We start from the raw sequence: 57,671 nt of genomic DNA on the forward strand, positions 1-57,671 counted from the left end.
CACCTGCCATACCTGGCGCTCCTGGGCCGGCTTGTCGTTCGGGTCCAGGGGGAAATGGTAGTAGGGAATCTGGTGCCAGTCGGCCAGCGGCTTGAGGTCCGGATGATTGGACACCACGGCCACCACATCCATGGATAACTGGCCGATGCGCTGGCGATAGAGCAAGTCGTTGAGGCAGTGATCGGCCTTGGAGACCATGATCACCACTTTGGGTCGGTAATTGGGTGGCGTCAGCTCGAAGACCATGCCGAAGGCTTGCGCCCGCTCGGCCAGTCCGGCACGGAAGCTCTGTTCGTCGAACCCGTCAGGCTGGCGGAACTCCACGCGAATGAAGAAACGCGCCGAGAGCCGGTCGTCGAAGGAGTGGTGCTCGGTGACGTAGCAGCCCTGCTCGAACAGAAAGCGGGTCACCGCGTCCACCGTGCCGAGCACGCTGGGGCAGTCGGCGGTGAGAATCCATGTATCCGGGGCACGGCTCATTGCGGTGACTCCTGTTGTTGTGGGTAGGCCCCCGCCCAGTGCAGAACCCTGCGGCGAGGGGCTTTAGCCTGTGATGTCTCAGGCCTGCACACTCAACCCATATTCGGCCGATGCATCCTGCAGCCACAGCCACCAGTAATCGGAGAAGCTGCGACGAATCACCAGTTCCCAGGTGTCTTCGGCGGTGTGGCGGATCACCAGTTGCGACTTGGCGAACACGGTGCCTACGGCCTTGCCCACCGGGAAGTTGCTCGGATGCACGTCATAGCTGGTGGATTTCATCAGCACGTCGCGCACGTTCGGGCCGGACAGCTCGAGGATCTGCTGGCCGCCGCTGACATTGACGATCTGGATGTGCAGCTCACCCAGGGCTTCACGCAGTTTCTGCTCGGCGGCGAACTCTTCGCCAGTGGGCACGACCAGTAGCCATTCGTCAGGGCCGAGCCATTGCAGGCTGGTTTCACCCTTGACGATGACGGTCAGCGCCCCGGGCAGTTCCAGGCCCAGGGCCTTGTGCACGCCAGCGGCGAATGCCGGATCGTGGCCATCGCCACGGATGGTCAGGTGACCCAGGAGTTTTTTCTCGCGCACGGTCACACCGGCGTTCTTGCGACCCTTGCCCACCAGGCTGGCGAGGTCGGCATGGTGCAGCGACGACTCGGCCTTGGCCCCGGTGGTGGGGCGTTGTTGGTACACGTTGACTGCGGTCATATGGAGCACCTGTCTGAATGCTGTTGGGTCAGACCCTTATGGTTATGGTGGCTGTCAGGCCGTCATCGCGAGCAAGCTCGCTCCCACAAGGGCTACGCGATCAACTGTGGGAGCGAGCTTGCTCACGATGATGCCGATGCGGCATCGCCGGTCTCCCACAGGACCTCAAGCCACTAGATATTCTGCCGATCCCCCTTCGGATCGAAGAACACCGAAGAAACGATCTCTGCCTCGATCACGCGGCCATCGGCCAGCGGTGCGAACACCCGCTCGCCCATGCGCTTGAGACCGCCCTTGACCACACCCATGGCAAACGAATAACCCAGGGAGTTATGCGCATAGCTGGAGGTCACGTGGCCGACCATCGACATCGGGATCGCCTGCTTGGGGTTGAACACCAGCTGCGCGCCTTCCGGCAGCCAGACATTCGGATCGATCGGCTTGAGGCCCACCAGTTGCTTGCGGTCCTCGCGCACGCAGTCCTCCCGGTTCATGCCCCGCCAGCCGATCCACGAGAACGGTTTGGTGCGGCCCACGCACCAGCCCATGTTCAGGTCGTCCGGAGTCATCGAGCCATCGGTGTCCTGGCCAACGATAATGAAGCCCTTCTCGGCCCGCAGCACGTGCATCGTTTCGGTGCCGTACGGGGTCAGGTTGTACTTCTTGCCCGCTTCGACGATCTGCTCGAGCACGCCCATGGCGTAGTCGGCCTGCACGTTGATCTCATAGGACAGTTCACCGGTGAACGAGATACGGAACACCCGCGCCGGCACGCCACCCACCAGGCCTTCTTTCCAGGTCATGAACGGGAAGCCGTCCTTGTCCAGGTCGATGTCGGTGACTTCGCTCAGCAGCTTGCGGCTGTTGGGTCCCGACAGGGTCATGGTCGCCCAGTGGTCGGTGACGGAAGTGAAATACACCTTGAGGTCCGGCCATTCGGTCTGCTGATAGATCTCCAGCCATTGCAGCACGCGCGCAGCGCCGCCAGTGGTGGTGGTCATCAGGAAGTGGTTGTCCGCCAGACAGGCTGTCACGCCGTCGTCGAACACCATGCCGTCTTCCTTGCACATCAGGCCATAACGAGCCTTGCCCACGTCCAGCTTGGTCCAGGCGTTGGTATAGATGCGGTTGAGAAACTCGCGTGCATCCGGGCCCTGGATGTCGATCTTGCCCAGGGTCGAGGCGTCCAGCAGGCCCACGCTGTCGCGCACGGCCTTGCATTCGCGCTTGACCGCGGCATGCATGTCCTCGCCGTTCTTCGGGAAATACCAAGGGCGTTTCCACTGGCCGACGTCTTCGAACTCGGCGCCGTTCTTCACGTGCCAGGCATGCAGCGCAGTGAAACGCACCGGCTCGAAGATGTGCCCGCAATGCCGGCCAGCCACTGCGCCGAATGTCACCGGCGTGTAGTTCGGACGGAACATCGTAGTGCCCATCTGCGGGATGCTCACGTTCAGCGAACGGGCCGCGATGGCCAGGCCGTTGACGTTGCCCAGCTTGCCCTGGTCGGTGCCGAAGCCCAGTGCGGTGTAGCGCTTGACGTGTTCCACCGACTCGAAGCCTTCGCGGGTGGCGAGCTCGATGGCGGCGGCGGTGACGTCGTTCTGCAGGTCGACGAACTGCTTCGGCGCCCGTGCGGTGGATTTTTCATGAGGCACCTGGAACAACGCCAGGGTCGGCTCTTCATGGCGGCTCAGGGCTTTGGGCAGAACGCCCTCCACCGCTTGGAAGCCGGCCTCGCTGGCCGCGCGCACGCCACCTTCGAAGCCATCGGCCAGGGCATCGCCAAGGCTGTAGACACCATTCACGCCGCCCACGCAGACGCGCTTCTGTGGTGCTTCGCCCGGTACGAAACCGAGGATGTCTTCACGCCAGATCGGCTTGCCGCCCAGGTGCGATGCCAGGTGGACCACCGGGCTGTAGCCGCCGGAGCTGGCCACCAGGTCGCAGTCCAGCCATTCGCCGGGGCTGGTGACCTTGTGGGCGCGGACATCGATCGCGGCGATACGCGCCGCGGTCACGCGCTTGCTGCCGCGGACCTCGATCACGGCACTGCCGGTGAGAATGCGAATGCCTTTGGCGCGCGCCTCTTCCACCAGCGCACCACGAGGATTGCTGCGGGCATCGGCGATGGCCACCACTTGCAGGCTGGCGTCGAACCAGTCCAGGGCCACTCGATAGGCATGGTCGTTGTTGGTGGTCAGCACCAGCTTCTTGCCTGGCGCCACGCCATAGCGACGTACATAGGTGGAGACCGCACCGGCCAGCATGTTGCCCGGTACGTCGTTGTTGCCGTAGACCAACGGACGCTCGCAGGTACCGGTCGCCAGCACGACGCGCTTGGCGCGGACCCGGTTGATGCGTTGGCGCACCTGGCCGATCGGTGCGCGGTCACCGAGGTGATCGGTGAGGCGCTCATGGATGGTCAGGAAGTTGTGGTCGTGATAGCCGTTGACGGTGGCACGAGGCAGCAGCACCACCTCCGGCATCGAGCGCAGTTCAGCCACGGCTGCTGCGACCCACTCGGCCGCCGGCTTGCCGTCCAGGCTTTCACGGGAGTCGAGCAGGCTGCCGCCGAACTCTTCCTGCTCATCGGCCAGGATCACCCGCGCGCCGCTGCGGCCGGCGGCCAATGCGGCAGCCAGGCCAGCGGGGCCGGCACCGACCACCAGCACGTCACAATGACGGTTCATGTAGTCGTATGTGTCCGGGTCGTTCTCGGTCGGCGAGCGACCCAGGCCTGCGGCCTTGCGGATGTACTTCTCGTAGGTCATCCAGAACGACTGTGGATACATGAAGGTCTTGTAGTAGAAGCCCGGCGGCATCAGCTTGCCGCCGACCTTGCCGAGAATTCCCATCATGTCGTTGTTCACGCTCGGCCAGCCATTGGTGCTGGTGGCGACCAGGCCCTGGTACAGCGCCTGTTGCGTGGCGCGCACGTTGGGGATCTGCGTGGCTTCGGTGGCACCGATCTGCAGCACCGCGTTCGGCTCTTCGGCACCGGCGGCGAAGATGCCGCGCGGGCGGGAGTACTTGAAGCTGCGGCCGATGATGTCGACACCATTGGCCAGCAGCGCGGCCGCCAGGGTGTCGCCTTCGAAGCCCTTGTAGGTCTGGCCGTTGAAGGTGAAGCTCAGCACTTTGTTGCGGTCGATCCGTCCGCCGTTGGACAGGCGATTGATCTGGCTCATACCTTCTCTCCCAGAGCCTGTGCGGCCGCTTTCGGACTGTCAGCCTTATCGGTGAATTGCGGCTTTTGGCCGATCTTGTAGGTTTCGAGAATCTCGTAGGTCACGGTGTCGCGGGTCGCGTTGAAGTACTGGCGGCAACCGGCGGCATGGATCCACAACTCGTGATGCAGGCCGCGAGGGTTGTCGCGGAAGAACATGTAGTCGCCCCACTCCTCGTCGGTGCAGCTGTTCGGGTCCAGGGGACGCGGGATGTGTGCCTGGCCGGACGAGTGGAATTCCTCTTCGGAGCGCAGTTCGCCGCAGTGAGGACAGAAGATGTGCAACATGTGGGATTTCTCCTGTTAGTGGGCGACGGCAGCAGCGCCGTGTTCGTCGATCAATGCACCGTTGTGGAAACGGTCGATGGAAAACGGCGCGGCCAGCGGGTGCATCTCACCCTTGGCCAGGCTGGCAGCGAATACGTTGCCCGAGCCCGGGGTGGCCTTGAAGCCGCCGGTGCCCCAACCGCAGTTGAAGAACATGTTCGGCACTGGCGTCTTGGAGATGATCGGGCACGCGTCCGGCGTGGTATCGACGATGCCGCCCCACTGACGGTTCATGCGCACCCGCGAGAGCACCGGGAACATCTCGACGATGGCCTGGATGGTGTGCTCGATCACCGGGTACGAGCCGCGCTGGCCGTAGCCGACCCAGCCGTCGATACCGGCACCGATCACCAGGTCGCCCTTGTCGGACTGGCTGATGTAGCCGTGTACGGCGTTGGACATGATCACGCTGTCGATGATCGGCTTGATCGGTTCTGACACCAGTGCTTGCAGCGGATGGGACTCGACCGGCAGGCGGAAGCCGGCCAGCTTGGCCATGTGCCCCGAGTTACCTGCGGTCACCACGCCGACGCGCTTGGCGCCGATGAAGCCCTTGTTGGTTTCCACACCGATGCACACACCGTTTTCCTTGCGGAAGCCGATCACTTCGGTCTGCTGGATCAGGTCCACGCCCAAGGCATCGGCGGCCCGGGCAAAGCCCCAGGCCACGGCATCGTGACGGGCCACGCCGCCGCGACGCTGGACAGTCGCGCCCATGACCGGGTAGCGGGTGTTCTTCGAGCAGTCCAGGTACGGGATCTCCTCGGCCACCTGCTTGGCATTGAGCAATTCGCCGTCCACGCCGTTGAGGCGGTTGGCGCTGACACGGCGCTCGGAATCGCGGATGTCCTGCAGGGTGTGGCACAGGTTGTACACGCCACGCTGGGAGAACATCACGTTGTAGTTCAGGTCCTGGGACAGGCCTTCCCAGAGCTTCATGGCATGCTCGTACAGGTGGGCCGACTCGTCCCACAGGTAATTGGAACGCACGATGGTGGTGTTGCGCGCGGTGTTACCGCCGCCCAGCCAGCCCTTCTCGACCACGGCCACGTTGGTGATGCCGTGCTCCTTGGCCAGGTAGTAAGCCGTCGCCAGACCATGCCCGCCACCGCCGACGATGACCACGTCGTAGACCTTTTTCGGCGTCGGCGTGCGCCACATCCGCTGCCAGTTCTCGTGATGGCTGAGAGAGTGTTTGAAGAGGCCGAAGCCCGAATAGCGTTGCATAGTCATTACTCCAAAACCGACTCAGCGATAAACCGGGAAGTCCGCGCACAGCGCCGCCACTTGCTGGGCCACGTTGGCCTCGACATCGGCATCGCCGAGGTTATCGAGGATGTCGCAGATCCAGCCGGCCAGCGTCACGCATTGGGAGACCTTGAAGCCGCGCGTGGTCACCGCCGGGGTGCCGATGCGCAGGCCCGAGGTCACGAAGGGCGACTGCGGGTCGTTCGGCACGGCATTCTTGTTGACGGTGATATGGGCACGGCCCAGGGCGGCATCGGCATCCTTGCCGGTCAGGCCCTGGCGGATCAGGCTGACCAGGAACAGGTGGTTATCGGTACCACCGGACACTACATCGTAGCCGCGCTTGATGAACACGCCAGCCATGGCCTGGGCGTTCTCGATCACTTGCTGCTGGTAAGCCTTGAAGCCTGGCTCCAGCGCTTCCTTGAAGCACACCGCCTTGCCGGCGATCACATGCATCAGCGGGCCGCCCTGGGCGCCCGGGAACACCGCGGCGTTGAGCTTCTTCTCGATCTCTTCGTTGGCCTTGGCCAGGATCAGGCCGCCACGCGGACCACGCAGGGTCTTGTGGGTGGTGGTCGTGACCACGTCGGCATAAGGCAGCGGATTGGGGTACAGACCGGCGGCCACCAGGCCGGCGACGTGGGCCATGTCGACGAACAACAGGGCACCGACCTTGTCGGCGATCTGACGGAAACGCGGGAAGTCCAGGGTCTTGGAGTAGGCCGAGAAACCGGCGACGATCATTTTCGGCTTGTGCTCGACCGCCAGGCGCTCGACTTCGTCGTAGTCGATCAGGCCGGTGGTGGTGTCGATGCCGTACTGCACTGCGTTGTAGAGCTTGCCCGAGGACGACACCTTGGCGCCGTGGGTCAGGTGACCGCCATGGGCCAGGCTCATACCCAGGATGGTGTCGCCAGCCTGCAGCAGGGCCAGGTAGACGGCGCTGTTGGCCGACGAGCCGGAGTGCGGCTGGACGTTGGCGTAATCGGCGCCGAACAGTTGCTTGGCGCGTTCGATGGCCAGGGCCTCGACCTTGTCGACATGCTCGCAGCCACCGTAGTAGCGCTTGCCCGGATAGCCTTCGGCGTACTTGTTGGTCAGGCCACTGCCCTGGGCCTGCATCACACGCTTGCTGGTGTAGTTCTCCGACGCGATCAGTTCGATGTGATCTTCCTGGCGTTGCTCCTCGGCATTCATCGCCGCCAGCAGTGCATCGTCGTAACCCTGGATCTGGTCTTGCTTGCTGAACATCGCGTCTCTCCCAGCGGCGGTGGTGCGCCTTGTTGTCTTGGTGAGGCACCGTCCGTTCGACAGTGCCCTTTGGATGCGATGGTATGGCTGGCGCAGGCAGGTCAAATGCCTATGGACGCCACGCAAAGGTGCGTTTACGACATAGGAACAGACACGGTCCTGTTTGGACTGGAGACAGGATCCTTGTGGCGAGGGGATATATCCCCTCGCCACAGATAAATCCCTGGCCGCAGGGTTCTGTTCAGGCCGACAGGTGGCGAACCGCGAGCAAAACCAGGAAATGCGCGGGATACAGACCATAGGCCCAACGCCGCATCGCCGGCGGATGAAAACGACCGGCATGTCGCAAAAGTACCTGTCCAAGCCATGGCGCGATCAGGCAAGCCACCAGCCCCCAGATGGCCACCGCATCCCCCAGCCACGCCGCGCCATACAGCACCCGCCATTGGTTGGCCGCCAGACATACCAGCCCCGGCAACAACGCCATGTACAAGGGACGCTTGAATACCAGCAACATTGCCAGCGGCAGCAGCACACCAAAGAAACCGAACATCAACTGCGACGAAAACAGCGCCGCCAACAGCAGCGCCATCACTGCCAGGCCTCGCGCCTCCAGGCTCGGCGTTTGCCAACAGCGCGCCACCAACAATCCCAGCACCAGGGTTGGCATCACATTCAGGGTGGCGGGATCAGGAATGAACAAGCGGTAGGGGATTTCGCTGACGGCACTGAATAGCAGCAGCCAGCCCAGGTACCGCCATGGAGCAGCGCTGGCACCCCTGCGCGCCAGGTTCGCCGCCATCGCCAGGCAGAACCAGGGAAAAGCCAGGCGCCCGGGCACGTAGAGCCAATCGGCGGAGTAACCGACATATCGCAGATGATCGAGCACCATCGCCAACAGTGCCAGCCACTTGAGCAGATCCAGCGCCGTATCACGCCGACTCATCCGCGCCACGCCACGGCCGCATTGTGATTTCCAGACCGAAACATCCGGTGTGTTCCCCCATCATTCTTGGGTAAAGTGCGCACCATGATCGACCACGGCGCTGCGCACCAAAGCACGCCGAACCACCGGACCCCCTCACCCGGGAGTCCTGCCAGGGATCTCTTTATCCAGGACTCTCTATTTCAGGAGCAAGGCCATGACCGACAAGAGTCAACAGTTCGCCAGCGACAACTATTCCGGCATTTGCCCCGAAGCCTGGGCCGCCATGGAAGAAGCCAACCAGGGTCACCAGCGCGCCTACGGCGACGATGAGTGGACCCATCGCGCGGCGGATGATTTCCGCTCTCTGTTCGAAACCGACTGCGAAGTGTTCTTCGCATTCAACGGTACCGCGGCCAATTCCCTGGCACTGTCCTCGCTGTGCCAGAGTTACCACAGCGTGATCTGTTCGGAAACCGCCCACGTCGAAACCGACGAATGCGGTGCGCCGGAGTTCTTTTCCAACGGATCCAAGCTGCTGCTGGCGCGCACCGAAAACGGCAAGCTGACCCCCGACTCGATTCGCGAGATCGCCCTCAAGCGCCAGGACATCCACTACCCCAAGCCGCGGGTCGTGACCCTGACCCAGGCTACGGAAGTCGGCAGCGTCTATACACCGGAGGAAATCCGCGCCATCAGCATCACCTGCAAGGAGCTGGGGCTGAACCTGCACATGGACGGCGCTCGCTTTTCCAATGCCTGCGCCTTCCTCGGCTGCTCGCCAGCGGACCTGACCTGGAAAGCGGGCGTGGACGTGTTGTGCTTCGGCGGCACGAAAAACGGTATGGCGGTGGGCGAAGCAATCCTGTTTTTCAATCACGACCTGGCCGAAGACTTCGATTACCGCTGCAAACAGGCCGGGCAACTGGCCTCGAAGATGCGCTTCCTGTCCGCCCCCTGGGTCGGCCTGCTGCAGGACGACGCCTGGCTCAAGCACGCTCGCCACGCCAACCGCTGCGCGCAATTGCTGGCACAGCTGGTGAGCGACATTCCCGGCGTGGAACTGATGTTCCCGGTCCAGGCCAACGGCGTCTTCCTGCAACTCTCGGAACCTGCCATCGCCGCCCTCACCGCCCGCGGCTGGCGCTTCTACACCTTCATCGGCAAGGGCGGCGCACGCTTCATGTGCTCCTGGGATACCGAAGAGGCGCGAGTGCGGGAATTGGCGGCGGATATTCGGGAAGTGATGGCCGGCTAAGGAAAGACACACTCAAGGCCGTTCCCGACCACTGCTCGGCCGGGGACATGGTGAACTGTGGCGAGGGGATTTATCCCTTCGCCACGGGATCTTCGTGCCCGTCAGAACTCGATCCGCACATCCCCCTTCGGCACGCTGCAGCACGACAGGATGTAACCTTCGGCCTCGTCGTCCTCGGTGATGCCGCCGTTGTGGTCCATCTCCACTTCGCCGCCCAGCTTCAACACCTTGCAAGTGCCGCAGATGCCCATGCCACAGGCCTTGGGAATCATCATGCCAAGTTTCGCGGCGGCGGCATGGACAGTTTCGCCCGGTGCCACGCGAATGCTCTTGCCCGAGGAAGTGAACTCCACCAGGTGCAGGTCCGCCGCATCGACCTCCGGCGCCTCGGCAGCCTGCTCGGCCTGCTCCACCGCGTCGGCACGGGCTTCCGGTGGCGTGGCGCCGAAGGACTCCTCGTGGTAGCGCTTCATATCGAAACCAGCGGCTTCCAGCAGACGCTTGACCGCGTTCATGTACGGCGTCGGGCCGCAGCAGAACACTTCGCGCTCCAGGAAGTCAGGCGCCATCAGTTCCAGCATCTTGTGGTTCAGGTAACCGCGATAACCCGCCCACGGCTCGCCCAGACCGTGTTTCTCGCAGATCAGGTGCAGGCTGAAGTTGTCGATCCGCGACGCCATGTGCTCCAGCTCGCGGTGATAGATGATGTCCTTGGGCGAACGGGCGCTGTGGATGAACACCATGTCGACGTTGCCGTTGGTGTCGTAGTACCAGCGCGCCATGGACATCACTGGCGTAATGCCGACGCCGCCGCTGAGGTAGAGCACCTTCGGGGCAGAGAAATCGATGGCATTGAACAGTCCCACCGGCCCGTGTACCGCCAGCTCCTGGCCTTCGTGCAAGGTGTCGTGCAGCCAGTTGGAAACCTTGCCTCCCGGCACACGCTTGATGGTCACCGAAAAGCTGTAGGGCACCGACGGCGAGCTGGAGATGGTGTAGGAACGCATGACCTGCTGGCCTTCGATCTCCAGCTCCAGGGTCACAAACTGTCCCGGCTTGAAGAAGAACATGATCGGCTGGTCGGCCATGAAGCAGAAGGTGCGTACATCCCAGGTTTCCTGGATGACTTTGACGCAACGCACGATATGTCGGCCATTGGCCCAGGTCTGGGTGGTGACCGGGTTCAGGAAATTATTGGACATACTGATCTCCACGGCCGACTGCCGGCCTTCATGGTGGCGATTGTGCGCAGGCGCCGAAAGCGTCGTTTACCTATTCGCGACATCCACGTACTTATCGCGACCAGCCCCCAACCACCGGGGCTTGCGCGTCGGGAACAGATTGGGCCATGTCGCCCATGGATAAGGTTCCGGCCCTGCGCGGCCCCACACTCGCCCCAACAGACAAACAACGTTTTCTGCCTTGCGTAGCACAACCGATTAGCCATATTTCGCCGGCCACACAGATGGCCATGAGGATAAAACGATGGACGTGACCACAACCCTGAGCCTGGGCGATCCGCTGGAACCCGCACGCAAGGCTACCGCGAAGATGCTGCAGGAACGCGAGCGCACGTTCTCGCTGCCGCAGCCGTTCTATTGCGACGAGCGCCTGTTCGACATCGACATGCAGGAGATCTTCCAGAAGGAATGGTTGATCGCCGGCATGACCTGCGAGATCCCGACCAAGGGCAACTACCTGACCCTGCAGGTAGGCAAGAACCCGATCATCGTGATTCGTGGCGCCGACGGTGTAGTCCACGCCTTCCATAACGTCTGCCGCCACCGTGGCTCACGCCTGTGCACCAGCGACAAGGGCAAGGTCGCCAAACTGGTCTGCCATTACCACCAGTGGACCTACGAGCTCGACGGCCGCCTGCTGTTCGCCGGCACCGAAATGGGCGCCGACTTCGACATGAAGCAGTACGGCCTCAAGCCAGTGAACGTGAAGACCGCCGGCGGCTATATCTTCATCAGCCTGGCGGAGAACCCACCGGCCATCGATGACTTCCTGTCGACCCTGAACCACTACATGGAACCCTACGACATGGAAAACACCAAGGTGGCGGTGCAAACCACCTTGATGGAAAAAGCCAACTGGAAACTGGTACTGGAAAACAACCGCGAGTGCTACCACTGCGGCGGTTCGCATCCTGAACTGCTCAAGACCCTGCTGGAATGGGACGACGTCACCGACCCACGGGCCGACCAGGCGTTCAAGGACCATGTGGCCGATTCCGCCGCGGCCTGGGAAGCCGAGAAGATTCCTTACGCTCACAAGAGCTTCGGCCTGCGCAACCGTATCGTGCGCATGCCGCTGCTCAAGGGCACCGTGTCGATGACCATGGACGGCAAGCAAGGCTGCGCCAAGCTGATGGGTCGCATCAAGAACCCGGACCTGGGCTCGATGCGCATCCTGCACCTGCCGCACTCCTGGAACCACTGCATGGGCGACCACATGATCGTGTTCACCGTGTGGCCCATCAGCGCCCAGGAAACCATGGTCACCACCAAGTGGCTGGTGCACAAGGACGCGGTCGAAGGCGTGGATTACGACGTGGAGCGCATGCGCCAGGTCTGGGACGCCACCAACGACCAGGACCGTCGCCTGGCCGAAGAGAACCAGCGCGGCATCAACTCCACCGCCTACCAGCCAGGCCCGTACTCCAAGACCTATGAGTTCGGCGTGGTGAACTTCGTGGACTGGTACAGCGAGCGTATGCTCAACAACCTGGGGGCCGAGCCTGCGCCGTACCTCAAGGGCGTTCCGGTCCAGGGTTGAGTCAGGAGCATCGCGAGCAAGTTCGCTCCACAGGGGTTCTGTGTTGTTCACACAACCTGTGGGAGCGAGCTTGCTCGCGATAGCGGCCCGACATTCACCTGATTACTTCGAAGACCACCGCACCGACCCATCCTCCCCATAAAACGTCTCTTCGATCTCCTCCCCCACCAGCCGCACCTTCACGTACCCGTTCAACACCCGCTCCGGATACGCCGGATCGCCCGCAAGCTCCGTCTCCGACCACAGCACCCGGGCATGCCCGTTCAGTTCGCTGGTAGTGCCGTAGGGAATCGCTCCGTGCCCGGCGCAGCGCGCATGCAATCCGCCCTGAGGCGCGTAGCAGATGCCGTTGTGCAGATGCCCCCAATACCAATAGTCGGGCTCGCGCCCAAGGGCGTCGCAGACCGGTTGGTAAAGCGCGGTCTGATGATGCCCGCTGATATCGAAACCCTGATGATGGCTGAGCACCATCAGTTTCTTGCGCTTGGGCAGGCTTTTCATCCAGTCGATCTGCTGGGTGTTGAGGGTGCCATCCATGTACAGGTTCATGGCGTCGGAAGCGTAGGCGGTGTCCAGGCCGACCACCAGCCAGTCGTCGTTGTACAAGGCAAAGTAGCTGGTGCCCTGTTGCACCGGGAACCGCTTGGCCAGTTCCTTGAAATAACCGTGGGCGCCGCTGTACATCTCGTGGTTGGAATTGAGGGTGAAGGCGCCATGCTTGCCCTGGGGCCAGCCGGCCATGTCGACGTCTTCCTGGGAATGGGTGCCGGCGTAATAGACATCCCCAAGATGGATGGTGAAATCGGCCTGGGCCAGCTGCATCTGGTTGGCGACGGCCACCGCCGGCGCATGGCTGTCGAAGGGACCGGTCCCCCAGTCGCCGGCGATGGCCAGCACCACGTCGCGGTCCATTTTCACCAGCGCCGGGTTGGTGGCGAAGGTCGCATGGTGGCGCAGGTTTTCGATCCACTTGAGCAACGCCTCGCTCCACAGCAGATCCAGCAGCTCCCATTTACGGCAGCCCAGCAACGTGCCGTCCTTGAGGACCCGGGTCGGCAATTCATCCTCGCTTTGCGGCAACGGCGTGGCATTGCCAAGCTTCAGGATCGACAGGCCGTGGGCCAGCTCCCACGGCACGGCAGGCTCGTCATCCGCCAGATCACCATGCTCGATGACATGCCGTGCCTGGTCGTGGCCGCGTTGCAAGAGCTTGACGATGGCCTGGAACTCCTCGGGTTCCAGGTCGTTGACGAGTTTTTTCCAGGACATTTCCAGTCGCGTGACCAACCCGTGCAGGCGGACCTTGACCTTGTCGAACTCATGTTCCCAATGATGCAGTAATGACATGTGAACGCTCCTTCGCAGTGCCCTGGATCACAGGGTTTTCATGAATTCGATCAAGGCCCGCTTGTCGGCGTCCGACAGTTGCGTGCCATACAAGTGGCCACCGTTGTGGTTGCCCTCCAGGCGGGTGTCGTACTTGAAGTCCGCCGTTGCCTTCATCTGCTCACCGCTGGTGATGAAGCCCACTTTCTCCTGGTCATAGATGTCCGAGCCGGTGTAGAACACTTGCGGACGCTGTTCCGGCGGCTGCAGCAAGTCCCACAGGGTCGGCACCGAACCGTTGTGCAGGTATGGCGCTCGCAGCCAGACGCCATCGGTGGGTGTGTTGCTGTAGCTCTGGGTCTTGCGGTAGGCGCCGAAGTCGAACGGCGGCTTCTTGAAGCCGTGGAACGCCGCCACCAGGCCGGTGGTGAAGGAGTTCAGGCGATGAGGATCGGTGCCCAACTGGTCGATGTTGGTGGTGACCTGGCCCGTGTCGGTGCGGCCGAAGTCGTGGCAACCGGCGCAGTTCTGCTCCCATATCGGCTTGCCTTGGGCGACTTTCGCCTGGTCCAGGGCGAACGGCCAGGCGGGCGCCTTGTGCCCCAGCAGCCAATTGGTCACCCGGTTGAAGCTCGGCGGCAGTACCGATTGCGGCGTCGCGCCCACGGCCATGGCCGCGGCGTAATTGCGCTCATGGATATTGTTGTTATTGCCGTCCCAGTGCAGGTAAAGCGACTCGCGAGGCTTCTGGTTCCAGACCTGCGGCAGGTCCACGGTGCCAATGGTTGAGTCATCCGGGAAGCCGAACACCACCATTTTGGTCGGGTTGAAAGTGTCGGTCCGGCCCGGCCCCTGGGCCGGGCGCAGTTTCTGCCAGGCGTAGGCCTGCTTCTGTTTGAGCAGCGCACTCTTGGCCATCGGAATGATCAGGTAGCGGTTGTACAGCTTTTCGAAAAAACCCAGTTGGAACTTGCCATTGATCGCCGCCATCACCGCATCCGCGGTGAATTTCGGATCGCTGGCGCAATCGTAGGCGAACCATTGGAAGGCTTGCAGTTGCAGGGTATTGGCCGGCGCAGTGGCGACCGGAACCGCGACATCCGTGGCATTGGCCCGGTAAGAGCCGGTGTGGCACAGGGCGCAGTTCGGTTCCACGGTGGGATACCCCAACTGCCGCTTGGCCATGCCGATGGGCAGGTCGTTGCCGTTTTCATAGAGAAAGCCGAACACCTCGTAGCCACCGGGCCTGGGCATTTTCTCCGGACACATCTGAGGCAGCACGGCAAACAGATAGTAGGGAATCCGCGCCTCGATCCCCAGGCCGATGGCGGCATATTTGTAGTGGTCTTCGTCGGAGGCGAAGTCCGGCTGCGGCACCTCCCGGATCATCTGGTACCAGGTCTGGTAACCGACGAAACCCAGCACCAGCACCACCACCAGCGCACCGACCTTGAAGCCATGGCTTTGCCAGCGCCGCGCCCAGCCCGCGCGCCAGTCTCGCCAGCCGGCGCAGAGCAGGGCCATGGGCCGATTGGCGACCGGGCTGCCCAGGTACAGCAGGATGCCCAGCACGAGGAACATGCTCAGGTCGCCCATCAGCATGGGGACGAACAATGGCCCCTGGTCATTGGTGTTGATCAGGTAGATCCAGAACACCACCGCCACCAACCGCGACAGCACGCACAGCCACGAATGAACCACGAAACGCGGCGCATTGAACCCCGAGGGCATATAGAACAGGCTGATCCCCACCAGCAGCATGCCGGTGTTCTCCAGCCATGGATCGGACAGCACGGGCGGCAAGCCAAGCATGGACGTCAGCAACGCCGGCGCGAACAGCGCCGGAATCGCGAACACCATGTTCATGACGATCCCCACCCAGATGATGCGTTGGAACCAGCGGATGTAACTGTTCATGGCATCCATTTCCTTATTCTTGACTCACGATATGCAGCGCTCTAGCGATCGCTATCGCGAGCAAGCTCGCTCCCACACTGAATGTGTGGCGTGCACAAAATCAGCGGCACATGGCCCCCTGTGGGAGCGAGCTTGCTGGCGATGCAGACGACTGGGCCTTGCGTCAGCCGAGGGCGGTCTTCTCCAGGTGCTCAAGAATGATCGGATACACATCCACCACCGCGTCCTTGCCGAAGATGCAGTCGATATGACCGTAGCCCGGCACCTCATGACGGCTGAACAGCTGCGGATCGTGCATCTCGCACAACCGCTGGTAGGTCTTGAGGGTGCTCTGTGGCAGGTAGCACTGGTTGTCGGCACCGCTGATGAAGCAGATCGGCAGCTTCAGCCGGTCGAAATGCGGCATGTAGACGTCGTTGCCCTTGAAGTCCACCAGGTGCCCCTTGCGCACGATCAGCGCCAGGTGCTCGAAGGTGTGCATGTTCGACTCGCCGAACAATTCATGCAGGTTGTCGTGCAGGGTTTCGTTGAGGGTGTCGTGGCGATACAGCGACGCATACATGAACGTGATGCGGTGGCAGACCGGGTTGGTGCAGTAGCCCTGGGCCTCGATCCGGGCATAGCCGTTGAGCGCCTTGTCGTAGAGCCTGTTGAACCAGTTCTCCTTGGTATCGGCGTAGGCGGTGAGAGACTTGATGCCGATGGCGTCGAGCATGCCAGGCAGATGCAGGCCAGCCTTCAGGCCGGTGGCCGTGGCGACCACCGTATCGGCGGCGATCTGCGAACAGACCACCGAGCGCACCCCCTGCAAGCCGGCCAGCATCGACATGAAGAAGGTCGTCGCGCCGTAGCAATGCACCACGCACTGCACGTCCCGAGCCAGGGTCGCCTGCTGGATCTGTTCGATGGCGGCCTTGAAGTCGTACTGGGCCACTTGGTCACCGTTCCATTCCCGCTTGCTGGCGGGCAGCAGGATGCTTACCCGCAGGTCCAGCAGCCAGACGTCGTACCCGTGCTTGCACAGGTACTCCAGCAAATTGGTGTGGATGGTGTCGGTGGAGAAGATATTCGAGCCCACGCCCAGGCCATGAACCAGCATCACAGGGCCCTTGCTGCCCGCCTGGTAGCGGGTCAGGCGCAGCTCGACGCTGTCTTCGGTCTGGAAGAAATGCACTGTCGGCGCCGGCGCGTCCAGCGGGCGCTTGGTGCGCGGCGGCGCGTCCGGGTTGAAGTAGATGTCGCCGGCGAACACCCCGCCATAGCTTTCCCACAGGATACCGGCGAAGAACTTGCCGAACCGCGCAAGAGCCTCGACACGTTCGCGCTCGTTGCGGGCATTGAGCACCTTCATGGTGGTCATCTGCTTGGCGAAATCGGCCGGCTGGATGTGCATCACTCCCGAGCCGATCACCGCGCCGGTCTTGTCCGGCCCGCGGTAGAGCGTGACGTAGAGCGTGCTGGTGTCATGCCAGATGTTCAACACCCCGTTGTCCTCGGGTACGGTCTTGAAGGCGCTGAAGTAATAATCGCTGCCGTCCTCGGCGGTCAGCTTCATGTCGTAGTTCATGTGGCGCACGCCCACCTGTTCCTGGTATTGCTCGAACAGGTTGAACACCCCGTTGCTGGCTACCAGCGGCTGGGGCGAAAGCAGCGGCGCGTCCAGGGTGCCCACCAATGTCGCGGCGTGCTCCGGCTCCTTGATCAGACGGTTTAAATCGTCGGCGGTGATGGTCAGGGTGAACTCGATGGGCGAGTTGTCCGCCTTGCCGCGCTTGGCCGCCGCTTCGTAGAGCGTCAGGTCCGTGCCCTGGGGCTGGGTGAACGCCGTGGAAAAGTAGCCCTTCATGGTTTCGGTGAACTGTACCCCGAGGGTCGGTGCCGCCACCGGTTTGCGCGGAGCCGAAGGCAGGGTGTAATCGATCTGCCAGCCATGATCGGCCGCCAGCAACCCCATGTTGCGCTCGCTCACCGCCGAGATGGTCAGCAACGGGTTGACCGCCAGGGACGTCGGGATCACCGCGCCATCGGCCACATACAGGCCCGGGTGGACATCCGTGCCGCTGGTGCCACTGAACACCTGGCCCTTGTGGTTGACCACGCCCTGGGTGGCATCTTCGCCCATGACGCAACCGCCCAAGGGGTGGACCGAGACAATGCTGTGCTTGAGCAGCTTGGTCCAGATCGGGTTTTCGACCCAGATCCCGCCCAGTGCCTTGGTGCACTGGTGCAGGCGCTCGTTGCCCAGGGTGACGTTTTCCTGCTCGCCGACACCGGGCCAGTCGATGCGCAACTGATCCTTGCTGTCGAGCAGCATGCGGCCCTTGCCATTGTCGTGACTCATGATCAGGTAGGTCTGCATGTTATGCAGCGCGCCGTAATAGGGACCGCGCAGGAAGCTCTCGGCTTCACGCCCCTTGTATTTGAGATCGGCCCCCAAGCCTGTGTCGGTAGGCACGCCGATCATCCCGGCAAACGCTGCCATGCTCGGCACCATGGGCCGGCCGAGGGCGCCAGGGATCGAGCCTTCCTCGATGACCATGCGGCTGCGCCAGTCGCCCTCGGTGCGCATGTCGATGATCGAGGTGATGCACGGCCCCACCGGATCCAACTCCTTGGCCGAGTGGGCGCCGAAGCCGATGCCGTTGATGGCCTGGTCACAGTTGTGGCCGAACCCGAGGATGTCGCCGTTGCCGCTCATGTTCTCGCCCAACTGATTGGACATCGACAAGCCCTTGTCCCGGGAACGCAGCATGATCTCGGTGGTGCCCAGGGTGCCGGCGGACACCACCACGATGTCGGCGCGCACGAACAGAGTCGGTGCGCTAAACAATTCGCGGCCACTGTCCAGGTACTGGAAATGCACGATCCAGCCGTTGCCGTCGCGCTCCAGGTGTCGCACCTCGGCCTGGCAGAAAATCTCCGCGCCATGGTTCCAGGCGTCCGGCAGGTAATTCATCAGGGTGGTGTTCTTGGCCTTGTTGTTACAACCGGAGACGCAATCGCCACAGCCGTTGCATGGAAGCTGTTCGACGCCCACGTGGTTGAGGTTGTTGGGCAGTTTGTCGAATGTCACGTTGATCGGAGGCTTGTAGAAATGGGCCCCTTGCTTGAGGTAATCGGCAGATTTGCCGTGAGCGTCGAGCTTGGGCAGGTTCGGCTCCGATGCCGGGTAGGCGTTGGGCTTGAGCATTTCGCGAGCCCGTGCATAGCCATCCTTGAGCAGTGTGTCGCGGTGTTCACGCACCGCCTGGGGCCAGCGCGGATCCTCGAAGACGCCAGGCTCCGGTTCCAGCGAGACGTTGGCATTGATCAGCGACGTGCCGCCCAGGCCGCAACCGACCACGACGTTCTGCTGTGCATTGACGTGCAGGTCGAACAGCCCGGTACGCGAGCCGATGTGACCGTCCGGGTCATGGACCTGCAGCTCCTGCGTGGCCGCGAGCATGGTGTTGGGATATTCGCCGGGCTGTATTTCCCGGCCCCGCTCCAGCAGGCACACCTTGCGCCCGGCCCGGGACAGGCGCGACGCGGCAATGCCGCCGCCGTAGCCGGAACCGATGACGATAACGTCGTAATGCTCCTTGATTTCGCTGATGGGGGTCGAGATCCGTGTCATGTCAAAGTCCTCTCAGGCAGAAGGGCAACTCTGCGGTTGCCTGTCATTTCATTCGGGCGCACGAGCGCCTGGCCACTCTCCTCGGGGGAGTCGAGCGACAGTCAGCGGTGTGGAACGGGGACGAAACCGGGCGCTATAGGCGGGCACGCTGGTTGACGACGCGGCGACGGCTGCGCCTTGGCGACACAGCGCAAGGCATCTGAACGCGGGTCAAGGGTGCAATTGAATAGAAGCGCGAGGGCGGGCTATCCATCATGTGTTCTCCCTGAACCAGATGTGGATAAGACGAGGCGATGTCCTTGTGCCATTGGAGTGAAGACAGACCACGGTCCCACGTCAAGGCACGCCCTTAGAACTGTATGAAATTTGATCTATCGCGTTTCGCGCTATATAAGTCGTGGGCTGTAGCCTTTCGCGAACAAGTTATCCACATGACCGCCCACAGCTAATGGGGACAACTCCTGCGCATGGCGTAAATTGCTTGAGTGAAAAGTGAATAAAAATCCGCAGGTTACGAACGATGAGCGATTTCAAGCCAGTTGATCGTTTTTTAATCAACAACCTGAACGCCTTGCCGCGCAAGGCCTCCAGGGCGAAACGAACACCTTATCCACAGAAGCGCCAACAGCGTTTGGGGGTAATTTTGACGTAACTGTGGAAAAGCGCATCGACCGGGGATAAAACGCGGTTTTCCGGAGAGTTTTTCACGGCCGAACAGGAATTGATCATTTATTGATCAAATCCGCGCAAGCACCGCTGCGCCTGGCTTGCAGAGGATAGCGAACATCTTATCCACAAATGCGCCAACAGAGATTGGGGGCAACTCATGAACGATAAGGGTCGCCTGTTCACAAGTAAACCCAATAAAAACCATAGGTTAGACTGGTCATTTTTTGAGCATAGGTGCGCAAGGCCTGTTTGACGTGGGGTTCAGCGAGGGGCGAACAGGTTATCCACAGGCGCACGCACAGGGATTGTGAGTAAACGTATGACTCAGGTGAGCGAACCTGCTCGCGATATTGCTCCGTCGGTGGACACCCTCGCTCACTGACAGACCGTTATCGCGAGCAGGCTCGCTCCCACAGGTCGGGGTGAACGCTTATTCAGCGAACAACCCCTTCCTCTATCAGCAACTTGAGAATCGCCTCGGCGCCGGCCTCCGGGCTCACGCCCTTGAGTACCTGCCCGCCTCCGCCACTGGCCTTGGCCGTGGCGGCTTTCATACGGTCGGCGCCGCTCTTGGCCTTGATCACCTTCAGACGCTTGGGACGGGGCTTGGCCGGTTGCAGCGTTGCCACCGCGAGCAGGCTGTCGTCGATCACCTCGACTTCTTCGGCATGCAGGGCGCCACGTCGGGCCGGGCCGTAGGCACTCTGGCGGGGCTTGGGCGCCGCGTTATCCACAGTGGCCAGGAATGGCAGGCGTACTTTCAGACGCCGTCGCTGGCCACGGGGCAATGCCTGCAGCACCAGGGCCACGCCATTGTCGATGGATTCCACCTGGGCCAGCCCTACCACCAGCGGCCAGCCAAGGTTCTCAGCCAGCAGGAATGGCAGCATCCCCGAACCTTCGCCGGTTTCCGCCTGGCTGCCGGTGAGCACCACCTGAGGCGCCGCGTCACGCAGATAATCGGTCAGGGCCGGCAGTGCGTCGGCCCCCGCCGGGTTTTCCAGCACGTGAAGCTCGTCCAGGCCCATGCCCAGGTAAGCGCGTAGCGCCGGCTCGGCCACATCGCCGGCATGCAGCACTTGCAAGTCGTTGCCGGCCAGTTGCAGGCCCAGTTCCACGGCCCGGGCGTCCTGCTCGGCTCGCCTCGGCCGGCCGGAGGTAGGGTGGGCGCCGATGGACACGAGGCTGATCACTTGAGTCGTCATGGTTGAATCCTTAGCTTAAGCCGCATCGCGTCTGGCTTCGTTGCGGTAAGCCTCTACCGCCGCGATCAGGGCCTGGAGAATCGCCGCGCTGTCGCCTATCACCGACAGGTCCGCCCGCTTGATCATGTCGCAGCCCGGGTCGAGGTTGACCGCCACCACCTTGTCGCAGGCACCGATGCCCTGCAGGTGCTGGATCGCCCCGGAAATCCCTACCGCCACGTAGACCCGCGCCGTGACCCAGGTGCCGCTGGCGCCGACCTGACGGTCCCGAGACATGAAACCATCGTCCACCGCCACCCGCGAGGCGCCCTCGGTGGCCCCCAGCGCGGCCGCCGTGCGGTGGAACAGGTCCCAGTCCTTGACCCCGTTGCCCCCGGAAAAGATGAATTCGGCTTCGGCCATCGGAATCGCACCGGGGTCCACCGCCACCGCCCCCATGTCCTCGATGCGCGAAAGGCTGCGGGCCACGCTTGTGGATAACTCCACCGGCAAGGCTTCGTGACGGGTTTCGCTGACCGGTTCGGCGCACTCGGCGGCCGCCAGGATCAACCGCGCCAAAGGGCGGGCCAGGTCTTGCAGGCCGGCGCCGGCACGGCCGATGCACTCCTCGCCCTTGACCTGCCAGACCCGTGTGGCCGGGCGTTCACCCAGGGCCGCGGCGAAACGCCGGCCCAATTCACCGCCACCGCTGCGGCTGTCGGGCAATAGCCAATGACGTGGGTTGAACTGGTTATCCACAGCCCGCAGGCCCTGGACTCGCTGTTCTGGTGCATAACCGCTGAACGCTTCGCCTTCGAGCACCAGCAAGCGGTCGACACCGGCCGTGGCGAAGGCGTTTTCCTTGTGTTCGCCAAACACCACCGCCAATACCGCGCCTTGCGCCCCCGCCAACTGATGGGCCAGCCCCAGCAGATCGCGGTCGTGGCTGCTGAGGCGGCCACCCACCATGTCTGGAACCACACAGATGTAGAACGCCGGTTGCGGCACCTGATGCAGCGGCAGTTGCACTTCGGTGCTGGCGGTGCGACGGGTCGTGCCGCCCTGCTGGGCACCGCTGCGGTCGATGCGCTTGATGCCGTTGGGGCCGATGAAACCCACACCGTGGACGTTCTTGCGAATGATGCCGTTGGGCCCCATCCAGCTGTGTTGCACCGGTTGCATGGCCGCGTGCAGCGGATGCAGGCGGTTACGGGCGATCCGCTCGGCGCGAGGGTCGCGACGGATGATGTCGCTCATTAATGCACCTCCGCAGGTTCACGTTTGGCCGAGGCCACGGGCTTGCCGGGCGCTGCGTCTTCCAGCAGGGCGTCAGCCACCAGTTCGGCGATGTCCTTGATCATCGGGCGGGGTTCGACCACGCCTTCGAGCATCGCGGTGCACTGTGGGCAACCCACGGCCACCAGCTCGGCGCCGGTTTCTCGGATGTCTTCCATGCGCATGTCGGGGATACGTTGCTTGCCCGGGATGTCAGTGATCGGCGCACCGCCGCCACCGCCGCAGCAGCGGGAGCGGAACCCGGAACGCTGCATCTCCTTGACCTCGATCCCCAGCGCACGCAGCACCTGGCGCGGCGCTTCGTACTCACCGTTGTAGCGGCCCAGGTAGCAAGGGTCGTGATAGGTCACGCTGTCGCCCTTGTGCTGGCCGAGATTCAGGGCACCGGCGTCGATGATTTCCGCCAGGTAGGTGCTGTGGTGCTGCACCAGGTAGTTGCCATCGAAGGCGCCATATTCGTTTTTCAGCACATGGAAGCTATGGGGGTCGCAGGTGACGATGCGATTGAAGCGATACTTGGCCAGGGTCTGGATGTTGCGCTTGGCCAGCAACTGGAACGTCGCTTCATCCCCCAGGCGCCGGGCCACATCGCCGCTGTCGCGTTCTTCGAGGCCAAGCACGGCGAAGTCGATCTTCGCCGCCTTGAGCACCTTGACGAAGGCCCGCAGGGTGCGCTGGTTGCGCATGTCGAAGGCTCCGTCGCCGACCCAGAACAACACGTCGGTGGATTTTTTCTCGCTGAGCAGATTGAGGTTCAGGTCCGCAGCCCAGTTCATCCGTCCGCCCGGGGCGAAGCCGCCAGGGTTGTCGGTGGCGATGAGGTTTTCCAGCACCTCGGCGCCCTTGTTCGGGGTGGCGCCTTTTTCCAGGGTCAGGTGACGGCGCATGTCGACGATGGCATCGACGTGCTCGATCATCATCGGGCACTCCTCGACACAGGCCCGGCAGGTGGTGCAGGACCACAGCGTTTCGGCGTCCACCAGGCCATTGACGATCGGCTGATGCGGATTGCCGCCATGTTCGCCCACCGGCTTGCCCGGGTAAGGGCTGCCGGCGAACTTCGCGTCGGTACCACCGGCGAGGCCGACCACCATGTCCTGGATGAGCTTTTTCGGGTTCAGCGGCTGGCCGGCGGCAAAGGCCGGGCACGCGGCTTCGCATTTGCCGCACTGGACGCAAGCGTCGAAGCCGAGCAACTGGTTCCAGGTGAAATCCTTGGGTTTTTCCACGCCCAGGGGCGCCGCCGGGTCATTCAGGTCCAACGGTTTCAGGCCGGTGGAACGACCACCGCCAAAGCGTTCGGCGCGACGGTGCCAGGCCAGGTGCAGGGCACCGGCAAAGGCATGCTTCATCGGCCCGCCCCAGGTCATGCCGAAGAACAGCTCCGAAACGCCCCACAGCACGCCAACGCCCAGGATCGCCGCCAGCAGCCAGCCGCCGAAGCCTTCCGGAAGAATGCCCGCCACCGGCAGGGTCACCAAGAAGAACGACGCCGAGAAGGCCAGCAGGCTTTTCGGCAGGCGCATCCACGGCCCCTTGGACAGGCGGGCTGGCGGGTTGCGCCGACGCAGATAGACAAAGATCGCGCCGATGAACATCACCGCCGACATCAACAGCAAGGCATAGCCGAGGAAGCGGTTATGCAGGCCGAAACCGTGCACCAGGATAGCCAGCACGATGGACGCTACCGCACCACCGGCCGTGGCGACGTGGGTGTTGGCGATGTACTTGTCCCGCGCCACCACATGGTGCAAGTCCACCATGTAGCGCTTGGGCATGGCGAAAAGGCCGCCGACCAGATCGACCTTGGACGGTCGGCCCCGGCGCCATATGTTCACCCGCCGCAAGGCGCCGAGGACCGCAAGGCCCAGGGCAGCGAACAGCAGGATGGGAAGAAGGGTGTTCAGCATGGTGAAGCTCCCAAAGACCTCAGGTCTTGCAGGCACAGAAACCTGGATGTCTTGCTCGACCCCTGTGGGAGCGAGCTTGCTCGCGATGACGGACTCGAATTCGACATGAGTGTCGATTGATCCACCACTATGGCGAGCAAGCTCGCTCCCACCGGGTTATCCACAAGCCGTTAGAAATCCTTGCACAACCGCAGGGCGTCGTAGATGGCGGCGTGGGTGTTACGCTGCGCCACGCAGTCGCCGATGCGGAACAGCAGGTAGCCATCGCCGCTCTGTTCCAGGCACGGTTGGGGCTTGATCGCGAACAGGGCCTCGACATCGATCTGGCCTTTGTTGCGCGAACCTTCCTTGAGCGCGTAGTAGATTTCTTCGTCCGGCCGCACGCCGTTCTCCACCACCACCTGGTCCACGACGCGTTCTTCCTTGGCGCCGGTGTACTCGTTCTCCAGCACCGCCACCAGCTTGTCGCCTTCGCGGTAGACCTTCTCCAGCATCATGTCCCCGGTCATGATCACTTCCTTGGGGTACATGCTGCGGTAGTAAGTGGGGAACGAGGTCCCGCCGATGGCAACGCCCGGCTTGATATCGTCGGTGACGATCTCCACCTGGCTGCCCTTGTCGGCGAGGAAGTCGGCCACCGACATACCGGTGAATTCACAAATGGTGTCGTAGACCAGCACATTCTTGCCCGGGGCGACCTTGCCATCGAGCACGTCCCAACTGCTGACCACCAGCCCTTCGGCGGCGCCCCAGTGCTCGTTCTGCTCCAGGTTCGGATGCCCGCCCACGGCCAGTACCACCACGTCTGGACGCAGGTCCATGATGGTCGCCGCGTCGGCCGCCACGCCCAGGCGCAGGTCGACTTTCAAGCGAGCCAGCTCCAGCTGGAACCAGCGGGTGATGCCCGCGATCTGGTCCCGTTGCGGGGCTTTGGCGGCCGTGGTGATCTGCCCGCCAATGAACTCCTTCTTCTCGAACAGGGTCACGTCGTGGCCGCGTTCGGCTGCCACGCGAGCCGCTTCCATACCCGCCGGGCCGGCGCCAACCACCACCACCTTGCGCTTGGGCCCGGTGGATTTCTCGATGATGTGCGGCACGCCCATGTACTCGCGGGACGTCGCGGCGTTCTGGATGCACAGCACATCCAGGCCCTGGTACTGGCGGTCGATGCAGTAGTTGGCCCCGACGCACTGCTTGATCTGGTCGACCTGGCCCATCTTGATCTTGGCGATCAGGTGCGGGTCGGCGATGTGGGCGCGGGTCATGCCGACCATGTCGACGTACCCGCCCTCCAGGATCCGCGTGGCCTGGTTCGGGTCCTTGATGTTCTGCGCGTGCAGCACCGGGACCTTGACCACTTCCTTGATACCGGCGGCCAGGTGCAGGAACGGCTCCGGTGGATAACTCATGTTCGGAATGACATTGGCCAGGGTGTTGTGGGTATCGCAACCCGACCCCACCACGCCGATGAAGTCCAGCATGCCCGTGTCGTCGTAGTACTTGGCGATCTGCTTCATGTCCTCGTGGGACAGGCCGTCCGGGTGGAACTCGTCACCACAGATGCGCATGCCCACGCAGAAATCGTCGCCCACTTCGGCGCGCACGGCCTTGAGCACTTCCAGGCCGAACTTCATGCGGCCTTCGAAGCTGCCGCCCCATTCGTCGGTACGCTTGTTGACCCGCGGGCTCCAGAACTGGTCGATCATGTGCTGGTGCACGGCGGACAGCTCCACGCCATCCAGGCCGCCGGCCTTGGCACGGCGCGCCGCCTGGGCGTAGTTGCCGATCACCCGCCAGATTTCTTCCGGCTCGATGGTCTTGCAGGTGGCACGGTGCACCGGCTCACGCACGCCGGACGGCGACATCAGGGTCGGCCAGTTGAAGCCGTCCCAACGCGAGCGACGCCCCATGTGGGTAATCTGGATCATGATCTTGGCGCCATGCTTGTGCATGGCGTCGGCCAGGTTCTGGAAATGCGGGATGATGCGGTCGGTGGACAGGTTCACCGAACTCCACCATTCCTGGGGGCTGTCGATGGCGACCACGGACGATCCACCGCAGATCGCCAGGCCGATGCCACCCTTGGCCTTCTCTTCGTAGTACTTCACGTACCGATCGGTGGTCATGCCGCCGTCCGTGGCATAGACCTCGGCGTGGGCGGTGCTGAGCACGCGGTTGCGGATGGTCAGCTTGCCGATCTGGATCGGCTGGAACATTGCTTCAAAAGCCATGGCGCAATCCTCGACTTACAACGGCTTGACGATGAACAGGCCGTCGTCGTGGCCTTCTTCGGAACCGCCATAGACCTGCTCGGCCACGGTGCGGATCGAACTGCCGCGGGCGGCGAGGATCTGGTCCATGGCACCGGCGAACCAGCCGGTGAACATGTAGTCGACCTTGCGCCCCACCTTGCCGTACACATAGACGAATGCCGAGTGTTCGAGCTTGACGCTGGCGGTGCCTTTATCCAGGTCGATGTCCTGGATCTTGAACAGGCCCCAGCCACGCTGCGACAGACGCTTCATGTAGTGCTCGAACACCGCGACGCCTTCCAGGCCGTGGCATTCGGCTTCTTTCTCGCACCAGTGCCAGGCGGACTTGTAGCCGGCCTTGTAGAGGATTTCGGCGTAGGCGTCGGCGCCCAGCACTTCCTCGATGCCCATGTGGTTGTTGACGAAGAAGTGACGCGGCACATAGAGCATCGGCAGGGCGTCGGAGGTCCAGACACCGGTTTCGCTGTCGACTTCGATAGGCAGTTGAGGGGCGATTTTGGCCATTGAAACTTGACTCCGGAAATTCGTGATGTTGCCCGCGGCGCGGATGGCCGCAGGTAAAGGATTCGGTGCAGCAGCGGCGTTTATTCGCCCCAGACGTCTTTCAAAACGTTCACCCAGTTCTCACCCATGATCTTGCGCACTACTCGCTCGGAGTGACCGCGCTTGAGCAGTGTCTCGGTAAGGTTCGGGAACTCGCCCACGGTGCGGATGCCCAGCGGGTTGATGATCTTGCCGAAGTTGGTCAGGCGACGGGCGTAGCCCTTGTCGTGGGTCAGCATTTCGAAGAAATCCTGGCCATGGCCCTGAGTGAAATCGGTGCCGATGCCGATGGCGTCTTCGCCGACGATGTTCATGGTGTATTCGATGGCCTCGGCGTAGTCATCGATGGTCGAATCGATGCCCTTGGCCAGGAACGGTGCGAACATGGTCACGCCGACGAAGCCGCCGTGGTCGGCGATGAACTTCAGCTCTTCATCGGACTTGTTGCGCGGGTGTTCTTTCAGGCCGGACGGCAGGCAGTGGGAATAGCAGACCGGTTTCTTCGACTCGAGGATGACTTCTTCGGAGGTCTTGGACCCCACGTGGGACAGGTCGCACATGATGCCGGCCCGATTCATCTCGGCAACCACTTCACGACCGAACCCCGACAGGCCGCCGTCGCGCTCGTAGCAGCCGGTCCCCACCAGGTTCTGGGTGTTGTAGCACATCTGCACCACGCCGACGCCCAGTTGCTTGAAGATCTCGATGTAGCCGAGCTGGTCTTCGAAGGCATGGGCGTTCTGGAAACCGAAGATGATGCCGGTCTTGCCCTGCTCCTTGGCACGCTTGATATCGGCGGTGGTCTTCACCGGGATCACCAGGTCGCTGTTCTCGCGGATCAGCTTCTGGCTCGCGACGATATTGTTGATGGTGGCCTGGAAACCTTCCCACACCGACACGGTGCAGTTGGCCGCGGTCAGGCCGCCCTTGCGCATGTCTTCGAACAGTTCGCGGTTCCATTTGGCAATGATCAGCCCGTCGATAACGATGCTGTCGGCGTGCAATTCGGCTGGGCTCATCAGGCAGTCCCCTTTTGTCGGATTTCATGCGCCGAAACGTGTGCCGGCGCTTTGGGGCCAGCATATGCCTGAGGGCCGTGGCGACCCGGTGCAAAAACGACAGGGGAATTGCCGAAAGCGTCAATCCACGACAAAGGGCTGCGACGGGCCTGCCCTGCCCGTCTGTTCTTTGCCCGGCGCTTGCGCCAGAATCCGCCGCATCACTGGCTTCCACTGGACTCGAGCGGCAACGCAATGAAATCACTCTTCCTGGCTTTGGCATTGATCAGCACCGTGGCACACGCCACCGAAGACACCGAACAGAACCCCTGCGACGCCGTCGAAAACGACGTCCAGACCCTGGCCTGCTCGGCCTACGGCAAGGCCGCCGCCGAGCAACTGCTCAACGACAACCTGCAAAGCCTCCTTGGGCGCCTGCAGACCCGCTACGCCAGCGACAAGGCCCAGCTCAACGACATCACCGGCAAGATCAAGGCAGCCCAACAGTTGTGGCAGAAACAGCGGGATGCCGACTGCGCCATCGCCGCCTTCCCGGCCAATCCCGGCAGCGAAGCCTACAAGATCGCCGAAAACGACTGCATGGCTCAGGTGAGCGACGACCGATCGGAATTCCTGGAGTCGATTGGGCAGGATTGAAGGCCAGGGAACGCCTGTTCCCGTTGCCTGGCCCCTGACCAGCTGGAACTGGGACCTCCTCTGCGTCGCAGGCTCTATCCGTCAACGCCGTCTACACTGGCTGAACAACCCGTCCGATCCAGGCTGTACAGACGAGTCCAACACGATAATCAAGGGATTTTCGTATGCACTCTCTTACTGCCTTGCCCGTCTACGGGTTCGCCATTTTCATCGCCATCGTATTGAGCATCGAGGCCGGTCGCCGGATCGGCAACCGTCACCTGGCCCTGGATCCCGAAGGGGCACGACAGGGCGTCGGGGCCATCGAAGGCGCGGTGTTCGGCCTGTTGGCATTGTTGATCGCCTTCACCTTCTCCGGCGCCGCCACGCGCCTGGATCAGCGTCGCGCGCTGATCGTCGCCGAAACCAACGCCATGGGTACCGCCTGGCTGCGCCTGGACCTGTTGCCGGCCAGCGAGCAACCGGGCCTGCGCCAGGCATTCCGGGACTATGTCGACGCCCGGATCGAGTACTACCAGGACTTGCGCGAGGACCAGATCGACGAGTCCGCCCATGCCCGGGCCAGTGCCTTGCAACAGGCCATCTGGAAAAGCACCGTTGCCGCCCTGCAAAAGATGCCCACCCCGACGCTGGGAACCAGCGCGCTGCAAGCGCAGAACGAAATGATCGACATCACCACGACCCGCGCCGTGGCCCACGAAACCCACCCGCCGCTGGTCATCTATCTCATGTTGCTGACCATGGCCCTGATCAGTGCCTTGCTGATCGGCTACGGCATGGCCGGTACGGCCCATCGCAAATGGCTGCACAGCCTGGGTTATGCGGCGGTCATGGTGTGCGTGCTGTATGTGATCCTGGACTTCGAATACCCCCGCTTCGGCATTATCCGGGTCGATTACTTCGACAAGATCATGCTGGACCTGCGAAAAAGCATGGACTGACCGGCAAAAATCGTAGCGGCGTCCGGCCCCGGGATCGATACACTGGAACACCCGACCTCCAGACCCAAGGGCTTACATGATTATCTGCGGCATAGAAATCAAAGGCAGCGAAGCGATTGTCGCCGTTGCCTCGCTGGACCAGAACGGGTTGAGCCATGTCGAGCTCAAGACCCGGAAAATCAGCCTGGACGACGATGACGAAGCCGCCAACGTCAAGGCTTTCGCCGCCCAGGTACGGGCCTTCGTGACCGAGAACGGCATAGAACGCATCGCCATCAAGAAACGCAGCAAGAAAGGCGAATTCGCCGGCGGCCCCACCACATTCAAGATCGAAGGGGTGTTCCAGTTGCTGGAAGGCTGTGAAACGACGCTGCTGTCCCCGCAGACCATCAATGCGCAGAACAAGAAGCACGACTTTGCCCTGCCTGCCACGCTGAACAAATACCAGCATGAAGCCTACAAGGCGGCCTGTGCGGCGTTGATGAAACAATAATGCCTCAGGCAGCAGATCGCCTGTGAGAGCGAGCCGGCTCGCTCCTGCAAGGGTATGTCTGCGCCATCAGACCACCTTGCGCCGATCTTCCCGCGGACAGCGCTCGAACCGAGCTCGATAACTGCGAGTGAAATAAGACGGCGATTCGAACCCGCAGGCGATGCTCACCTCCAGCACGCTCAGGTCGGTCTGGCGCAATAGCTGGCGGGCCTTTTCCAGGCGCAGGCGCAGGTAGAAATTGCTCGGCGTATCGTTCAGGTGCAGGCGGAACAGGCGCTCGAGCTGGCGGCGCGTGACGTTGATGGACTCGGCCAGCGCCAGGGTGCTCAGGGGCGGTTCGCTGTGGGCCTCCATCTCTCCGATGACGTGCACCAGCTTCTTGTTGCGAATGCCGTAGCGACTGGCGATCTCCATGCGCTGGTGATCCTTGCGCGGACGGATGCGCCCGAGCACGAATTGCTCGCTGACCTGGATGGCCAGGTCAGCACCATGGGCCTGGCCGATCAGGTCGAGCATGAGGTCGATGGAGGCAGTGCCACCGGCACAGGTGATGCGCCGACGGTCGATTTCGAACAGCTCCTGGGTCACGTCCAACTGCGGATAGGACTCCTTGAATGCCTCGATCGCCTCCCAATGCAGGGTTGCCCGGTACCCTTGCAGCAACCCCGCTTCGGCCAGCACCACGCTGCCGGTGTCGATTCCGCCCAGGGTCACGCCCTCCTTGTCCAGCCGGTGCAGCCAGCGCTCCAGGGCCTTGGTGGCAAACTTCAGCGGCTCGAACCCCGCCACTACCCACAGGGTCGCGCCCTTTTTCAGCGGCTCCAATGCCGCATCGGCGTTGACCGACATGCCGTTGCTCGCCAGCACCGCACCGCCGTCGGCACTCAGGACGTGCCAGCGGTACAGCTCGCCGCGAAAACGGTTGGCGACCCGCAACGGCTCGATGGCCGAAATGAAACCGATGGCCGAAAAACCCGGCATCAGCAAGAAGTAGAAATCCTGGGACATGACGCGCACTCGGTTGGCGGGTAGCGTGCGAACCTTGATACGCCAGTTGCAAGGGGCATTCAAGAGTCGCTGTAGTGCAAGAGCGCGTCGCCGCAGTGCGTTTTGCCGAAGGCGCGGCTACGTACCTTGGCATCACCGGTACGCAGATGCCGGGCCCCATAACAATAAGCTGCCGAGGAACCCACCATGAAACGACTGATCAGCACCTGCGTCCTTGCACTGAGCGCTACCACTTTCCTGAGCACCGCGACCCTGGCGGCCGAACCCGCCGCGTGCCAGAACGTGCGCCTGGGCGTGGTCAACTGGACCGACGTCATCGCCACCAGCGCCCTGACCCAGGTGATGCTCGACGGCCTCGGCTACAACACCAAGCAGACCAGCGCCTCCCAGCAGATCATCTTCGCCGGCATCCGTGACCAGCGCCTGGACATGTTCCTGGGCTACTGGAACCCCCTCATGACCCAGACCATTACCCCCTTCGTCGAGGCCAGGCAGGTCAAGGTGCTGGAGCAGCCCAGCCTCAAGGACGCCCGCGCCACCCTGGCCGTGCCGACCTACCTGGCCGACAAGGGCCTGAAGACCTTCGCCGACATCGCTAGATTCGAAAAAGAGTTGGGCGGCAAGATCTACGGCATCGAGCCCGGCTCCGGCGCCAATACCCAGATCAAGGCGATGATCGCCAAGAACCAGTTCGGGCTGGGCAAGTTCCAGCTGGTGGAGTCCAGCGAGGCCGGTATGCTCGCCGCCGTGGACCGCGCCGTGCGGCGCAAGGAGGCCGTGGTGTTCTTCGGCTGGGCGCCGCACCCGATGAACGTCAACGTGCAGATGACCTACCTCACCGGCAGCGAGGACGCCCTCGGCCCGAATGAAGGCATGGCCACCGTGTGGACCGTGACCGCGCCGAACTATGCCCAGCAATGTCCGAACGTCAGCCGCCTGCTGAGCAACCTGACGTTCAGCGCCGAAGACGAGAGCCGGATGATGCAGCCGCTGCTCGATCACAAGGATCCGCTGGAGTCGGCCCGGCAATGGCTCAAGGACCATCCACAGGACAAGCAACGCTGGCTGGAAGGTGTGACCACCTTCGACGGAAAGCCGGCCGCCGAAAACCTGAAACTCACCAGCAACTGACCGATCGCTTCCCATCTGCGCGGCTGCCAATGGCTGCGCAGTGACTCAACACGCCTGAAGGAAACCGCACCATGAACCATGACGTCATCATCACCTGCGCACTCACCGGTGCTGGCGACACGACCGCCAAGAGTCCCCACGTACCGGTCACCCCGAAACAGATCGCCGAGGCGGCTGTCGAGGCTGCCAAAGCCGGGGCCACGGTGGTGCACTGCCACGTCCGCGATCCACAGACCGGCAAGTTCAGCCGTGACGTGGCGCTGTATCGCGAGGTGATGGAGCGCATCCGCGAGGCGGACGTGGACATCATCGTCAACCTCACCGCCGGCATGGGCGGTGACCTGGAGATCGGTGTCGGCGAACGGCCGATGGAGTTCGGCCCCAGTACCGACCTGGTGGGCCCGTTGACTCGCCTGGCCCACGTCGAGGAACTGCTGCCGGAAATCTGCACCCTGGATTGCGGCACCCTGAACTTCGGCGACGGTGACACCATTTACGTCTCCACCCCGGCGCAACTGCGGGCCGGGGCCAAGCGCATCACCGAACTGGGGGTCAAGGCCGAGCTGGAGATCTTCGACACCGGTCACCTGTGGTTCGCCAAGCAACTGATCAAGGAAGGCCTGCTGGACAACCCGCTGTTCCAGCTCTGCCTCGGTATCCCATGGGGTGCGCCGGCCGACACCACCACCATGAAAGCCATGGTCGACAACCTGCCGGCGGACGCGGTGTGGGCCGGCTTCGGCATCGGTCGCATGCAGATGCCGATGGCCGCCCAGGCGGTGCTGCTGGGGGGCAACGTACGGGTCGGGCTGGAAGACAATCTGTGGCTGGACAAAGGCGTGCTCGCCACCAATGGCCAACTGGTGGAACGCGCCAGCGAGATCCTCAGCCGCCTCGGCGCCCGGGTGCTCACGCCGGCGGAGGGCCGCAAGAAAATGGGTCTGGTCCAGCGCGGCTAAACCGAACATGCACAGTGGATCTGCAGTGACTGCAGACATCAAGACCACCCAAGATCACGTGTGTGAGCGAGCCTGCTCGCGATAGCGTCGGCGCATCCAGTGCATTTGCTGCGCCTGGAACACCGTCATCGCGAGCAAGCTCGCTCCCACAGGGAATCGGCGAATCACTTCAGGAAAACCACCATGAGCTTTATCACCAACATCAAGACCTTCGCCGCCCTGGGCAGCGGCGTGATCGGCAGCGGCTGGGTCAGCCGCGCCCTGGCCCATGGCCTGGACGTCGTGGCCTGGGATCCGGCGCCGGGCGCCGAGGCGGCCCTGCGCAAGCGCGTCGCGAATGCCTGGGGAGCGCTGGAAAAACAGGGCCTGGCACCCGGAGCCTCGCAGGATCGGCTGCGCTTTGTCGCGACCATCGAGGAATGCGTGCGCGACGCCGATTTCATCCAGGAAAGCGCCCCCGAGCGCCTGGAACTGAAGCTCGAACTGCACGGCCAGATCAGCGCCGCCGCCAAGCCGAATGCATTGATCGGTTCCAGCACTTCGGGGCTGTTGCCCAGCGAGTTCTACGAAGGTGCGACCCACCCGGAACGCTGCGTGGTCGGACACCCGTTCAACCCGGTCTACCTGTTGCCCCTGGTGGAGGTGGTGGGTGGCAAGGATACCGCTCCCGAGGCCGTCCAGGCCGCGATGCGCGTGTACGAATCCCTTGGCATGCGGCCGCTGCATGTCCGCAAGGAAGTACCTGGGTTCATCGCCGACCGCCTGCTCGAAGCGCTGTGGCGCGAGGCGCTGCACCTGGTCAACGACGGCGTGGCGACCACGGGCGAGATCGATGACGCGATCCGCTTTGGCGCCGGTTTGCGCTGGTCGTTCATGGGTACGTTCCTGACGTATACCCTGGCCGGCGGCGATGCCGGGATGCGCCACTTCATGGCCCAGTTCGGCCCGGCGCTGCAACTGCCCTGGACCTACCTGCCGGCCCCGGAACTCACCGACAAACTGATCGACGACGTGGTGGACGGGACGAGCGAGCAACTGGGCAACCACAGCATCCCGGCCCTGGAGCGCTATCGTGACGATTGCCTCCTGGCCGTACTGGAGGCGGTGAAGACCACCAAGGCCAAGCACGGCATGGCTTTCGAAGAGTAAACCCTGGTTTCAGGGCCAGCAGGTCTAGGTCTGGCCCCATCGCGAGCAAGCTCGCTCCCACAGGTCTGGCGGTGTGAACACGATTGCTTTCACCCAGCAGATCCCCTGAGGGAGCGAGCCTGCTCGCCATAGCGCCAGCCCAGTCACCCCAATTGTCGGACCTGAACCATGCCCACCCTCACCACTTACCAAACCCATATCCGTCCCGAGTGGGTCGATTACAACGGCCATCTGCGCGATGCCTATTACCTGTTGATTTTCAGCTACGCCACCGACGCGCTGATGGACCTGCTCGGCATGGACAGCCAGAACCGCGATACCAGCGGCCATTCGCTGTTCACCCTCGAACTGCACCTCAATTACCTGCACGAAGTGAAGGTGGATGTCGACGTGGAGGTGCGTACGCAGATCATCGGTCACGACGCCAAGCGTTTGCACCTCTATCACAGCCTGCATCTGGCCGGCGGGGACAAAGCGTTGGCGGGCAATGAGCAAATGCTGCTGCACGTCGACCTGGCCGGCCCGCATTCGGCCCCGTTCACAGAACCGACCCTGGCCAGGCTCAAGGCCTTGCTGGACGAGCAGTCCGAGCTGCCGCTCCCGGCCTACATCGGCCGAGTCATCGCCTTGCCACCCGCCCGCTAAGCCCCGATCCGGAGAACGTCATGAACACCGCCGCCACTGTTGCCGACTTCCGTCGTTACCCTCTGGTGTGTGCGCCGGTCACGGCGAGAGCCCTGGACGACCAGGTGCAGGTCACCTGGGCCGACGGTCGCATCAGCCCGTTCCATCACCAATGGCTGCGGGACAACTGTCCCTGCCCACGGTGCGTCTATACCGTCACCCGTGAACAGGTACTGGAAATCGTCGATGTGCCTGAAGACCTGGAGCCCGCCACCCTGCGCCTCGATGACCAGGGCTGCCTGTGCGTGGATTGGCAGGACGGCCACCAGAGCCGTTTCGACCCGGGCTGGCTGCGCGCCCACGCCTATGATGAGCAGTCGCGCAGCGAAAGGCGGGCGAACAGGCCGAAAAGCCGACTGTGGCGGCACGACCTGCAACTGCCGGTATTCGATTACCACGCGGTGATGAACGAGGCCGATGCCCTGTTGCAGTGGTTGCTGGCAGTGCGTGACGTCGGCCTGACCCAGGTCCGTGGCGTGCCCACCGAACCCGGTTCGCTGAAGGCGGTCGCCCAGCGCATCGCCTTCATTCGCGAAAGCAACTTCGGCGTGCTGTTCAACGTGCAGTCCAAGGCCGATGCCGACAGCAACGCCTACACCGCTTTCAACCTGCCGCTGCACAGCGACTTGCCGACCCGGGAATTGCAGCCCGGCCTGCAGTTCCTGCATTGCCTGGTCAATGACGCCAGCGGCGGCGAGAGCATCTTCGTCGACGGCTTCGCCATTGCCGAGGCCCTGCGCCAGGAAGACCCCGAGGCCTTCGATGCCCTGTGCCGGATTCCGGTGGAGTTTCGCAACAAGGACCGTCACAGCGACTACCGCTGCCTGGCCCCCATCATCGCGCTCGATAGCCAGGGGCAGGTTGCCGAGATCCGTATGGCGAACTTCCTGCGAGGGCCCTTCGACACCTCGGTCGAACAGATGCCCAGGCTCTACCGCGCCTACCGACGCTTCATCGCCCTGACCCGCGAACCCGCGTTTCGTCTCGTGCAGCGCCTGGAGCCCGGTCAGTTGTGGTGCTTCGACAACCGCCGCACCCTTCACGCCCGCAACGCCTTCGACCCGGCCACCGGGGCACGGCACTTCCAGGGCTGCTATGTGGATCGGGATGAATTGCTGTCGCGGATCCTGGTGCTGCAACGCTAGACCGTGTCTTCGTCCATCGCGAGCAGGCTCGCTCCCACGACGAGCCTGCGACCCGGTGCGGGGAAGCCTGCTGGTGATAACCGTCCATCAAGCTCGACACCCACGCCTGATTCACCGGGCAAAAAAATCCCCGATCAAGCCGTGACAGGATCGGGGCAGGTTGCGTTACTGGAGGAGCTTTCCCGCGAGGGTGACCAAACCATCGTGATCCAGCTTGAGGCCAGTGTGCCCAGTCGCGGATGACGTCAGTTAGCCGAAAACGACACGCTCATAGTCATTCGGGTCATCGCGACGATTTGCCCTTGCCGCCGCTTCGGGTGGCTACCAGAATCGAGGCAGACCCCAATCCCGGAACAAGGAAAAGCGTCATGATGCACGCCGATTTGATCGACCAGGAAGACTTGCTGGGCCATCTCAAGGCCCTGGGCCTGCAGATACCCAGCGGAGCCACCGCCGAACAGGCCTGCTTGTGCGCCGTGCGTGGCCTGGACAGGGCTCGCGCCAATGATCTGCGCCGGATGGTCAAGGACATGTACACCAGCAGCGCCACCATCCTGCCGGCGGTTCGCCAGGCCATCGACAAGCAACTTCTGCCAGCATTGATGGAATACCAGCAGAACCACAGCGCCTGAAAAAAACCAATCGCGAGCAGGCTCGCTTCCACAGGGTTCTGCTGTGGGAGCGAGCCTGCTCGCGATGAAGGCGCTGCGGTCTACAGCCTTACACTGGCAAACGTCGACTCATTGCGCGCCTGGCTGAGCGCCGACAGCGGGCCGGACAATGGCGACAGCACCATGGCCTGCGGCAGCGGTACCATGGCGACCTGTTGCGTGGTGTTGGAGCCTACGCGCTCGTCCCGTGGCGGAATACCGAAATATTCGCGGTAGCACTTGGAGAAGTGCGGCGTGGAGACGAAACCGCACACCGACGCCACTTCGATGATCGACATCGGCGTCTGCTTGAGCAGTTGCCGTGCACGAATCAGCCGCAGCTTGAGGTAATAGCGCGACGGCGAGCAGTGCAGGTATTTCTGGAACAACCGCTCCAGCTGACGCCGGGACACGGAGACATAGACCGCCAGCTCGTCCAGGTCGATCGGCTCTTCGAGATTGGCCTCCATCAGCGCGACGATTTCCTGCAACTTCGGCTGGTTGGTGCCGAGCATGTGCTTGAGCGGCACGCGTTGGTGATCCTGCTCGTTGCGAATGCGCTCGTAGACGAACATCTCGGAAATCGCCGCCGACAGTTCGCGACCATGATCGCGACTGATCAGGTGCAGCATCATGTCCAGCGGCGCGGTGCCGCCGGAACTGGTGAAGCGGTTGCGGTCGAGGGTGAACAGGCGGGTGCTCATCGACACCCGTGGAAAGGCTTCCTGCATCGCTGCCAGGCATTCCCAGTGCACGCTGCAATCGAAACCGTCCAGCAGGCCGGCGCAGGCCAAGGCCCAACTGCCGGTGCAGACCGCGCCGAGGCGGCGGGACTGACGGGCCTGGCCTTGCAACCAGGACACATGCTCGCGGGTCACGGTGCGCTGGATCCCGATGCCGCCGCAGACAATCACGGTGTCCAGCGGCGGGGCTTTGTGCATGGAGGCGTCCGGGGTGATCTGCAGACCGTCACTGGCCCAGACCTGCCCGCCGTCGACGGTGAGAGTGGTCCAGCGATACAGCTCGCGGCCGGATAACTGGTTGGCCATGCGTAGCGGTTCCACCGCGGACGCCAGGGAAATCAGCGTGAAATTGTCCAGCAGCAAAAAGCCGATGGATTGAGGCGCACGGTTCTGGGGTTGGGCCCCGGAGTTGGACGACGTCATCGCGGTATCTCCTCACACAAAGCGGGTAATGGCCTCAGGCGCAGGCTCTTTTTATTGGTTGTGTTGCCGAGGTTTTCATAGCGAAAACCGGCTTTACAGCGATACAGCAATTGCCGTGCCTAAAACTGAACGTATGTTTAATAAAATCCTGAAAACGACATCGCAACCCGTCTACACAAGGCACGCGTCAAGGATGGTTTATCGGTGCCATCAGGGGCCGCTGACACCGCTCCCTGCGGGCTGTGAGCAGTTCGGTAGCACTTGTGGGAACTGGGCTGCACCGTTTGCACAAGCGGTGTCACCCCAAGCGCGGATGACGAACGGTGGGCACCGCCACGGCAGGGGTCGGCGCAACAGCCACTTATCTGTTTGCGACGCGCCAAAAGGTGGCGTGTTTCTGAGCGGGTGTGCACTTTATGAGCGGTTTCGGTTCTTTGTGGCGAAGGGATTTATCCCCGTAGGGCTGCGAAGCGGCCCTCGATTCATACACCTTGGTGTATCTGTAGAAACATAGAGGGCCGCTTCGCGGCCCAGCGGGGATAAATCCCCTCACCACAGGATTGTGAATACTGCGGGTCAGCACTCCACCGCACTGACCGCCAATCCGCCACGCGATGTCTCTTTATATTTGTCATGCATGTCGGCACCGGTATCGCGCATGGTACGAATCACCCGGTCGAGGGAGATGAAGTGCTGGCCGTCGCCGCGCAGGGCCATCTGCGCGGCATTGATGGCTTTCACCGCGGCAATTGCGTTGCGCTCGATGCACGGCACTTGCACCAGGCCGCCCACCGGGTCGCAGGTCAGGCCAAGGTTGTGCTCCAGGCCGATTTCCGCCGCGTTGCACAATTGCTCCGGTGTCGCCCCCAGGATCTCCGCCAGGCCCGCCGCCGCCATGGCGCAGGCGGAGCCCACTTCGCCCTGGCAACCGACTTCGGCACCGGAGATCGACGCATTCTTCTTGCACAGGATGCCCACCGCCGCCGCCCCGAGGAAATAATCCACCACGTTGGCGTCGGTGACGTCTTCGCTGAATCTCATGAAGTAATGCAGCACTGCCGGAATGATCCCCGCCGCGCCGTTGGTCGGCGCCGTGACCATGCGCCCGCCGGCGGCATTTTCCTCGTTGACCGCCAGGGCATACAGGTTGACCCACTCCATGGCGCTCAAGGTCGAGCCGATGACATTCGGCTTGTTCAGTTCCTGCAGGCTACGGTGCAACTTGGCCGCCCGCCGGCGCACATTCAAGCCGCCCGGCAGGATGCCTTCGTGCTTGAGCCCGTGCTCGACGCAATCCTGCATGGCTCGCCAGAGTTTCATCAGACCACTGCGAATGTCTTCTTCCGAGCGCCAGACCTTCTCGTTGGCCATCATCAATTCGGCCACCCGCAGGTTGTGGCGCCGGCACAGGTCCAGCAGCTCCTGGGCGCTGGAAAAATCGTAAGGCAGCTCGGTGGTGTCCAGGTCCACCACGCCGCTGGAAGCCTGGGCCTGGTCGACGACGAAGCCACCGCCTACCGAATAGTAGGTGTCGCGGTGCAGCTCACCGTTGTCACCCTCGGCCACCAGGGTCATGGCATTGGGGTGGAATGGCAGGTTTTCGTCCAGCAGGCGCATGTCCCGGGACCAGATAAAAGGCACGGGCAAACGACTGTCCAGCAACAGCGTCTCGGTTTCCCGCAGTTGTTCGATGCGCGGGCCGATCCGGGACGGATCGATTGCATCCGGCCACTCCCCCATCAGGCCCATGATCACCGCGTTGTCGCTGCCATGGCCAATGCCGGTGGCCGACAGTGAGCCAAACAACTGCACCTCGATTCGACGCACCTGTTCCAGCAGCGACCCGGCCCGCAGCGCCTCGACAAAGAGCGCCGCTGCGCGCATGGGTCCCACGGTGTGGGAACTGGACGGGCCGATACCGATTTTGAACAGGTCGAATACGCTGATTGCCATTGCCTAGAACCTCCAGAACGGGCACATCCGGGCGCAGGAGCGCCCGGTGACGGAGCTGCTACGCTCAACGCCGGGATGGTCGCATCATCCGATTTTTGCCTTGGAGTTCGACGTCTGACACCGACGCAATCATGCCCACCAACGTCGCCCTGTTCCCGACAGCGTTCTACGCCGTTTTTTTGCGTGTCAGAGACCCGCCGAGGGTGGAAAAAATCTGTAAACGACGTCACCGACACTGGATGCGACCATCCCTGTACTGGATACGACCCACCCTGTAGGCGACAGATTTGCACTGGTACATGATCGGTTACGGCTCGTTTTCAAGGCCGCGTGTCGAGACAGTGTTCACGCGCCACCAACCGCAACATCCAAACAAAGCGCGGTTGTCCCCGACCGGATACCGCCAATAAAACACCAGGAGTCCACTCATGAAAGGTTCCAAGCCGTTGTTGTTGGCCGCCATGCTGAGTCTTCCATTGCTGGCCAACGCTGCTGAGCCACCACAGTGCAGCACCGTCAACTTCTCCGACGTCGGCTGGACCGACATCACCGTGACCACCGCCACCACCAGCGTGATTCTCCAGGCCCTGGGCTACAAGACCAAGACCACCATGATTTCCGTACCGGTGACCTACAAGTCCCTGGCCGACGGCAAGAACATGGACGTATTCCTCGGCAACTGGATGCCGACCATGGAGAACGACATCAAGGCCTACCGCGAAGCCGGCACCGTGGAAACCGTGCGGACCAACCTCACAGGCGCCAAGTACACCCTGGCGGTTCCCGAAGCCTTATATGAAAGAGGGCTCAAGGATTTCAAAGACATCGCCAAATTCAAGAAAGAGCTGGATGGCAAGATCTACGGCATCGAGCCGGGCAACGATGGCAACCGTCTGATCCAGAGCATGATCGACAAGAACGCCTTCGGCCTGAAGGACGCCGGCTTCAAGGTCGTCGAATCCAGCGAAGCCGGCATGCTGTCGCAGGTCGATCGTGCCTCCAAGCGCGGCACCGACGTGGTCTTCCTCGGCTGGGCACCGCACCCGATGAACACACGCTTCAAGATCCAGTACCTGACCGGTGGCGATGATTTCTTCGGTCCGGACTTCGGGGCCGCCACCGTGGCGACCAACACCCGCAAGGGCTACACCGAGGAGTGCAGCAATGTCGGCCAACTGTTGAAGAACCTCGAGTTCACCGTCGACATGGAAAGCAAGCTGATGGGCAACGTGCTGGACGACAAGATGAAACCGGAAGCCGCCGCCAAGGCCTGGCTGCAGAAAAACCCTCAAGTACTCGATACCTGGCTCGCTGGCGTGACCACCATTGACGGTAAACCTGGCCTGGAAGCCGTGAAAGCCAAGCTGGCGCAGTAATCGTTATGCCGGGCGGGTTCGCCCGCCCGGGCTGTTTATCCCTTGCATGCGGACGTTCATACCATGCTGATTGATCAGAAAATTCCCCTGGGCCAGTACATCGCCGGCTTTGTCGAATGGTTGACGCAACACGGCGCCAATACCTTCGATGCCATCGCGATGTCACTCGAAGCAATGATCCACGGCGTGACGTTTGCGCTGACCTGGTTCAACCCCCTGGCGCTGATTGGCCTCATCGCCCTGCTGGCGCATTTCATCCAGCGCAAATGGGGCCTGACGGTATTCGTCATTGCGTCCTTCCTGCTGATCCTGAACCTGGGGTACTGGCAGGAAACCATGGAGACCTTGGCGCAAGTGATGTTCGCGACCCTGGTCTGCGTACTGATCGGCGTGCCGCTGGGCATTGTTGCCGCGCACAGGCCGATGTTCTACACCATGATGCGTCCGGTACTGGATCTGATGCAGACCGTACCGACCTTCGTCTACCTCATTCCTACTCTGACCCTGTTCGGTCTGGGTGTGGTCCCGGGTCTGATCTCCACGGTGGTGTTCGCGATTGCCGCGCCCATTCGTCTGACCTACCTGGGCATCTGCGACGTTCCGGAAGAACTGATGGACGCTGGCAAGGCCTTCGGCTGCTCCCGTCGCCAGCTCCTGTCGCGCATCGAACTGCCCCATGCGATGCCAAGCATCGCGGCCGGCGTCACCCAGTGCATCATGCTGTCGCTGTCGATGGTGGTGATCGCCGCGCTGGTAGGCGCCGATGGCCTGGGCAAACCCGTGGTCAACGCACTGAACACCGCCGATATCGCACTGGGCTTCGAAGCAGGCCTGGCAATCGTACTGCTGGCAATCATGCTTGACCGAATCTGCAAACAACCCGACGCCAAAGTAGGGGGTGACGCATGAGCATCATTCGTTTCGAAGACGTCGATGTTATTTTCTCCAACCGCCCCAAGGCCGCGCTGGACCTGCTGGACAAGGGGCTTTCGCGCCCGGAGATCCTGCAGCAGACCGGCCTGATCGTGGGCGTGGAAAAAGCCAGCCTGTCCATCGAGAAGGGTGAAATCTGCGTCCTGATGGGCCTTTCCGGCTCAGGCAAATCCAGCCTGCTGCGCTGCATCAACGGCTTGAACACCGTCAGTCGTGGCAAGTTGTTCGTCGAGCACGAAGGGCGCCAGATCGACATCGCCTCCTGCTCCCCGGCCGAACTGAAGATGATGCGCACCAAGCGCATCGCCATGGTGTTCCAGAAATTCGCCCTGATGCCTTGGCTGACAGTGCGCGAGAACATCAGCTTCGGCCTGGAAATGCAGGGCCGTCCCGAGAAGGAACGGCGCAAGCTGGTGGATGAGAAGCTTGAGCTGGTGGGCCTGACCCAGTGGCGCAACAAGAAACCCGACGAGCTGTCCGGCGGCATGCAACAACGGGTCGGCCTGGCCCGCGCCCTGGCGATGGACGCCGACATCCTGCTGATGGACGAACCGTTCTCCGCCCTCGACCCGCTGATCCGCCAGGGACTGCAGGACGAACTGCTGGAACTGCAACGCAAACTGCAAAAGACCATCGTATTCGTCAGCCATGACCTGGACGAAGCCCTGAAACTGGGCACCCGGATCGCGATCATGAAGGACGGCAAGATCATCCAGTACAGCAAGCCGGAAGAGATCGTGCTGAACCCGGCGGACGACTATGTGCGCACCTTCGTCGCCCATACCAACCCGCTCAACGTCCTGTGCGGCCGCAGCCTGATGCGCACCCTGGACAACTGCAAGCGCATCAACGGTTCGGTGTGCCTGGACCCAGGCGGCGATTCCTGGCTCGACCTGGCCGAAGGCAACACCATCAAGGGCGCTCGCCAGAACGGAGCCGTCCTGGACCTGCAGAACTGGGCACCGGGGCAATCGGTCGAGGGCCTGGGCCGTCGTCCGACCCTGGTGGACTCCAACATCGGCATGCGCGATGCGTTGCAGATCCGCTACCAGACCGGCAACAAGCTGGTGCTCCACGATAACCAGAAAGTGGTCGGCATCCTTGGCGACAGCGAGCTGTACCACGCCCTGCTCGGTAAGAACCTGGGCTGAGCCTCAACCCTGCAAAAACGCCTCGAGAGCATCGAGGCGTTTTCGTTTGTGCACTGCTGACTGCCTGAAAAGCTTGACCTGGAATGCAAACAAACTGTGGCGGGGGATTTATCCCCTCGCCACAACAGTATTCCAGCCATCAATCGGCGGCTGGCCTTCACACCAACCGATGAGTGTCATGAAGACATCCCAAAAAGTCCTCGCACGCCGTACTGCGGGGTTTTCACACGGGGTAATCCCGACAAAAAGCGGCGACTTGTCATGGAACCTGTTTTTTGTTGATTGAACGTTCAATCAAAACAAAATAGACTCTTCCTCACCATCAAGTCCCAGGAGAAGTCACCCAAATGCCCAAGGTCGGTATGCAGCCCATCCGCCGCCAGCAGTTGATCGACGCCACGTTGCAGGCAATCGATCAGGTCGGCATGGGGGACGCCAGCATCGCGCTGATTGCCCGCCTGGCCGGTGTCTCCAACGGCATCATCAGTCATTACTTCCAGGACAAGAACGGCCTGATCGCGGCCACGGCGCTGCACCTGATGAAGGTGCTGAGCGAGAACATCACCGCACGTCGCCAGGCGCTGGAGGACAACAGTCCACGGGCGCACCTGCAGGTGATCATCGAAGGCAACTTCGACGCCAGCCAGGTCAACGGCCCGGCGATGAAAACCTGGCTGGCCTTCTGGGCCACCAGCATGCACCACCCGTCTTTGCACAGGTTGCAGCGGATCAACGATCACCGCCTGTATTCCAACCTGTGCAGCCAGTTCCGCCGCGTGCTGCCCATCGATGAGGCACGCAGCGCGGCACGGGGCCTGGCCGCCCTGATCGACGGGCTGTGGCTGCGCGGCGCGCTGTCGGGAGACGCGTTCGACACCGCCCAGGCCCACCGGATCGCTTACGAATACATGGATCTCCAACTGGCCAAGGCAGGAACACCAGAGCACACAGAATCGCTCGGTTCCTGAACCGTCACCGCCCGGCGTAGTCAGCCATAGACGACACGCCCGGTGGCCAAGCCAACCACACATGCACTTGCGAGGTATTTATGGCCCGTTTCGAACTGCAAAAACTCTACATCGATGGCGCATACAGCGACGCCAGCGGCGACGCCACCTTCGAAGCCATCAACCCGGCCAACGGTGAAGTGCTCGCCCAGGTCCAGCGCGCGACGAAAGAAGACGTCGAGCGTGCCGTCGTCAGCGCCGAAAAAGGCCAGAAGGTCTGGGCGGCGATGACCGCCATGCAGCGCTCGCGCATTCTGCGCCGCGCCGTGGATATCTTGCGCGAGCGCAACGATGAGCTGGCCGCCCTGGAAACCCTGGACACTGGCAAGGCCTATTCCGAGACCCGCTACGTCGACATCGTCACCGGTGCCGATGTGCTGGAGTACTACGCCGGGCTGGTCCCCGCCATTGAGGGCGAGCAGATCCCGCTGCGCGACACTTCCTTCGTCTACACCCGTCGCGAGCCTCTGGGGGTCGTAGCCGGCATCGGTGCGTGGAACTACCCGATCCAGATCGCCCTGTGGAAATCCGCACCGGCCCTGGCGGCGGGTAACGCGATGATATTCAAGCCCAGCGAAGTCACCTCGCTGACCACCCTGAAACTGGCTGAAATCTATACCGAAGCCGGCGTTCCGCCTGGAGTTTTCAACGTCCTGACCGGCAGCGGCCGTGAAGTCGGCACCTGGCTGACCGAGCACCCGCGCATCGAGAAGGTCTCCTTCACCGGCGGCACCGACACCGGCAAGAAGGTCATGGCCAGCGCCTCGAGCTCTTCGCTCAAGGACGTGACCATGGAACTGGGCGGCAAATCGCCCCTGATCATCTGTGACGATGCCGACCTGGATCGCGCCGCCGACACGGCGATGATGGCCAACTTCTACAGCTCCGGCCAGGTCTGCACCAACGGCACCCGGGTGTTCGTACCGAGCCACCTCAAGGCAGCGTTCGAGGCCAAGATCGTCGAACGCGTGGCGCGCATCCGCATCGGCAACCCCGAAGACGAAAACACCAACTTCGGCCCGCTGGTGAGCTTCGCCCACATGGAAAGCGTGCTGGGCTACATCGAGAAGGGCAAGGCCGAAGGCGCACGCCTGCTGTGTGGCGGTGGCCGCCTGACCGACGGCGAATTCGCCAAGGGTGCCTTCGTGGCCCCGACGGTGTTCACCGACTGTACCGACGACATGACCATCGTGCGCGAGGAAATCTTCGGCCCGGTGATGAGTATCCTCACCTACGAGACCGAAGAAGAAGCGATCCGCCGTGCCAACGACACCGACTTCGGCCTGGCCGCTGGCGTCGTGACCCGCGACCTGAACCGCGCCCACCGCATCATCCATCAGCTGGAAGCCGGTATCTGCTGGATCAACGCCTGGGGCGAATCCGACGCCAAGATGCCGGTGGGCGGCTACAAGCAATCGGGCGTGGGCCGCGAGAACGGCATCAGTTCGCTGAACAACTTCACGCGCATCAAATCGGTACAGGTCGAGCTGGGCGATTACGCGTCGGTGTTCTGATAGGACGAGGCCTTGAGTGAACGCTGTTGTGGCGAGGGGATTTATCCCCGCGGGCTGCATAGCAGCCCCTCCCCAAGGCCCCCATTCTTCAGACAAACCCAGTCGCTGATTTACGACTGCTGCGCAGCCGAACGGGGATAAATCCCCTCGCCACAGGTTATGCGGCGTCAAGGCAACCACGACCTGAACCCAATTCAAAAAGAGGGTGCATTTCATGTCCCAAGAATTCGACTACATCATCATCGGCGCGGGCTCGGCCGGCAACACCTTGGCCACCCGCCTGACCGAAGACGAAGGCGTCACCGTCCTGCTGCTCGAGGCCGGCGGCCCGGACTATCGCCTGGACTTTCGCACGCAGATGCCCGCCGCCCTGGCGTTCCCGCTGCAGGGCCGGCGCTACAACTGGGCCTACGAGACCGACCCGGAGCCCCACATGAACGGCCGCCGCATGGAGTGCGGTCGGGGCAAGGGCCTGGGCGGCTCTTCGCTGATCAACGGCATGTGCTACATCCGTGGCAACGCCCTGGACTACGACAACTGGGCCAAGCTGCCCGGCCTGGAAGACTGGACCTACCTTGACTGCCTGCCCTATTTCCGCAAGGCGGAAACCCGGGACATCGGCCCCAACGACTACCACGGTGGCGACGGTCCGGTCAGCGTGACCACGCCCAAGCCCGGCAACAATCCGCTGTTCCACGCCATGGTGGAAGCCGGCGTACAGGCCGGCTATCCCCGTACCGAAGACCTCAACGGCTACCAGCAGGAAGGCTTCGGTCCGATGGACCGCACCGTCACGCCCAACGGCCGCCGCGCCAGTACCGCACGCGGTTACCTGGACATCGCCAAGAAGCGCTCGACCCTGACCATCGTCACCCACGCCCTGACCGACAAGATCCTGTTCGAAGGCAAACGTGCCGTGGGTGTCCGTTATCTGGTGGGCGCCGCGGAAGAACGCGTCGAAGCCCGGGCGCGCAAGGAAGTGTTACTGTGCTCCGGCGCCATCGCCTCGCCACAGATCCTGCAACGCTCCGGCGTGGGTCCGGCCAAATTGCTGGAGAGCCTCGACATCCCGGTGGTCCACGACCTGCCGGGCGTCGGTGAAAACCTCCAGGATCACCTGGAGTTGTACCTGCAATATGCCTGCACCCAACCGGTTTCGCTGTACCCGTCGCTGCTCTGGTACAACCAGCCGGCCATCGGCGCCGAGTGGCTGTTCAACGGCACCGGCATCGGCGCCAGCAACCAGTTCGAAGCCGGCGGCTTCATCCGCACCCGCCCGGAATTCGAGTGGCCTAACATCCAGTACCACTTCCTGCCGGTGGCGATCAATTACAACGGCAGCAACGGTGTGAAGGAGCACGGTTTCCAGGCACACATGGGCTCCATGCGTTCGCCAAGCCGCGGCCGGATCCAGGCCAAGTCCAAGGACCCACGCCAGCACCCGAGCATCCTGTTCAACTACATGGCCACCGAGCAGGACTGGCAGGAGTTTCGCGACGGCATTCGCCTGACCCGCGAGATCATGCAGCAGCCGGCGCTCGATCCGTTCCGGGGTCGCGAAATCAGCCCGGGCATCGAGGTGCAGACCGACGAGCAACTGGACCAGTTCATCCGCGAACACGCCGAAACCGCGTTCCACCCGTCCTGCTCGTGCAAGATGGGCACCGACGAGATGGCGGTGGTGGACGGCGAAGGCCGGGTGCATGGCATGCAAGGGTTGCGCGTGGTGGATGCGTCGATCATGCCGATCATCACCACCGGCAACCTGAACGCGCCGACGATCATGATCGCCGAGAAAATCGCCGACAAGATCCGTGGCCGCAAGCCATTGCCACGCAGCACCGCCCCGTACTACGTGGCCGGCGACGCGCCAGTTCGCGGCAAGCCGCTGCGGGAAGTGGGGCCGATGGCTCAGTAAGACCCAGGACCGCCATCGCGAGCAAGCTCGCTCTCACAAGGATTCGCAGCGGACGCACATTTTGTGACCATTGAAGATCCCCCTGTGGGAGCGAGCTTGCCCGCGATAGCGTCCGCCTGGACTCCCCGGTATGCCCTTCTACCTTGATCCCACCCCCACCCCAGGCCTAATCTAGGGCCGCCGCGTCAAAGCACCGCACTGGCTGCACCCTCGCTCCAGACAAGGAGGTTCCATGTTCGATTTCCACCCCCAGCTCAAGCAGCGCTTCGCTGCCTTGCGCACGGGCGCTGATTTCTTTTCCCTGCGTTACGTGCGCGAGTCCGGCCAGCATCTGTCGGTGCGCAAGAACATCGCCGAACCACCCAGCCTGGACCGTGACGAAGGCGCGATGCTCACCGCCCGGGTCAACGGCGTCGAGGCCTACGCGGCCACCAACGACCTGTCCCAGGCCGGCCTGCAAGCTGCCCTGGAGCGGGCCGAGCAGCAGGCCCGGCGGCTCAAGCCCCATGCCCTGCTCGACTTGCGCGAGCAAGCGGTCTCCAGCGACCGCGCCGATTACTTCTCGCCCCACTTCGACCAGGCGTTTCCCTCGCTGAGCGATTGCTACCAGTTGCTGGGCGACGAGTCGGCCGCAGTGCCCCGGGACGAGCGCCTGGTGAATTGGCAAGTCGGCATCGGCCTGAGCCAGGTCGAGCAGATCTACCTCAACAGCGCCGGAGCCGAACTGCGCCAGGCCCAGCGCTTCATCTACCCGTCCCTGGAAGTCACGGCCTTCGATGGCCACGACAGCCAGACCCGCACCCTGGGCCGCGAGAACTTCGGCCAGCAGGGTGGCTTCGATGTGATCGGCCGCTGCGGCCTGATCGGTGCCGCCCCGCATATCGCCGATCAGGCCCTGCAGTTGCTGATGGCGCCGAATACTCCCCAAGGACCCCGGGACCTGCTGCTGATGCCCGACCAGATGATGCTGCAGATCCACGAATCCATCGGTCATCCGCTGGAGCTGGATCGCATCCTGGGGGACGAACGCAATTACGCCGGCACCAGTTTCGTCAAGGCCAGCGACTTTGGACACTTGCAATACGGCTCCAGCCTGTTGAACGTGACCTTCGATCCCGACATTCCCGAAGAGCTGGCCAGCTACAGCCATGACGACGACGGCACGGCGGCCAGCAAACAGTTCCTGATTCGCAAAGGCCGGTTGCTGCGTCCGCTGGGCGGCGCCCTGTCGCAGTTCCGCGCCGGCCTGGACGGCGTCGCCAACAGCCGCGCCTGCGGCTGGAACCGTCCTCCTATCGACCGCATGGCGAACCTGAACATCGAACCGGGTAACCAGTCCCTGGAACAACTGGTCCAGGGCATCGAGCGGGGCGTGCTGATGCGCACCAACCGCTCATGGTCCATCGACGATGCGCGCAACAAGTTCCAGTTCGGTTGCGAATGGGGTCAGTTGATCGAGAACGGTGAGCTCAAGGGTGTAGTGAAGAACCCCAACTACCGGGGGATTTCCGCGCAATTCTGGAAAAGCCTGCGGGCCGTGGGCGATGCCTCGACCCTCCAGGTGCTGGGCACGCCGAACTGTGGCAAGGGCGAGCCGAACCAGGTCATTCGCGTCGGCCATGCGTCGCCGGCGTGTGTATTCAGCCATGTCGATGTGTTCGGAGGGGACGCCTGATGAGTACCGTCAACAATCAGGCCGCAGCCTTCAAGACACTGGTGGACTGGCTGCGCGGTGCATTGCGCGAATCAGAGCGGTTCACCGTGGGCTATGCCGCCGAGTCCTCGGCCTTCGTGCGCTTCAATCATGGCAAGGTTCGCCAGGCCGGGCAGGTGCAGCAGGCCAATGTCAGCCTCAAGCTGATCGACGACGGGCGGCATGCCGACCTGCAGATCACCTTGTCCGGCCACATCGAGACAGACCTGCAACGGCTGGCCGAAGGCTTGCAACAGCTGCGCGAAACCTTGCCGCTGCTGCCCCCTGATCCCTATCTGCTGCTCAACCATGACCACTGGCAGAGCCATAAGGTCCAGGACCTGCCGCTGCCGGAAACCGAGCAGGCCGTGGCTGAAATCGCCCGCGCCGGCGAAGGCCTCGACCTGGTGGGCATCTACGCCGCCGGGCCCATCAGCCGAGGCTTCGCCAGTTCCTCGGGGGCATTTGGCTGGCACCAGGCCAACAGTTTCAACTTCGACTTCAGCCTGTTCCACGAAAACGGCCAGGCCGTCAAAGCCAGCTACGCCGGCCACGAATGGAGCAGTGAAGGGTTTGCCCGGCGCTTCGAGCAGGCCCGCCAGCAACTGGTGTTTCTTGGCCAGCCGCTGCGCACCCTCGCCCCCGGCGAATACCGCGCCTACCTGGCGCCGGCCGCGCTGGAAGAAATCATGGGCATGCTCAGCTGGGGCGGTTTCTCGGCACGGGCTATCGCCAGCAAGCAAAGCCCGCTGCAGAAGTTCTACGCCAACGAAGCGCATTTCAGCCCCGACGTATGGCTGACGGAGCAGGTCAGCGGCTCCCTGAGCCCGGCATTCTCCGACGAAGGTTACCCACGGGATGACCTGGCGCTGATTGCCAAGGGCATGGCGAACGCTCGCCTGGTCAACTCCCGCAGCGCCGCCGAATACGGCCTCACCGCCAACGGCGCCAGCCGCTATGAATACCCCACGGCGCTGGACATGAAGGAAGGCCTGCTGGAACAACGCGACATCCTCGAGCAACTCGGCACCGGGCTGTACATCAGCAACCTCTGGTACCTGAACTACTCGGACCAGCCGGCCGCGCGTCTGACCGGCATGACCCGCTTCGCCACGTTCTGGGTCGAGAACGGCCAGATCGTGGCGCCGGTCAGCACCATGCGATTCGACGACAGCGTCTACAGCCTGCTGGGCTCGCAGCTCGAAGGCCTGACCCGGGAGCGGGAACTGCTGCTCTCGGCCAGCACCTACAGCCAGCGGGCCACGGCCTCGATGCTGCTGCCGGGGGCGCTGGTCAAGCGCTTGACCTTGACGTTATAGGCACTCGACCAGACGCCAGGTCATTGCTGAGGAGAATTATTCTGTGGCCAGGGATTCATCCCCTCGCCACAGGCGCTGTGTTCGCCCGTTTCAATACTTCATACAAGAGGTCCCATGCCCAACCGCGCCCCGCTCGATGCCGTCACCGCCCGCTGGCTTCCATGGGTGGTGGCCATCGCCTTCTTCATGCAGTCCCTGGACGGGACCATCCTCAATACCGCCCTGCCCGCCATGGCCAGCGACCTGGCGGAAAACCCGTTGCGCATGCAAGGCGTGATCATCGCCTACATGCTCACCGTGGCGCTGTTGATTCCGGCCTCCGGCTGGATCGCCGACCGCTTCGGCACCAAGAAAATCTTCTTTGGTGCCATCCTGCTGTTCAGCTTCGGCTCATTGCTGTGTGCCCTGTCCAACTCGTTGAACATGCTGATCGGTGCGCGGGTCATCCAGGGCCTGGGCGGCGCCTTGATGCTCCCGGTAGGCAGGCTGGTAGTGTTGCGGGCCTACCCGCGCTCGGAACTGGTGCGGATCATGGGCTTCATCACCATTCCCGGCCTGCTTGGCCCGCTGATCGGCCCGACCATGGGCGGCTGGATGGTGGAATACCTGTCCTGGCACTGGATCTTCATCATCAACCTGCCGGTGGGGGTGATGGGTTGTTATGCGGTATGGAAATTCATCCCGGACCTGCGGGGCAGCGAGCGCACCCGGTTCGACAGCCTGGGGTTCCTGCTGTTCGGCGCGGCGATGGTGCTGATCACCATCGCCATGGAAGGCCTGGGTGAACTGCACCTGCCGCACCTGCGGGTGATGCTGTTGCTGTTCGGCGGCATGGCCTGCCTGGCGGCCTATTGGCTGCGGGCCGGGCATGTGGAGAACGCGCTGTTCCCGCCATCGCTGTTCAAGACCCGGACGTTTGCCGTGGGTATTCTCGGCAACCTGTTCGCGCGCCTGGGCAGCGGTGCCCTGCCGTTCCTGGTGCCGTTGCTGCTGCAAGTGGCCCTGGGTTACTCACCGTCCCAGGCCGGGATGAGCATGCTGCCCCTGGCGGCGGCGGCCATGGTCGCCAAATCCGTGGCCCGGCCACTGATCGAGCGCCTGGGCTACCGCATCGTCCTGACTGGCAACACCGTGGCCCTGGGCGTGATGCTGGCGAGCATGGGGCTGGTCAGCGAGCAGACCCCGTACTGGTTGCTGCTGGCGCAACTGGCGGTGCTGGGAGCGATCAACTCGCTGCAGTTCACAGCCATGAACACCGTGACCCTGATCGACCTGGACGACGCCAGCGCCAGCAGCGGCAACAGCCTGTTGTCGGTGGTGGCGCAACTCTCCCTGAGCCTGGGCGTGGCCTGCGCCGGCGCCCTGCTTGGCGGCTTCACGGCCCAGATCGGTAACGACGGGGTAGACACGGTATTGGGCGCGTTCCAGCTGACGTTCCTGACGGTGGGCATCATGGCGATGCTGGCGGCGACGATTTTTTCCCAACTGTCCAAGCAGGACGGGCGGCGGCAGAAACGTCATGATGAGCATATCGAGCACTGAAGCCGTGCCCCTTCCTGTGGCGAGGGGATGAATCCCCTCGCCACAGATCAATCCCCTCGCCATACATGAATCCCTTGCCACGAACAATCAGCACCGTTGTGATCGCCCTGAGAAATCCACGCTCGTCCAGAACTTTCGAAGAAAGTGGCACGAGGCTGCTACACTGCGCGACATTTTGTTTTGCAGGCCTGTCCCGTGACCACCATCGCCACCGCTTTTGATACTTTGCCGCTGTCCGCCGCCATGCTGGCTAACCTCGAATCACTCGGTTATGCCCAGATGACGCCGATCCAGGCGCAAAGCTTGCCGGTGATCCTCAAGGGCATGGACCTGATCGCCCAGGCCAAGACCGGCAGTGGCAAGACCGCCGCCTTCGGCATCGGCCTGCTGAACCCGATCAACCCGCGCTTCTTCGGTTGCCAGGCGCTGGTGATGTGCCCGACCCGCGAGCTGGCCGACCAGGTGGCCAAGGAAATCCGCCGCCTGGCCCGCGCCGAAGACAACATCAAGGTCCTGACCCTGTGTGGCGGCGTGTCCTTCGGCCCGCAGATCGCCTCCCTCGAACACGGCGCCCACATCATCGTCGGCACGCCCGGGCGCATCCAGCAGCACCTGCGCAAGGGCTCGCTGGTACTCGATGGCCTCAACACCCTGATCCTCGACGAAGCCGACCGCATGCTGGACATGGGTTTCTACGATGCCATCGAAGACATCATCCAGCAGACCCCGGAACGCCGCCAGACGCTGCTGTTCTCCGCCACCTATCCGGCAGGTATCAAGCAGCTGTCGTCCAAGTTCATGCGCAACCCGCAGCAGGTGAAAGCCGAGGCGCTGCATTCCGATGCGCAGATCGAGCAACGTTTCTACGAAATCGCTCCCGAAGAGCGCATGGAAGCGGTGGTCAAGGTGCTGGCGCATTTCCGCCCGGCCTCCTGCGTGGCGTTCTGTTTCACCAAGCAGCAGGTCCAGGAAACCGTCGATCACCTCGCCGCCAAGGGTATCTCGGCCGTCGGCCTGCACGGCGACCTGGAACAGCGCGACCGCGACCAGGTGCTCGCGATGTTCGCCAACCGCAGCACCTCGGTGCTGGTGGCCACCGACGTGGCGGCCCGTGGCCTGGACATCGACGCCCTGGACATGGTGATCAACGTCGAGCTGGCCCGGGACTCGGAAATCCACATCCACCGCGTCGGTCGCACAGGTCGCGCCGGTGAGAAAGGCATCGCCATCAGCCTGGTGGCGCCGTCCGAAGCGCACCGCGCCCAGGCCATCGAGCAACTGCAGAAGTCACCGTTGAACTGGGATCAACTGGATAACCTCAAGCCCCAGGGTGGCGGTCCGCTGCTGCCGGCCATGAGCACCCTGTGCATCGCTGCCGGGCGCAAGGACAAGGTCCGTCCCGGTGACATCCTAGGCGCGCTGACCGGCGAAGCCGGCATTCCCGGCACCCAGGTCGGCAAGATCGCGATCTTCGATTTCCAGGCCTACGTGGCCGTGGAGCGCGGTATCGCCAAACAGGCGCTGCAGCGCTTGAACAGCGGCAAGATCAAGGGGCGCTCGTTGCGGGTGCGGATCCTGTAAAGCGATCTGCAACCCGACACAGATCAAACTGTGGGAGCGAGCTTGCTCGCGATAGCGGTGGATCAGCGGCATTGATGCTGCCTGACACGCCGCCATCGCGAGCAAGCTCGCTCCCACATTCAGTATGCGAGAAAGTTGAGAGGACACCGTTTTGCGCTCTACCGAAGTCGTGATCATTGGCGCTGGCGCCGCGGGCTTGATGTGCGCGCTGACCGCCGCTGGACGCGGGCGGCAGGTCACGTTGCTGGACCATGCCAACAAGGCCGGGAAGAAAATCCTCATGTCCGGCGGCGGGCGCTGCAATTTCACCAACATGTACACCGAGCCGGGCAATTTTCTCTCACAGAACCCGCATTTCTGCAAATCAGCCCTGGCGCGCTACACCCAGTGGGATTTCATCGCCCTGGTGGCCAAGCACGGTGTGCCCTATCACGAGAAAAAACTCGGCCAGCTGTTCTGCGATAACAAGTCCAGCGACATCCTCGGCATGCTCCTGGACGAATGCGACCAGGCCGGCGTCAGCCTTCACCTGGATACGTCCATCACCCAGATCGAAAAAACCGACGGCGGCTACCTGCTGCAAACCACGCTCGGCGCCATCGCCTGTCAATCCCTGGTGATCGCCACCGGCGGATTGTCGATCCCGACCCTGGGAGCCACAGGTTTCGGTTACCAGGTGGCCAAGCAGTTCGGCCACCAACTGCTGCCGACCCGCGCCGGACTGGTGCCGTTCACCATCACCGATCAGCTCAAGGCGCTATGCACCGAGCTGTCGGGGACGTCGGTGGACTGCCTGGTGAGCTGCAACGACCAGAGCTTTCGCGAGAACATCCTGTTCACCCATCGCGGCCTCAGCGGTCCGGCGATCCTGCAGATCTCGTCGTTCTGGGAACCGGGGGACACGGTGCAGATCAACCTGCTGCCCGACCATGACGTGCCGCAATGGCTGCAACAGCAACAGGCCGAACGCCCCAACAGTGAGTTGAAAACCCTGCTGGGTGAGTTGTTCACCAAGAAAATGGCCAACCTGCTGGCCGACACCTGGTTCGTCTCCAAACCCATGAAGCAATACACCCATGCGGAGCTGGCGGACATTGCCGAGAAACTGGCGAGCTGGAATGTCGTCCCGGCCGGCACCGAGGGCTATCGCACCGCCGAAGTCACCCTGGGCGGCGTCGACACCCGGGAGGTTTCGTCCAAGACCATGGAGTCGCTGAAAAGCCCGGGGCTGTATTTCATTGGCGAAGTACTGGACGTCACCGGTCATCTGGGCGGATTCAACTTCCAGTGGGCCTGGGCTTCGGGGTACGCCGCCGCGCAGTACGTCTGATCCGACACGATTTGAACGCGCTAACCCTGTGGAGCGAGCTTGCTCGCCATCGTGGCGGTTCAGTCGACATCGATGTGACAGGACTGCCGCCATCGCGAGCAAGCTCGCTCCCACAGCGGCTGGTGATGGCTCCCGGAACACTTTTTGCTGTCAGATGTGATCGCCGCCATTGCGTCGGCGTCATTACTGCCTCAATTTAGTGTCATTGCCCGTCAGGCCCGTGCATTTCATGTCATCGACCTCGTTCCGTCAGTCTCTGCGTCGCCTTTGGGCGTTGGATAAATTCAGTTATAGCGTGCGGGTATTCATCGCCCTGACCGGCAGCATGGCGCTGTGCTGGTACCTGGACGAAATGGCCCTGCTGATTCCCTTGTTCCTGGGCATCATCGCCAGTGCCCTGGCCGAGACCGACGACAACTGGCAGGGCCGCCTCAACGCACTGGCCGTTACCCTGGTCTGCTTCAGCGTCGCCGCATTATCGGTGGAGCTGCTGTTTCCCTATCCCGTGCTGTTCGTTATCGCCCTGGCCCTGGCGAGCTTCGGCCTGACCATGCTCGGCGCCCTGGGCGAGCGCTATGGCGCGATCGCCTCGGCCACCCTGATTCTTTCGGTCTACACCATGATCGGCGTGGACCAGCGCGGCGGCGCGGTCAACGACTTCTGGCATGAGCCCTTGCTGCTGGTGGCGGGTGCGGCGTGGTACGGCATGCTCTCGGTGCTGTGGCACATGCTCTTTTCCAACCAGCCGGTGCAGCAGAGCCTGGCGCGGCTGTTTCGCGAACTGGGGCGTTACCTGAAGCTCAAGTCGTCGCTGCTCGAACCGATCCGGCAACTGGACGTGGAAGCCCGGCGCCTGGAACTGGCGCAGCAGAACGGCCGTGTGGTGGCCGCGCTCAACTCGGCCAAGGAGATCATCCTGCACCGCGTGGGCAATGGTCGACCGGGTTCGAAGGTCAGCCGCTACCTGAAGCTGTACTTCCTCGCCCAGGACATCCACGAACGCGCCAGTTCGTCCCACTACCCCTATAACGCGTTGGCCGAAGCCTTCTTCCACAGTGACGTACTGTTCCGCTGCCAGCGCCTGTTGCGCCAGCAAGGCAAGGCTTGCCAGGCCCTTGCCGAATCGATCCAGATGCGCCAGCCGTTCATCTACGACGATACCTTTGCCGAAGCCCTCGACGATCTGCACGCTTCCCTGGAACACCTGCGAATCCAGAGCAACCCGGCCTGGCGCGGCCTGCTGCGTTCGTTGCGGGCACTGGCAGCGAACCTGGGCACCATGGATCGCCTGCTCAGCGATGCCAGCAACCCCGACGCCCTGGCCGACGCCACCGACAGCAGCCTGCTGGATCGCTCGCCACGCAGCCTCAAGGACGTCTGGCTGCGCCTGCGCACCCAGCTCACGCCCACTTCGCTGCTGTTCCGGCACGCCCTGCGCCTGCCCCTGGCGTTGAGCGTCGGCTACGCCATGGTGCATCTGATCCACCCGTCACAAGGCTATTGGATCATCCTCACCACGTTGTTCGTCTGCCAACCCAACTATGGCGCCACCCGACGCAAGCTCGGCCAGCGGATCATCGGCACCGCCATTGGCCTGATCGTGGCCTGGGCACTGTTCGATCTGTTCCCCAACCCGCTGGTGCAATCGTGCTTCGCCATTGCCGCCGGGGTGGTGTTCTTCACCAACCGCACCACCCGCTACACCCTGGCGACAGCCGCGATCACGATCATGGTGCTGTTCTGCTTCAACCAGGTGGGCGACGGCTATGGCCTGCTGCTGCCGCGGCTGTTCGATACCCTGCTCGGCAGCCTGATCGCCGGACTTGCGGTGTTCCTGTTCCTGCCGGACTGGCAGGGCCGCCGGCTGAACAAGGTGCTGGCCAACACGCTGACCTGCAACAGCATCTACCTGCGCCAGATCATGCAGCAATACGCCGCCGGCAAACGGGACGACCTGGCCTATCGCCTGGCCCGCCGCAATGCCCATAACGCCGATGCCGCGCTGTCCACCACACTGGCCAACATGCTGATGGAGCCGGGGCACTTTCGTAAGGAAGCCGATGTCGGGTTCCGCTTCCTGGTGCTCTCGCACACCTTGCTCAGCTATCTGTCCGGCCTGGGCGCCCATCGGGGAACCGAACTGCCGGCGCAGGTACGCGAACAGTTGATCGACGGAGCGGGAGCGAAGCTGGCGACCAGCATCGATGAAATCGCCCAAGGCCTGGCGAGCAAAACCCCGATCGTGGTCCAGAGCGACGAGGAAGAAGCCCTGGCCAATGAGCTGGAGCAGATGCCCGATGAAATCGATGAAGGCCAGCGGCTGGTACAAACCCAACTGGGCCTGATCTGTCGTCAGTTGGGCCCTCTGCGGACCCTGGCGGCGCATCTGATCAAGGAAACTGACGAGGCTTGAGGCATACGGTGTC

The 57,671-nt window shown here is 62.8% G+C and carries 44 protein-coding genes (1 of these 44 only partly in view); 24 read left to right on the forward strand and 20 right to left on the reverse strand.

Features of this window, described 5'->3' with window-relative positions; genetic code table 11:
* The 7 genes from purU to BLP99_RS04415 all read right to left on the reverse strand — a co-directional run.
* A protein-coding gene (purU, locus tag BLP99_RS04385) for a formyltetrahydrofolate deformylase (protein WP_072389895.1) crosses the window boundary here: on the reverse strand, positions 1 to 480 show its 5' portion. Its footprint begins 378 nt before the window's first position; 480 of the gene's 858 nt are visible here — the first part of the coding sequence; its start codon is at positions 478 to 480; its stop codon lies beyond the left edge, outside the window.
* A 78-nt stretch (positions 481 to 558) separates the two neighbouring features.
* Positions 559 to 1,191, reverse strand: coding sequence for a sarcosine oxidase subunit gamma (locus BLP99_RS04390; RefSeq protein WP_092179830.1), 633 nt, complete (start codon positions 1,189 to 1,191; stop codon positions 559 to 561).
* Positions 1,192 to 1,364: 173 nt separating this feature from the next.
* Entirely contained in the window at positions 1,365 to 4,382 is a 3,018-nt protein-coding gene (locus tag BLP99_RS04395; protein WP_072389901.1) for a sarcosine oxidase subunit alpha, read from the reverse strand.
* Positions 4,379 to 4,708: a sarcosine oxidase subunit delta gene (locus tag BLP99_RS04400; RefSeq protein WP_024779445.1), complete on the reverse strand. Its 330-nt coding sequence runs from the start codon at positions 4,706 to 4,708 to the stop codon at positions 4,379 to 4,381. Before BLP99_RS04400 ends, BLP99_RS04395 begins: the two co-directional genes overlap by 4 nt.
* 15 nt (positions 4,709 to 4,723) lie before the next feature.
* On the reverse strand, positions 4,724 to 5,974 hold the full coding sequence (locus BLP99_RS04405; protein WP_072389904.1) for a sarcosine oxidase subunit beta family protein: 1,251 nt from the start codon (positions 5,972 to 5,974) through the stop codon (positions 4,724 to 4,726).
* A 21-nt stretch (positions 5,975 to 5,995) separates the two neighbouring features.
* Entirely contained in the window at positions 5,996 to 7,249 is a 1,254-nt protein-coding gene (gene glyA / locus BLP99_RS04410; RefSeq protein WP_072389907.1) for a serine hydroxymethyltransferase, read from the reverse strand.
* Positions 7,250 to 7,490: 241 nt separating this feature from the next.
* Positions 7,491 to 8,195: a TraX family protein gene (locus BLP99_RS04415; RefSeq protein ID WP_072389910.1), complete on the reverse strand. Its 705-nt coding sequence runs from the start codon at positions 8,193 to 8,195 to the stop codon at positions 7,491 to 7,493.
* A 196-nt stretch (positions 8,196 to 8,391) separates the two neighbouring features.
* On the opposite strand from BLP99_RS04415, the gene BLP99_RS04420 reads away from it, so the two are divergent.
* Positions 8,392 to 9,432 (forward strand): threonine aldolase family protein, encoded by a 1,041-nt coding sequence (locus BLP99_RS04420; protein ID WP_072430864.1) that lies wholly within the window; start codon positions 8,392 to 8,394, stop codon positions 9,430 to 9,432.
* A gap of 101 nt (positions 9,433 to 9,533) precedes the next feature.
* Here the strand turns inward: BLP99_RS04420 and gbcB are convergent, their stop codons facing one another.
* Positions 9,534 to 10,634, reverse strand: a complete 1,101-nt coding sequence (gbcB, locus tag BLP99_RS04425; protein WP_072430865.1) for a glycine-betaine demethylase subunit GbcB — start codon at positions 10,632 to 10,634, stop codon at positions 9,534 to 9,536.
* Positions 10,635 to 10,917: 283 nt separating this feature from the next.
* On the opposite strand from gbcB, the gene gbcA reads away from it, so the two are divergent.
* Positions 10,918 to 12,213, forward strand: a complete 1,296-nt coding sequence (gene gbcA, locus BLP99_RS04435; protein ID WP_072389928.1) for a glycine-betaine demethylase subunit GbcA — start codon at positions 10,918 to 10,920, stop codon at positions 12,211 to 12,213.
* A gap of 102 nt (positions 12,214 to 12,315) precedes the next feature.
* On the opposite strand, the gene BLP99_RS04440 is transcribed toward gbcA, so the two are convergent.
* The 3 genes from BLP99_RS04440 to BLP99_RS04450 all read right to left on the reverse strand — a co-directional run bounded on the left by BLP99_RS04440 (position 12,316) and on the right by BLP99_RS04450 (position 19,072).
* Complete coding sequence (locus tag BLP99_RS04440; protein WP_072389931.1) at positions 12,316 to 13,560, reverse strand: metallophosphoesterase; 1,245 nt, start codon at positions 13,558 to 13,560, stop codon at positions 12,316 to 12,318.
* Positions 13,561 to 13,587: 27 nt separating this feature from the next.
* Positions 13,588 to 15,456 (reverse strand): c-type cytochrome, encoded by a 1,869-nt coding sequence (locus BLP99_RS04445; RefSeq protein WP_072390862.1) that lies wholly within the window; start codon positions 15,454 to 15,456, stop codon positions 13,588 to 13,590.
* Positions 15,457 to 15,619: 163 nt separating this feature from the next.
* Positions 15,620 to 19,072: an alpha/beta fold hydrolase gene (locus tag BLP99_RS04450; RefSeq protein ID WP_092179832.1), complete on the reverse strand. Its 3,453-nt coding sequence runs from the start codon at positions 19,070 to 19,072 to the stop codon at positions 15,620 to 15,622.
* A 520-nt stretch (positions 19,073 to 19,592) separates the two neighbouring features.
* On the opposite strand from BLP99_RS04450, the gene BLP99_RS26585 reads away from it, so the two are divergent.
* Positions 19,593 to 19,724: a hypothetical protein gene (locus BLP99_RS26585; protein ID WP_256327607.1), complete on the forward strand. Its 132-nt coding sequence runs from the start codon at positions 19,593 to 19,595 to the stop codon at positions 19,722 to 19,724.
* 451 nt (positions 19,725 to 20,175) lie between these two features.
* Here the strand turns inward: BLP99_RS26585 and etfB are convergent, their stop codons facing one another.
* The 6 genes from etfB to BLP99_RS04480 all read right to left on the reverse strand — a co-directional run bounded on the left by etfB (position 20,176) and on the right by BLP99_RS04480 (position 27,966).
* Positions 20,176 to 20,946, reverse strand: a complete 771-nt coding sequence (etfB, locus tag BLP99_RS04455) for an electron transfer flavoprotein subunit beta (protein WP_072430868.1) — start codon at positions 20,944 to 20,946, stop codon at positions 20,176 to 20,178.
* A gap of 15 nt (positions 20,947 to 20,961) precedes the next feature.
* Positions 20,962 to 22,182, reverse strand: a complete 1,221-nt coding sequence (gene etfA, locus BLP99_RS04460) for an electron transfer flavoprotein subunit alpha (protein WP_072459113.1) — start codon at positions 22,180 to 22,182, stop codon at positions 20,962 to 20,964.
* Positions 22,182 to 24,131, reverse strand: coding sequence for a dimethylglycine demethylation protein DgcB (dgcB, locus tag BLP99_RS04465; RefSeq protein WP_092179834.1), 1,950 nt, complete (start codon positions 24,129 to 24,131; stop codon positions 22,182 to 22,184). Before dgcB ends, etfA begins: the two co-directional genes overlap by 1 nt.
* 170 nt (positions 24,132 to 24,301) lie before the next feature.
* Positions 24,302 to 26,362, reverse strand: coding sequence for a dimethylglycine demethylation protein DgcA (gene dgcA / locus BLP99_RS04470; RefSeq protein WP_053156152.1), 2,061 nt, complete (start codon positions 26,360 to 26,362; stop codon positions 24,302 to 24,304).
* A 15-nt stretch (positions 26,363 to 26,377) separates the two neighbouring features.
* Positions 26,378 to 26,908, reverse strand: a complete 531-nt coding sequence (locus BLP99_RS04475; RefSeq protein WP_030139308.1) for a DUF5943 domain-containing protein — start codon at positions 26,906 to 26,908, stop codon at positions 26,378 to 26,380.
* 80 nt (positions 26,909 to 26,988) lie between these two features.
* On the reverse strand, positions 26,989 to 27,966 hold the full coding sequence (locus BLP99_RS04480; RefSeq protein ID WP_072389948.1) for a dipeptidase: 978 nt from the start codon (positions 27,964 to 27,966) through the stop codon (positions 26,989 to 26,991).
* Positions 27,967 to 28,200: 234 nt separating this feature from the next.
* Here BLP99_RS04480 and BLP99_RS04485 point away from each other — a divergent pair, with 234 nt between their 5' ends.
* The 3 genes from BLP99_RS04485 to BLP99_RS04495 all read left to right on the forward strand — a co-directional run bounded on the left by BLP99_RS04485 (position 28,201) and on the right by BLP99_RS04495 (position 30,036).
* On the forward strand, positions 28,201 to 28,602 hold the full coding sequence (locus BLP99_RS04485; RefSeq protein WP_092179836.1) for a lysozyme inhibitor LprI family protein: 402 nt from the start codon (positions 28,201 to 28,203) through the stop codon (positions 28,600 to 28,602).
* 164 nt (positions 28,603 to 28,766) lie between these two features.
* Positions 28,767 to 29,543, forward strand: coding sequence for a bestrophin-like domain (locus BLP99_RS04490; RefSeq protein ID WP_072389953.1), 777 nt, complete (start codon positions 28,767 to 28,769; stop codon positions 29,541 to 29,543).
* Between the two features lie 76 nt (positions 29,544 to 29,619).
* Positions 29,620 to 30,036, forward strand: a complete 417-nt coding sequence (locus tag BLP99_RS04495) for a DUF3010 family protein (RefSeq protein ID WP_072389956.1) — start codon at positions 29,620 to 29,622, stop codon at positions 30,034 to 30,036.
* A gap of 66 nt (positions 30,037 to 30,102) precedes the next feature.
* Here the strand turns inward: BLP99_RS04495 and BLP99_RS04500 are convergent, their stop codons facing one another.
* Positions 30,103 to 31,044: a GlxA family transcriptional regulator gene (locus tag BLP99_RS04500; protein WP_072389959.1), complete on the reverse strand. Its 942-nt coding sequence runs from the start codon at positions 31,042 to 31,044 to the stop codon at positions 30,103 to 30,105.
* A 186-nt stretch (positions 31,045 to 31,230) separates the two neighbouring features.
* On the opposite strand from BLP99_RS04500, the gene BLP99_RS04505 reads away from it, so the two are divergent.
* The 6 genes from BLP99_RS04505 (at position 31,231) to BLP99_RS04530 (ending at position 36,744) form a co-directional block, all read left to right on the forward strand.
* The gene (locus BLP99_RS04505; RefSeq protein ID WP_072389963.1) at positions 31,231 to 32,175 is read left to right on the forward strand and encodes a choline ABC transporter substrate-binding protein; all 945 of its coding nucleotides are present in this window, start codon (positions 31,231 to 31,233) and stop codon (positions 32,173 to 32,175) included.
* 71 nt (positions 32,176 to 32,246) lie between these two features.
* On the forward strand, positions 32,247 to 33,134 hold the full coding sequence (locus BLP99_RS04510) for a 3-dehydrocarnitine:acetyl-CoA trimethylamine transferase CdhC (RefSeq protein ID WP_072459110.1): 888 nt from the start codon (positions 32,247 to 32,249) through the stop codon (positions 33,132 to 33,134).
* A 183-nt stretch (positions 33,135 to 33,317) separates the two neighbouring features.
* Positions 33,318 to 34,283: an L-carnitine dehydrogenase gene (locus BLP99_RS04515; RefSeq protein WP_072389969.1), complete on the forward strand. Its 966-nt coding sequence runs from the start codon at positions 33,318 to 33,320 to the stop codon at positions 34,281 to 34,283.
* A 168-nt stretch (positions 34,284 to 34,451) separates the two neighbouring features.
* Positions 34,452 to 34,928: a thioesterase family protein gene (locus tag BLP99_RS04520; protein ID WP_072389971.1), complete on the forward strand. Its 477-nt coding sequence runs from the start codon at positions 34,452 to 34,454 to the stop codon at positions 34,926 to 34,928.
* 20 nt (positions 34,929 to 34,948) lie between these two features.
* Positions 34,949 to 36,112, forward strand: a complete 1,164-nt coding sequence (locus tag BLP99_RS04525; RefSeq protein ID WP_072389973.1) for a gamma-butyrobetaine dioxygenase — start codon at positions 34,949 to 34,951, stop codon at positions 36,110 to 36,112.
* Between the two features lie 368 nt (positions 36,113 to 36,480).
* Entirely contained in the window at positions 36,481 to 36,744 is a 264-nt protein-coding gene (locus tag BLP99_RS04530; protein WP_072389975.1) for a hypothetical protein, read from the forward strand.
* Positions 36,745 to 36,824: 80 nt separating this feature from the next.
* On the opposite strand, the gene BLP99_RS04535 is transcribed toward BLP99_RS04530, so the two are convergent.
* A complete protein-coding gene (locus BLP99_RS04535; protein ID WP_072389977.1) occupies positions 36,825 to 37,928 on the reverse strand; it encodes a choline metabolism transcriptional regulator GbdR in 1,104 nt (367 codons plus the stop codon).
* 576 nt (positions 37,929 to 38,504) lie between these two features.
* Positions 38,505 to 39,881, reverse strand: a complete 1,377-nt coding sequence (locus BLP99_RS04540; RefSeq protein ID WP_072389980.1) for an L-serine ammonia-lyase — start codon at positions 39,879 to 39,881, stop codon at positions 38,505 to 38,507.
* A gap of 428 nt (positions 39,882 to 40,309) precedes the next feature.
* Between BLP99_RS04540 and BLP99_RS04545 the strand changes: the two genes are divergently transcribed.
* From BLP99_RS04545 to yccS, 12 genes are all read left to right on the forward strand, one after another.
* Positions 40,310 to 41,257, forward strand: a complete 948-nt coding sequence (locus BLP99_RS04545) for a choline ABC transporter substrate-binding protein (protein ID WP_072389983.1) — start codon at positions 40,310 to 40,312, stop codon at positions 41,255 to 41,257.
* A gap of 63 nt (positions 41,258 to 41,320) precedes the next feature.
* Positions 41,321 to 42,166, forward strand: coding sequence for a choline ABC transporter permease subunit (gene choW / locus BLP99_RS04550; RefSeq protein WP_072389986.1), 846 nt, complete (start codon positions 41,321 to 41,323; stop codon positions 42,164 to 42,166).
* On the forward strand, positions 42,163 to 43,341 hold the full coding sequence (choV, locus tag BLP99_RS04555) for a choline ABC transporter ATP-binding protein (RefSeq protein ID WP_072389989.1): 1,179 nt from the start codon (positions 42,163 to 42,165) through the stop codon (positions 43,339 to 43,341). The genes choW and choV overlap by 4 nt, the downstream gene beginning before the upstream one ends.
* A gap of 347 nt (positions 43,342 to 43,688) precedes the next feature.
* Positions 43,689 to 44,309 (forward strand): transcriptional regulator BetI, encoded by a 621-nt coding sequence (gene betI, locus BLP99_RS04560; protein WP_072389992.1) that lies wholly within the window; start codon positions 43,689 to 43,691, stop codon positions 44,307 to 44,309.
* Positions 44,310 to 44,389: 80 nt separating this feature from the next.
* On the forward strand, positions 44,390 to 45,862 hold the full coding sequence (gene betB, locus BLP99_RS04565; protein WP_072389995.1) for a betaine-aldehyde dehydrogenase: 1,473 nt from the start codon (positions 44,390 to 44,392) through the stop codon (positions 45,860 to 45,862).
* Between the two features lie 214 nt (positions 45,863 to 46,076).
* On the forward strand, positions 46,077 to 47,780 hold the full coding sequence (gene betA / locus BLP99_RS04570) for a choline dehydrogenase (protein ID WP_072389998.1): 1,704 nt from the start codon (positions 46,077 to 46,079) through the stop codon (positions 47,778 to 47,780).
* Between the two features lie 232 nt (positions 47,781 to 48,012).
* The gene (locus tag BLP99_RS04575; protein WP_072390002.1) at positions 48,013 to 49,455 is read left to right on the forward strand and encodes a TldD/PmbA family protein; all 1,443 of its coding nucleotides are present in this window, start codon (positions 48,013 to 48,015) and stop codon (positions 49,453 to 49,455) included.
* The gene (locus BLP99_RS04580; protein ID WP_072390006.1) at positions 49,455 to 50,792 is read left to right on the forward strand and encodes a TldD/PmbA family protein; all 1,338 of its coding nucleotides are present in this window, start codon (positions 49,455 to 49,457) and stop codon (positions 50,790 to 50,792) included. The genes BLP99_RS04575 and BLP99_RS04580 overlap by 1 nt, the downstream gene beginning before the upstream one ends.
* Before the next feature lie 114 nt (positions 50,793 to 50,906).
* Entirely contained in the window at positions 50,907 to 52,334 is a 1,428-nt protein-coding gene (gene mdtD / locus BLP99_RS04585) for a multidrug transporter subunit MdtD (RefSeq protein WP_072390010.1), read from the forward strand.
* Between the two features lie 243 nt (positions 52,335 to 52,577).
* Positions 52,578 to 53,915, forward strand: a complete 1,338-nt coding sequence (dbpA, locus tag BLP99_RS04590) for an ATP-dependent RNA helicase DbpA (RefSeq protein ID WP_231991124.1) — start codon at positions 52,578 to 52,580, stop codon at positions 53,913 to 53,915.
* Positions 53,916 to 54,066: 151 nt separating this feature from the next.
* Positions 54,067 to 55,245: a BaiN/RdsA family NAD(P)/FAD-dependent oxidoreductase gene (locus tag BLP99_RS04595; protein ID WP_072390013.1), complete on the forward strand. Its 1,179-nt coding sequence runs from the start codon at positions 54,067 to 54,069 to the stop codon at positions 55,243 to 55,245.
* A 229-nt stretch (positions 55,246 to 55,474) separates the two neighbouring features.
* Positions 55,475 to 57,658: a YccS family putative transporter gene (gene yccS / locus BLP99_RS04600; RefSeq protein ID WP_072390016.1), complete on the forward strand. Its 2,184-nt coding sequence runs from the start codon at positions 55,475 to 55,477 to the stop codon at positions 57,656 to 57,658.
* Positions 57,659 to 57,671 lie beyond the last annotated feature (13 nt).

Origin of the sequence: Pseudomonas sp. NFACC32-1 (assembly GCF_900101215.1) — a bacterium.
Taxonomy (GTDB): domain Bacteria; phylum Pseudomonadota; class Gammaproteobacteria; order Pseudomonadales; family Pseudomonadaceae; genus Aquipseudomonas.

Bases quoted from the DNA above. Each gene is read 5' to 3' on its own strand.
- BLP99_RS04390 (WP_092179830.1), bottom strand. From the start codon at position 1,191: ATGACCGCAGTCAACGTGTACCAACAACGCCCCACCACCGGGGCCAAG.
- BLP99_RS04395 (WP_072389901.1), bottom strand. From the start codon at position 4,382: ATGAGCCAGATCAATCGCCTGTCCAACGGCGGACGGATCGACCGCAAC.
- BLP99_RS04400 (WP_024779445.1), bottom strand. From the start codon at position 4,708: ATGTTGCACATCTTCTGTCCTCACTGCGGCGAACTGCGCTCCGAAGAG.
- BLP99_RS04405 (WP_072389904.1), bottom strand. From the start codon at position 5,974: ATGCAACGCTATTCGGGCTTCGGCCTCTTCAAACACTCTCTCAGCCAT.
- glyA (WP_072389907.1), bottom strand. From the start codon at position 7,249: ATGTTCAGCAAGCAAGACCAGATCCAGGGTTACGACGATGCACTGCTG.
- BLP99_RS04415 (WP_072389910.1), bottom strand. From the start codon at position 8,195: ATGAGTCGGCGTGATACGGCGCTGGATCTGCTCAAGTGGCTGGCACTG.
- BLP99_RS04420 (WP_072430864.1), top strand. From the start codon at position 8,392: ATGACCGACAAGAGTCAACAGTTCGCCAGCGACAACTATTCCGGCATT.
- gbcB (WP_072430865.1), bottom strand. From the start codon at position 10,634: ATGTCCAATAATTTCCTGAACCCGGTCACCACCCAGACCTGGGCCAAT.
- gbcA (WP_072389928.1), top strand. From the start codon at position 10,918: ATGGACGTGACCACAACCCTGAGCCTGGGCGATCCGCTGGAACCCGCA.
- BLP99_RS04440 (WP_072389931.1), bottom strand. From the start codon at position 13,560: ATGTCATTACTGCATCATTGGGAACATGAGTTCGACAAGGTCAAGGTC.
- BLP99_RS04445 (WP_072390862.1), bottom strand. From the start codon at position 15,456: ATGAACAGTTACATCCGCTGGTTCCAACGCATCATCTGGGTGGGGATC.
- BLP99_RS04450 (WP_092179832.1), bottom strand. From the start codon at position 19,072: ATGACACGGATCTCGACCCCCATCAGCGAAATCAAGGAGCATTACGAC.
- BLP99_RS26585 (WP_256327607.1), top strand. From the start codon at position 19,593: ATGAGCGATTTCAAGCCAGTTGATCGTTTTTTAATCAACAACCTGAAC.
- etfB (WP_072430868.1), bottom strand. From the start codon at position 20,946: ATGACGACTCAAGTGATCAGCCTCGTGTCCATCGGCGCCCACCCTACC.
- etfA (WP_072459113.1), bottom strand. From the start codon at position 22,182: ATGAGCGACATCATCCGTCGCGACCCTCGCGCCGAGCGGATCGCCCGT.
- dgcB (WP_092179834.1), bottom strand. From the start codon at position 24,131: ATGCTGAACACCCTTCTTCCCATCCTGCTGTTCGCTGCCCTGGGCCTT.
- dgcA (WP_053156152.1), bottom strand. From the start codon at position 26,362: ATGGCTTTTGAAGCAATGTTCCAGCCGATCCAGATCGGCAAGCTGACC.
- BLP99_RS04475 (WP_030139308.1), bottom strand. From the start codon at position 26,908: ATGGCCAAAATCGCCCCTCAACTGCCTATCGAAGTCGACAGCGAAACC.
- BLP99_RS04480 (WP_072389948.1), bottom strand. From the start codon at position 27,966: ATGAGCCCAGCCGAATTGCACGCCGACAGCATCGTTATCGACGGGCTG.
- BLP99_RS04485 (WP_092179836.1), top strand. From the start codon at position 28,201: ATGAAATCACTCTTCCTGGCTTTGGCATTGATCAGCACCGTGGCACAC.
- BLP99_RS04490 (WP_072389953.1), top strand. From the start codon at position 28,767: ATGCACTCTCTTACTGCCTTGCCCGTCTACGGGTTCGCCATTTTCATC.
- BLP99_RS04495 (WP_072389956.1), top strand. From the start codon at position 29,620: ATGATTATCTGCGGCATAGAAATCAAAGGCAGCGAAGCGATTGTCGCC.
- BLP99_RS04500 (WP_072389959.1), bottom strand. From the start codon at position 31,044: ATGTCCCAGGATTTCTACTTCTTGCTGATGCCGGGTTTTTCGGCCATC.
- BLP99_RS04505 (WP_072389963.1), top strand. From the start codon at position 31,231: ATGAAACGACTGATCAGCACCTGCGTCCTTGCACTGAGCGCTACCACT.
- BLP99_RS04510 (WP_072459110.1), top strand. From the start codon at position 32,247: ATGAACCATGACGTCATCATCACCTGCGCACTCACCGGTGCTGGCGAC.
- BLP99_RS04515 (WP_072389969.1), top strand. From the start codon at position 33,318: ATGAGCTTTATCACCAACATCAAGACCTTCGCCGCCCTGGGCAGCGGC.
- BLP99_RS04520 (WP_072389971.1), top strand. From the start codon at position 34,452: ATGCCCACCCTCACCACTTACCAAACCCATATCCGTCCCGAGTGGGTC.
- BLP99_RS04525 (WP_072389973.1), top strand. From the start codon at position 34,949: ATGAACACCGCCGCCACTGTTGCCGACTTCCGTCGTTACCCTCTGGTG.
- BLP99_RS04530 (WP_072389975.1), top strand. From the start codon at position 36,481: ATGATGCACGCCGATTTGATCGACCAGGAAGACTTGCTGGGCCATCTC.
- BLP99_RS04535 (WP_072389977.1), bottom strand. From the start codon at position 37,928: ATGACGTCGTCCAACTCCGGGGCCCAACCCCAGAACCGTGCGCCTCAA.
- BLP99_RS04540 (WP_072389980.1), bottom strand. From the start codon at position 39,881: ATGGCAATCAGCGTATTCGACCTGTTCAAAATCGGTATCGGCCCGTCC.
- BLP99_RS04545 (WP_072389983.1), top strand. From the start codon at position 40,310: ATGAAAGGTTCCAAGCCGTTGTTGTTGGCCGCCATGCTGAGTCTTCCA.
- choW (WP_072389986.1), top strand. From the start codon at position 41,321: ATGCTGATTGATCAGAAAATTCCCCTGGGCCAGTACATCGCCGGCTTT.
- choV (WP_072389989.1), top strand. From the start codon at position 42,163: ATGAGCATCATTCGTTTCGAAGACGTCGATGTTATTTTCTCCAACCGC.
- betI (WP_072389992.1), top strand. From the start codon at position 43,689: ATGCCCAAGGTCGGTATGCAGCCCATCCGCCGCCAGCAGTTGATCGAC.
- betB (WP_072389995.1), top strand. From the start codon at position 44,390: ATGGCCCGTTTCGAACTGCAAAAACTCTACATCGATGGCGCATACAGC.
- betA (WP_072389998.1), top strand. From the start codon at position 46,077: ATGTCCCAAGAATTCGACTACATCATCATCGGCGCGGGCTCGGCCGGC.
- BLP99_RS04575 (WP_072390002.1), top strand. From the start codon at position 48,013: ATGTTCGATTTCCACCCCCAGCTCAAGCAGCGCTTCGCTGCCTTGCGC.
- BLP99_RS04580 (WP_072390006.1), top strand. From the start codon at position 49,455: ATGAGTACCGTCAACAATCAGGCCGCAGCCTTCAAGACACTGGTGGAC.
- mdtD (WP_072390010.1), top strand. From the start codon at position 50,907: ATGCCCAACCGCGCCCCGCTCGATGCCGTCACCGCCCGCTGGCTTCCA.
- dbpA (WP_231991124.1), top strand. From the start codon at position 52,578: ATGCTGGCTAACCTCGAATCACTCGGTTATGCCCAGATGACGCCGATC.
- yccS (WP_072390016.1), top strand. From the start codon at position 55,475: ATGTCATCGACCTCGTTCCGTCAGTCTCTGCGTCGCCTTTGGGCGTTG.